Source organism: Marivita sp. (genome assembly GCF_051859345.1).
GTDB lineage: Bacteria > Pseudomonadota > Alphaproteobacteria > Rhodobacterales > Rhodobacteraceae > Marivita.
Window position 1 is genome coordinate 1 of the sequence record NZ_JBHYFV010000001.1, and the last position, 42155, is coordinate 42155.

Annotated in this window: 45 protein-coding genes; 26 read left to right on the top strand and 19 right to left on the bottom strand. The window is 59.5% G+C overall.

The window, feature by feature from the left end:
* The coding region (locus ACTIEN_RS00005) for a hypothetical protein (RefSeq protein ID WP_439521045.1) at nt 1-293 on the bottom strand (293 nt) is incomplete at its 3' end.
* 256 nt (nt 294-549) lie between these two features.
* Between ACTIEN_RS00005 and pepT the strand changes: the two genes are divergently transcribed.
* Nucleotides 550-1788 (top strand): peptidase T, encoded by a 1239-nt coding sequence (gene pepT, locus ACTIEN_RS00010; RefSeq protein WP_439521046.1) that lies wholly within the window; start codon nt 550-552, stop codon nt 1786-1788.
* A gap of 13 nt (nt 1789-1801) precedes the next feature.
* Here pepT and ACTIEN_RS00015 read toward each other — a convergent pair whose 3' ends face one another.
* Complete coding sequence (locus tag ACTIEN_RS00015; protein WP_439521047.1) at nt 1802-2209, bottom strand: c-type cytochrome; 408 nt, start codon at nt 2207-2209, stop codon at nt 1802-1804.
* Nucleotides 2210-2342: 133 nt separating this feature from the next.
* Between ACTIEN_RS00015 and ACTIEN_RS00020 the strand changes: the two genes are divergently transcribed.
* On the top strand, nt 2343-3047 hold the full coding sequence (locus tag ACTIEN_RS00020) for a DUF1194 domain-containing protein (protein WP_439521048.1): 705 nt from the start codon (nt 2343-2345) through the stop codon (nt 3045-3047).
* Between the two features lie 85 nt (nt 3048-3132).
* Here ACTIEN_RS00020 and ACTIEN_RS00025 read toward each other — a convergent pair whose 3' ends face one another.
* The 4 genes from ACTIEN_RS00025 to ACTIEN_RS00040 are packed head-to-tail and all read right to left on the bottom strand — an operon-like array spanning nt 3133 to nt 5571.
* The gene (locus ACTIEN_RS00025) at nt 3133-3612 is read right to left on the bottom strand and encodes a DUF6505 family protein (protein WP_439521049.1); all 480 of its coding nucleotides are present in this window, start codon (nt 3610-3612) and stop codon (nt 3133-3135) included.
* Nucleotides 3609-4316, bottom strand: coding sequence for a DUF4444 domain-containing protein (locus tag ACTIEN_RS00030; RefSeq protein WP_439521050.1), 708 nt, complete (start codon nt 4314-4316; stop codon nt 3609-3611). The genes ACTIEN_RS00025 and ACTIEN_RS00030 overlap by 4 nt, the downstream gene beginning before the upstream one ends.
* Entirely contained in the window at nt 4313-5377 is a 1065-nt protein-coding gene (locus tag ACTIEN_RS00035) for an Mrp/NBP35 family ATP-binding protein (RefSeq protein ID WP_439521051.1), read from the bottom strand. Before ACTIEN_RS00035 ends, ACTIEN_RS00030 begins: the two co-directional genes overlap by 4 nt.
* A 2-nt stretch (nt 5378-5379) precedes the next feature.
* Nucleotides 5380-5571, bottom strand: coding sequence for a DUF6494 family protein (locus tag ACTIEN_RS00040; protein WP_439521052.1), 192 nt, complete (start codon nt 5569-5571; stop codon nt 5380-5382).
* A 100-nt stretch (nt 5572-5671) separates the two neighbouring features.
* Here ACTIEN_RS00040 and ACTIEN_RS00045 point away from each other — a divergent pair, with 100 nt between their 5' ends.
* Complete coding sequence (locus tag ACTIEN_RS00045; RefSeq protein WP_439521053.1) at nt 5672-6433, top strand: hypothetical protein; 762 nt, start codon at nt 5672-5674, stop codon at nt 6431-6433.
* 449 nt (nt 6434-6882) lie between these two features.
* Here the strand turns inward: ACTIEN_RS00045 and fdh3B are convergent, their stop codons facing one another.
* The 6 genes from fdh3B to ACTIEN_RS00075 all read right to left on the bottom strand — a co-directional run bounded on the left by fdh3B (nt 6883) and on the right by ACTIEN_RS00075 (nt 12614).
* Nucleotides 6883-7476 carry a formate dehydrogenase FDH3 subunit beta gene (fdh3B, locus tag ACTIEN_RS00050; protein WP_439521054.1) on the bottom strand — a complete coding sequence of 198 codons (594 nt, stop codon included), beginning with the start codon at nt 7474-7476 and terminating at the stop codon, nt 6883-6885.
* Nucleotides 7477-7490: 14 nt separating this feature from the next.
* Entirely contained in the window at nt 7491-10379 is a 2889-nt protein-coding gene (locus ACTIEN_RS00055; RefSeq protein WP_439521055.1) for a formate dehydrogenase subunit alpha, read from the bottom strand.
* 100 nt (nt 10380-10479) lie between these two features.
* A complete protein-coding gene (locus tag ACTIEN_RS00060) occupies nt 10480-10671 on the bottom strand; it encodes a twin-arginine translocation signal domain-containing protein (RefSeq protein WP_439521056.1) in 192 nt (63 codons plus the stop codon).
* A gap of 91 nt (nt 10672-10762) precedes the next feature.
* Nucleotides 10763-11377, bottom strand: a complete 615-nt coding sequence (locus ACTIEN_RS00065; protein WP_439521057.1) for a TorD/DmsD family molecular chaperone — start codon at nt 11375-11377, stop codon at nt 10763-10765.
* Complete coding sequence (locus tag ACTIEN_RS00070; protein ID WP_439521058.1) at nt 11374-12057, bottom strand: DUF3306 domain-containing protein; 684 nt, start codon at nt 12055-12057, stop codon at nt 11374-11376. Before ACTIEN_RS00070 ends, ACTIEN_RS00065 begins: the two co-directional genes overlap by 4 nt.
* Entirely contained in the window at nt 12054-12614 is a 561-nt protein-coding gene (locus tag ACTIEN_RS00075; RefSeq protein ID WP_439521059.1) for a DUF3305 domain-containing protein, read from the bottom strand. Before ACTIEN_RS00075 ends, ACTIEN_RS00070 begins: the two co-directional genes overlap by 4 nt.
* Nucleotides 12615-12747: 133 nt before the next feature.
* Between ACTIEN_RS00075 and ACTIEN_RS00080 the strand changes: the two genes are divergently transcribed.
* Nucleotides 12748-14718, top strand: coding sequence for a 4Fe-4S dicluster domain-containing protein (locus ACTIEN_RS00080; RefSeq protein ID WP_439521060.1), 1971 nt, complete (start codon nt 12748-12750; stop codon nt 14716-14718).
* Nucleotides 14719-14755: 37 nt separating this feature from the next.
* On the opposite strand, the gene ACTIEN_RS00085 is transcribed toward ACTIEN_RS00080, so the two are convergent.
* Both ACTIEN_RS00085 and cls read right to left on the bottom strand, forming a co-directional pair.
* Complete coding sequence (locus ACTIEN_RS00085) at nt 14756-15433, bottom strand: endonuclease/exonuclease/phosphatase family protein (RefSeq protein WP_439521061.1); 678 nt, start codon at nt 15431-15433, stop codon at nt 14756-14758.
* Nucleotides 15433-16836 carry a cardiolipin synthase gene (cls, locus tag ACTIEN_RS00090; protein ID WP_439521328.1) on the bottom strand — a complete coding sequence of 468 codons (1404 nt, stop codon included), beginning with the start codon at nt 16834-16836 and terminating at the stop codon, nt 15433-15435. The genes ACTIEN_RS00085 and cls overlap by 1 nt, the downstream gene beginning before the upstream one ends.
* 233 nt (nt 16837-17069) lie before the next feature.
* Between cls and ACTIEN_RS00095 the strand changes: the two genes are divergently transcribed.
* Genes ACTIEN_RS00095 through ACTIEN_RS00105 form a run of 3 tightly spaced genes read left to right on the top strand, consistent with a single transcriptional unit; the run spans nt 17070 to nt 19730 of the window.
* On the top strand, nt 17070-18296 hold the full coding sequence (locus tag ACTIEN_RS00095; RefSeq protein WP_439521329.1) for a formate dehydrogenase subunit gamma: 1227 nt from the start codon (nt 17070-17072) through the stop codon (nt 18294-18296).
* A 1-nt stretch (nt 18297) separates the two neighbouring features.
* Complete coding sequence (locus ACTIEN_RS00100; RefSeq protein WP_439521062.1) at nt 18298-19602, top strand: c-type cytochrome; 1305 nt, start codon at nt 18298-18300, stop codon at nt 19600-19602.
* Complete coding sequence (locus ACTIEN_RS00105; RefSeq protein ID WP_439521063.1) at nt 19599-19730, top strand: hypothetical protein; 132 nt, start codon at nt 19599-19601, stop codon at nt 19728-19730. The genes ACTIEN_RS00100 and ACTIEN_RS00105 overlap by 4 nt, the downstream gene beginning before the upstream one ends.
* 4 nt (nt 19731-19734) lie before the next feature.
* Here the strand turns inward: ACTIEN_RS00105 and ACTIEN_RS00110 are convergent, their stop codons facing one another.
* Entirely contained in the window at nt 19735-20538 is an 804-nt protein-coding gene (locus ACTIEN_RS00110) for an aspartate dehydrogenase (protein ID WP_439521064.1), read from the bottom strand.
* Entirely contained in the window at nt 20535-21749 is a 1215-nt protein-coding gene (locus ACTIEN_RS00115; RefSeq protein ID WP_439521065.1) for a pyridoxal phosphate-dependent aminotransferase, read from the bottom strand. The genes ACTIEN_RS00110 and ACTIEN_RS00115 overlap by 4 nt, the downstream gene beginning before the upstream one ends.
* An 85-nt stretch (nt 21750-21834) precedes the next feature.
* Between ACTIEN_RS00115 and xylB the strand changes: the two genes are divergently transcribed.
* From xylB to ACTIEN_RS00185, 14 genes are all read left to right on the top strand, one after another.
* Nucleotides 21835-23298, top strand: coding sequence for a xylulokinase (gene xylB, locus ACTIEN_RS00120; protein WP_439521066.1), 1464 nt, complete (start codon nt 21835-21837; stop codon nt 23296-23298).
* A gap of 158 nt (nt 23299-23456) precedes the next feature.
* Nucleotides 23457-24488, top strand: a complete 1032-nt coding sequence (locus tag ACTIEN_RS00125) for a LacI family DNA-binding transcriptional regulator (protein ID WP_439521067.1) — start codon at nt 23457-23459, stop codon at nt 24486-24488.
* Nucleotides 24489-24580: 92 nt separating this feature from the next.
* Entirely contained in the window at nt 24581-25885 is a 1305-nt protein-coding gene (locus tag ACTIEN_RS00130) for an ABC transporter substrate-binding protein (RefSeq protein WP_439521068.1), read from the top strand.
* A 134-nt stretch (nt 25886-26019) separates the two neighbouring features.
* Nucleotides 26020-26886, top strand: coding sequence for a carbohydrate ABC transporter permease (locus ACTIEN_RS00135; protein ID WP_439521069.1), 867 nt, complete (start codon nt 26020-26022; stop codon nt 26884-26886).
* A gap of 2 nt (nt 26887-26888) precedes the next feature.
* Nucleotides 26889-27719, top strand: coding sequence for a carbohydrate ABC transporter permease (locus ACTIEN_RS00140; protein WP_439521070.1), 831 nt, complete (start codon nt 26889-26891; stop codon nt 27717-27719).
* A gap of 12 nt (nt 27720-27731) precedes the next feature.
* On the top strand, nt 27732-28736 hold the full coding sequence (locus ACTIEN_RS00145) for an ABC transporter ATP-binding protein (protein ID WP_439521071.1): 1005 nt from the start codon (nt 27732-27734) through the stop codon (nt 28734-28736).
* On the top strand, nt 28733-29506 hold the full coding sequence (locus tag ACTIEN_RS00150) for an L-iditol 2-dehydrogenase (protein ID WP_439521072.1): 774 nt from the start codon (nt 28733-28735) through the stop codon (nt 29504-29506). The genes ACTIEN_RS00145 and ACTIEN_RS00150 overlap by 4 nt, the downstream gene beginning before the upstream one ends.
* The gene (locus ACTIEN_RS00155; protein ID WP_439521073.1) at nt 29494-31029 is read left to right on the top strand and encodes a mannitol dehydrogenase family protein; all 1536 of its coding nucleotides are present in this window, start codon (nt 29494-29496) and stop codon (nt 31027-31029) included. The genes ACTIEN_RS00150 and ACTIEN_RS00155 overlap by 13 nt, the downstream gene beginning before the upstream one ends.
* Before the next feature lie 221 nt (nt 31030-31250).
* Complete coding sequence (locus ACTIEN_RS00160; protein WP_439521074.1) at nt 31251-32501, top strand: tyrosine-type recombinase/integrase; 1251 nt, start codon at nt 31251-31253, stop codon at nt 32499-32501.
* Nucleotides 32485-33312, top strand: coding sequence for a hypothetical protein (locus ACTIEN_RS00165; protein WP_439521075.1), 828 nt, complete (start codon nt 32485-32487; stop codon nt 33310-33312). Before ACTIEN_RS00160 ends, ACTIEN_RS00165 begins: the two co-directional genes overlap by 17 nt.
* Before the next feature lie 138 nt (nt 33313-33450).
* On the top strand, nt 33451-33630 hold the full coding sequence (locus ACTIEN_RS00170) for a hypothetical protein (RefSeq protein WP_439521076.1): 180 nt from the start codon (nt 33451-33453) through the stop codon (nt 33628-33630).
* 105 nt (nt 33631-33735) lie between these two features.
* Nucleotides 33736-34113: a hypothetical protein gene (locus ACTIEN_RS00175; protein WP_439521077.1), complete on the top strand. Its 378-nt coding sequence runs from the start codon at nt 33736-33738 to the stop codon at nt 34111-34113.
* 105 nt (nt 34114-34218) lie between these two features.
* Entirely contained in the window at nt 34219-34470 is a 252-nt protein-coding gene (locus ACTIEN_RS00180; RefSeq protein ID WP_439521078.1) for a hypothetical protein, read from the top strand.
* 14 nt (nt 34471-34484) lie between these two features.
* Complete coding sequence (locus ACTIEN_RS00185) at nt 34485-35867, top strand: AAA family ATPase (protein WP_439521079.1); 1383 nt, start codon at nt 34485-34487, stop codon at nt 35865-35867.
* A gap of 208 nt (nt 35868-36075) precedes the next feature.
* On the opposite strand, the gene ACTIEN_RS00190 is transcribed toward ACTIEN_RS00185, so the two are convergent.
* Nucleotides 36076-36399 (bottom strand): hypothetical protein, encoded by a 324-nt coding sequence (locus ACTIEN_RS00190; RefSeq protein ID WP_439521080.1) that lies wholly within the window; start codon nt 36397-36399, stop codon nt 36076-36078.
* A gap of 229 nt (nt 36400-36628) precedes the next feature.
* Between ACTIEN_RS00190 and ACTIEN_RS00195 the strand changes: the two genes are divergently transcribed.
* From ACTIEN_RS00195 to ACTIEN_RS00205, 3 genes are all read left to right on the top strand, one after another.
* Entirely contained in the window at nt 36629-37063 is a 435-nt protein-coding gene (locus tag ACTIEN_RS00195) for a DUF5681 domain-containing protein (protein ID WP_439521081.1), read from the top strand.
* 59 nt (nt 37064-37122) lie between these two features.
* Complete coding sequence (locus ACTIEN_RS00200; protein ID WP_439521082.1) at nt 37123-37293, top strand: hypothetical protein; 171 nt, start codon at nt 37123-37125, stop codon at nt 37291-37293.
* A 1080-nt stretch (nt 37294-38373) separates the two neighbouring features.
* Nucleotides 38374-40113 carry a hypothetical protein gene (locus tag ACTIEN_RS00205; RefSeq protein ID WP_439521083.1) on the top strand — a complete coding sequence of 580 codons (1740 nt, stop codon included), beginning with the start codon at nt 38374-38376 and terminating at the stop codon, nt 40111-40113.
* Nucleotides 40114-40190: 77 nt separating this feature from the next.
* On the opposite strand, the gene ACTIEN_RS00210 is transcribed toward ACTIEN_RS00205, so the two are convergent.
* Entirely contained in the window at nt 40191-40481 is a 291-nt protein-coding gene (locus ACTIEN_RS00210; protein WP_439521084.1) for a hypothetical protein, read from the bottom strand.
* 483 nt (nt 40482-40964) lie between these two features.
* A complete protein-coding gene (locus tag ACTIEN_RS00215) occupies nt 40965-41174 on the bottom strand; it encodes a hypothetical protein (RefSeq protein ID WP_439521085.1) in 210 nt (69 codons plus the stop codon).
* 456 nt (nt 41175-41630) lie between these two features.
* Here ACTIEN_RS00215 and ACTIEN_RS00220 point away from each other — a divergent pair, with 456 nt between their 5' ends.
* Together ACTIEN_RS00220 and ACTIEN_RS00225 are read left to right on the top strand one after the other, a co-directional pair.
* Complete coding sequence (locus ACTIEN_RS00220; RefSeq protein WP_439521086.1) at nt 41631-41918, top strand: hypothetical protein; 288 nt, start codon at nt 41631-41633, stop codon at nt 41916-41918.
* On the top strand, nt 41915-42155 hold a 241-nt coding region (locus ACTIEN_RS00225), incomplete at its 3' end, for a hypothetical protein (RefSeq protein WP_439521087.1). The genes ACTIEN_RS00220 and ACTIEN_RS00225, both read left to right, overlap by 4 nt.

Sequence of the window (42155 nt, forward strand, 5' to 3'; positions counted from 1 at the left end):
GCAAAAACCGATGTCGCGGGCCCCACCGAGGGAGCAGGCCGCATGACATATCGCCCGTCATCCGTCACGAAACAGCACCGGCTACAATCCGCAGACCCGGTCCGAACAGCGTGTGCGCTCCCATTTCCAGCGCAGCCAAAGGCGGCAGCAACTCCGAAACGCACAGCCTTGGCGGGATCACCGGCCGGGTTTGCGACCGTATCAGGCACCTGGAACGCCATCAGCCGCATTCCAAAAGGAGCCGTCGCCCCGACCGTCCGCGCACTTTCCCCATAGCCTGATCCAAGACCCACGCGGCTTCCACCTTGGGAGGTTTTCCAACCCGGGTCGTGGTCGCGCCAGTGAGCAGCGTTCCGCCGCGACCCGCATCGGAAAACCTTCACCTCCTCTGCCCATGCCAATCTTGAGGCGTTATGTTTTTCGCGGTTGCAGCGAATATTCCAAGAGTCCGCACACCCGCCCTCCACATCGCGTCCAGCGAACGACCTCCACCCTTGACTCTCCCCCACCCCTCCTGCCCCTTCTCCCCAAAACCGACAGGAGCCGCCCATGCACCCTTTCCACGAAGAGCTGAAATCCCGTCTGGTCCGCTATTGCGCCATCGACAGTCAGGCGGACATGGACAGCACCTCGGCGCCCTCGACCGCGTGTCAGCATGACATGCTTGATCTGATGGTCACCGAACTGACCGACATGGGCGCGGCGGATGTGACCAAGACCCCCTATGGCACCGTGATCGCCACGATCCCCGGCACCGCCCCCGGCCCGACCGTCGGCTTTCTGGCCCATGTCGACACCGCCCCGCAGTTCAACGCGACGGGGGTCAAACCCCGCGTGATCGAAGGGTATAATGGCGGCGCGATCACCTACCCGGACGATCCTGACCTTGTGCTGTCGCCCGAGGCCTTTCCCTATCTTGCCAGCAAGGTCGGAGATGACATCGTCACCGCCTCGGGGCTGACGCTGCTGGGCGCGGATGACAAGGCGGGGGTTGCCATCGTCATGACCGCCGCGCGGCATCTGCTTGAAAACCGGGAAATCAAACACCCGACGCTCCGCATCGCCTTTACCCCGGACGAGGAAATCGGGCGCGGGGTGGATAAAGACCTGCCTGCCGATCTGGGTGTCGATTTCGCCTATACCTTCGACGGTGGCGATCTGGGCGAGGTCACCTACGAGACGTTCTCGGCAGATTTTGCGGTGGTCAGCGTGACCGGCGTGTCGATCCATCCGGGCTGGGCGAAAGACAAGCTGGTCAATGCCATTCATCTGGCGGCCAAGATCGTCGATACCCTGCCGCAGACCACGATGACCCCCGAGACCACGGACGGTACAGAGGGCTTTATCCATGTGGTCGATACGCAAGGCAGCGCCGCCAGAATGGAGCTGCGCTTTATCCTGCGGGATTTTGAACGCGACGGGCTGGAGGCCAAAGGCGCATTGCTGCGCCAGATCTGCGACACCATTGCGGCCACCGAACCAAGGGCCGAGATCACCTGCACCATCACGCCGCAATACCGCAACATGCGCTACTGGCTGGAAAACGACATGACCCCGGTCACCTTGGCCCGCACCGCATTGGCCGATCTGGGGATTCCGGAACTGTCCGTGCCAATTCGCGGCGGCACCGACGGGTCACGCCTGACCGAAATGGGTGTGCCCTGCCCCAACCTTTTCACCGGCATGCAGAACGTACATGGCCCGCTGGAATGGGTGTCGGTGCAGGACATGGCACAGGCCACCGACCTGTGCCTGCGCATTGCCGAACGCGCGGCAAAACCCGGCTGACGGGTCAGACCGGCTATTCGACCCCCTGCACGGATTGCAGATAGCCGACCAGATCGGCAATCGGTTCCGGCACGAGGATCGGTTGACCGCTGGGCAGCTTCATCGGCGTGTTGGCGACCCCTTCGAAATAGGGGCCATAGACCGGCATGGGGGATCCGTGGCTGACAAGCGGGTCCGTGCCGTCGATCCGTTTCAGCACACGTTCCAACGGAAAGTCACCGCCATTTCGGGTGGAAAGCGCCGTGAGGTCAACCGGCTGCAACACCAGCGCTCCGGCCAGCGGACCCTGCCCTTTGGCATCCGCACCGTGGCAGGTCGCGCAATGGGTCTGGAACAGGGCACGACCGTGATCAACATCCTGCGCCATCAGTGGCGTGGCGGTCAGTCCAACAAGGGTAAGGCAGGCAAGGGCACGTCGCATGAAAGACACTCCGTCTGACTAAAGATACGCCAAGCATGTCTGACACCGGTCGATCTCGCGTTGATCCGGATCAATCCTTTTGAGGTCGCGCAGAAATGCCCTAGCTTACCCTTAGTCAACCAAAGGAAGTGCCATGCGTCGCCTGTTCCTGATCCTTCTTCTGAGCATCGCCACCCCTGCCGTTTCGCAGGACACCGATCTTGAACTGGTGCTGCTGGCCGATGCGTCCGGCTCTATCGACCAGCGCGAGATCGACTTTCAACGGCAGGGCTATGCGCAGGCGATCACCGATCCCGAGGTGCTGGCGGCGATTGCCAACACCGCCTATGGCTCGATTGCCGTGACCTATGTGGAATGGGCCATCAATCAGGTGGTGGTGGCCGACTGGATGCGGATCGACGGACCGGACAGTGCAGCCGCGTTTGCCGCCGAATTGCTCGATAGACCACGACAGGCCTATGGCAGCAATGCCATCGGCGCAGCCCTTCTGGAAGGGTTGCGGCTGATGGACACCAACGATTTCGACGGCTGGCGGCGGGTGATCGACTTTTCCGGCGATTCCGTGCGCAACTATTCCGGCCCGCCGATTGCCGAAGCGCGCGCCACAGTGGTGGCCGCCGGTGTGACGATCAACGCCCTGCCGATTCTGCGCCCCGACGATCCCGGCCGCGCGCAGGGCGGGCTGGAGGCGCAATACGAGGCGCAGATCATCGGCGGGCTTGGCGCTTTTGTGGTAACGGCAGAAAACCGGGACTCTTTTGCCGAGGCGGTGAAACGGAAGCTTATTCTGGAGATCTCGGGGCAGATGCCGGTGCAGGACGTGGCCGACGCGCGTTAAAGCGCCGTCATCCTCGGGCTTGACCCGAGGGCCTCTTGGGCCTGAGATCCTCGGGTCAAGCCCGAGGATGACGCACCAAAGACGCCTATTCGTCCAGCGATCCGTGAACGGCCAACAGCGCCATATCGGCCTCCTGCGGTTCGATCACCCGGAAACTTTCGCGTACGCCGGATTCGGTCAACTCGCGGCTCACCGTCAGCAACGTGTTCGGCGCATGTTCGTCACAAAGTTCCACCATATGTGCGACTTCCGCCTCGGCCACCGGGCGGGCGGCTTCAATGGATGGCGCGCCGTAGAGGTCGACAAAATGCTGCGCCAAACTGTCGATCAGGGTGGCCTGCTCCACCGGTTCCATCTGCGTTACCGCCACGAAACTGACCCGGCCAAAGGTCTCCGCCCCCAGCCAGCCATTGGTGAACGCCTGTTTCGCACGGCCCTCCAGATCACCTTCGGACCAGTTGGAAAACTCGAAACCGCCCGAGACGCACCATTCGCCGGTCCGCGCTGGGGAATGAAAGACGCGTTGATCGCTTTCGTCGAAATGGATGGCGCGGGCAAGGTTCATGAACGGATCTCCAGAAGGTCTGTCACCGGCAAGAGCATGGTCTGCCCGTCCGTGCGAAGCAAGAGGCCAAGCTTTTCGTCAAGGCCAAGGAAATGTCCGGATTTGCTCAGAAACGTGCCGTCCTGCCCCATCCCATAGGCAAGGCCCACCCATTCGGCGTGCAGCGGCCCCATGCCATCGTCTTCCCAGCGATGGATCCAGTTGAGCAAATGCCGTGACCAGCTTTCCAGCAGATCGACCGGGGTCAGGTCTCCGCAGCCTTCGCTCATCAGGTCGGTCTGATCCGGCGTGTCACCGCCCGCCACGTTTGGCCGTGCAAAGACAAGCTCGAACCCGGTGACAAGCCAGCCGGGTTCTGCCCCTGTGTCAGACGTGTCCGTTGCGCTGCGAATTGTGCCACACACCGCACCATTGACGCGGATCGCGCCGTCCCAGCACAGGTGCACGGCAAGTTCAGACGGCCCCAGCGCGCCCAGCGCATTCTGAACCGCAACCCCGGTCAGGGGCAGCATGGCCGCTGCGTCTGACAGCGGCACCTCGGGGGCCAGAACGATGGCCGCGCGCAGCCGGTCAGGCGACGCATCATAAAGGATCGTGCCCGCGTCGCAGCCCTGCGCGGCCTCGCAACAGGCCGCCTCGAACGGGTCCGCCCCCGCCGCGTTGATACCCTGCATCAGCGGCGGGAACGACGGTCCGGTGCTCATGCCTTGCCGGCGGCGATCAGCGTGCGCGCCAAATCACGGAACGATTGGGCCTGCGGGCTGTCGGGTTTCGACACGACGATCGGGGAACCGCCATCCGACGACGTGCGGATATCCAGATGCAACGGGATTTCCGCCAGCAAGGGAACACCCAGCTTGGCCGCCTCCGCCGCGACACCGCCATGCCCGAAGATATGTTCCTCGTGACCGCAGTTGGAACAGATATGCGTCGACATGTTCTCGATCAGTCCGACAATCGGCACGTTCATCTGGTTGAACATGTCGATCCCCTTGCGCGCATCCAGAAGCGCCACATCCTGCGGCGTGGACACCACCACCGCACCATCCACGAACGCCTTCTGCGACAGGGTCATCTGCACGTCCCCGGTGCCCGGCGGCAGGTCCACCAGCAGCACGTCCAGCGCGCCCCATTGCACCTGCATCAGCATCTGCTGCAACGCGCCCATCAACATCGGCCCGCGCCAGACCACCGCCTGACCTTCGTTGACCATCAGACCCATCGACATCATCGTCACGCCGAAATTGCGCATCGGCAGGATGATCTTGCCATCCGGGCTTGCGGGACGTCCCGACACACCCAACATGCGGGGCTGGCTGGGACCGTAGACATCGGCATCCAGAAGCCCGACCTTGCGGCCCTCGGCGGCAAGCGCACAGGCAAGGTTGGCAGAGACAGTGGATTTGCCCACGCCACCCTTGCCCGAAGCAATCGCGATGATCCTGTCCACACCGGGAATTTTCTCGGGACCTGCCGGTTTCGGCTTGGCACCACCTTTGAGATCAGGCGGCGGTTTCGGTGCGGAATGCGCCGTCATCACCGCCGACACGCTGGTTGCACCCAGCGCCTTCACCGCATCTTCGGCTGCCTGGCGCACCGGGGCATAGGTCTCGGCGTTGTCCGAAGCGACCTCGACCACGAAGCGCACCGCGTCGCCGTCGACGTTCAGCGCCCGCACAATTCCGGCGCTCACGATATCCTGTCCCGAGACCGGGTCGGTCACGGCTTTCAGTGCGGCCAACACCGCATCACGAGTCAATGCCACGGTCAGCCCTGTCCCTTGATCGTGCCGGTCACGACATGCTCGAGATCGAGCCCGTCAATGGTCAGCACAACCTTGGCGTCAAAGGTCTTTCCGCTGGTGTCAGCGTCGCGCATCGCCTCTTCGATCGCCTGTTGGGACGTCACCCCAACCTGCTTGAGGAACTTGCGCATGGACATGTTGAAATCATCACTCATCGGTATTCTCCCCTTGGGCATCCGCTCGGTCTGGCCGAGGTGAAGCGTTGACGGGTGTAAGCCAGCGCCTTTAGGCTTTCAAGCAAGGAGGCGCAGCTGAATGAGAGCAATCGGACATCATCTGACATTCGTTCTGGCGATATCTGCCGGACTGGCGTTCGCGTCACCTGCGCAGGCGCAGGACAAGGCGTTTTCACTGGCCGCACCAAAGCCCCTTGTCGAGAGCGGGTTGCTGCAATTCATCCTGCCGCGCTTTTCGCTCAAGACACAGACCCGTATCGCGCTGGCTGATCCGGGCACGCCTGCCGATGCGGCCTTCGGCGAGCACGGTCTGGTTGCTTTCGAAGGTCTGGACAAAGTCTGGCATTTTGATCCGGGTGACGATCCTGACGCCCAACGCTTTGCAGATTGGCTGCGCTCGGATGTGGGGCGCAACACGGTCGACAGCTATCAGGTGGAGGGCACCGCGCTTTTCACGTCCAAGATCGAGGTCAAACAGGTGGCCGTTGCTGTCATGTATGAAGGGGATGCACTTTTGGGTGAGGCCGCATCGTTGTCCCATTGCGGGCGATGCCATGTGGTGGGTGAGGTGAATCGCATGAAGTCCATCGGCTCGACGCCGTCATTCGCCGTGCTGCGGTCCCTGACGGATTGGGAAGACCGGTTTCAAGCCTTCTATGTGCTGAACCCCCATCCCGCCTTTACCCAGATCAAAGACGTGACTGCGCCGTTCAACCCGTCGCGACCGTCACCCATCGCCGCCGTCACGATGACGCTGGACGATCTGGAGAACATCATGACTTTTGTGCAGGGCATTCCCCCGGCTGATCTGGGCGGTCCCGTTCAATCAATGCAAGACTAACCGAACGGACGACAACGCCGCTTCGTGGCCGCTTATCCCCAACCGCGCGCTGCGTTGTGCGGTTCTTAACCCGCCCGTCGCACCTTTCCCCGACAAAGCGCTTTGAGCGGGAAGGGTCACTCCCATGCCGCGACACGACAGAACTGACACTTCTCTCATATGCCGGAAGGCTGACCATGAGAGACCGGTCTTGCAAGGCTCCGGCAACCCCGGAGTACAGGTCACGCGTTAAATCGCGGATTTGAGAGAACCGTCAGGCCCATAAGGGCGGCGCCGCTTCTTCTTTGAAACTACCGACATCCTCGGGTTCGACCCGAGGAGCACAGGATCAGACAAATCACCGGGCCCCGTCCGGTGATGACGCTCTGTTGCATCCGACAGGTCGCAACAAAAAAGCCCCGGAATGTGCTCCGGGGCTTTTGTCTGATTCCAACCTGTCGGAACGACGATCAGCCGCCTTTCTGGTCGTAGGCTGTTCCCCAGCCCCATGCACCGGACCCGAATCCGCGTGCAACAACGCGCTCGCGGTAGATCGCCGACACAACATCGCCGTCCCCGGCGAGCAGAGCCTTGGTTGCGCACATTTCCGCGCAGATCGGCAGTTTGCCTTCGTCGATGCGGTTGCGGCCGTACTTGGCGAATTCGGCGGTGGAGTGGTTCTCTTCCGGGCCACCGGCGCAGAAAGTGCACTTGTCCATCTTGCCGCGGCTGCCGAAGTTGCCCGCTTGCGGGTATTGCGGTGCGCCGAACGGGCAGGCGTAGAAGCAATAGCCGCAGCCGATGCACAGATCCTTGGAGTGCAGGACCACACCTTCTTCGTTCTGGTAGAAGCAATCCACCGGGCAGACGGCCATACAGGGCGCGTCCGAACAGTGCATGCAGGCGACCGAGATCGAGCGTTCGCCGGGGCTGCCGTCGTTGATCGTGACCACCTTGCGGCGGTTGATCCCCCACGGAACCTCGTGCTCGTTCTTGCAGGCCGTGACGCAGGCGTTGCATTCAATGCAGCGTTCGGCGTCGACAAGGAATTTAGCTCGTGCCATGTCTGATATCCTCCTCAGGCTGCCATGATCTTGCAAAGGGTGGCTTTGGTTTCCTGCATCTGGGTCACCGAATCATACCCGTAGGTCTGCGCGGTGTTGGTCGATTCACCCAAGACATACGGATCAGCGCCTTCCGGGTACTTGGACCGCTGGTCCTCGCCCTGGAAATGCCCACCAAAGTGGAAGGGCATGAACGCGACCCCAGGAGCGACCCGTTCGGTCAGCATGGCCATCACCTTGACCTTGCCGCCCTCCGGGCCTTCGACCCAGACCTGCGCACCGTCCCGCACACCCAGATTGTTGGCATCGCGCGGGTTGATCTCGATGAACATGTCCTGCTGCAATTCGGCCAGCCACGGGTTTGACCGTGTCTCGTCGCCGCCGCCCTCGTATTCGACCAACCGGCCGGATGTGAGGATGATCGGGAAGTCGGTCGAGAAATCCTTGGCCTGGATCGACTTGTACATTGTCGGCACACGCCAGAACTTCTTGTCCTCGTAGGTCGGGTAATCGGCCACCAGATCATAACGATTGGTGTAAAGCGGTTCGCGGTGAACCGGCACCGGATCCGGGAAGGTCCACACAACCGCGCGGGCCTTGGCGTTGCCGAACGGCGCACATTCATGTGCAATCGCAACCCGCTGGATGCCGCCCGACAGGTCGGTCTTCCAGTTGGTGTTCGGACCCGCCACAGCGTCGATCGCCGCGCGTTCGTCGTCCGTAAGATCACCGTCCCAGCCAAGGTCCATCAACATCTGCATGGTGAATTCAGGGTATCCGTCCTGAATTTCAGAGCCTTGCGAATAGACGCCTTCGGCCAGCAGGTTGTCGCCCTGATATTCCACGCCGTAACGGGCGCGGAAGGTCAGACCACCCTTGGAGACCGGCAGCGACATATCATAGAGGTTCGCCGTACCCGGATGGTTCATCTCGGGAGTGCCCCAGCACGGCCACGGCATCCCGTAGAAATCGCCATCGGCCGGACCACCATTTGCCCGCAGGGTTGTGCGGTCGAACGTGTGCTGGTTCGCCATGTGCAGCTTCATCCGTTCGGGTGACTGGCCGGTATAGCCAATTGTCCACATGCCCCGGTTGAATTCGCGGGTGATGTCTTCGACCACCGGTGTCACGCCATCGTCTTCCAGCGCGATGTTGCGGAAGATTTTGTCGTGGAAACCGAATTTCTGCGCGAACAGACCCATGATCTCGTGGTCGGTCTTGGATTCGAACATCGGCGCCATGACCTGATCGCGCCACTGGAGCGACCGGTTCGAGGCGGTGACGGAACCACGGGTCTCGAACTGCGTTGTCGCCGGCAGCAGGTAGACCCCATCGGTGCGGTCATGCAGCACGGCAGAGACAGTCGGGAACGGGTCGATCACGACCAGCGTGTCGAGCTTTTCCATCGCCGTCTTCATTTCCGGCAGACGGGTCTGCGAGTTGGGCGCGTGGCCCCACAGAACCATCACACGGGTGTTGTCCGGCTGATCGAGGTTTTCCTTGTCCTCAAGCACACCGTCGATCCAGCGTGAGACCGGGATGCCCGTCAGGTTCATCATCGGCGTGTCACCGACCATTTCCTGCGAGAACTGGGCCTTCAGCCAATCCAGGTCTTCGTCCCAGACGCGCGCCCAATGGGCCCACGATCCGGCGGCCAGGCCATAGTAGCCCGGCAGCGTATCGGCCAGAACACCAAGGTCGGTTGCGCCCTGCACGTTGTCGTGGCCCCGGAAGATGTTGGTGCCGCCACCGGCGGTGCCCATGTTGCCCAGCGCAAGCTGAAGGATGCAATAGGCGCGGGTGTTGTTGTTGCCGTTGGTGTGCTGGGTGCCGCCCATGCACCAGATCACGGTGCCGGGACGGTTGTTGGCCAGCGTGCGTGCAACCCGCTCAAGCTGCGATCCGGGTGTTCCGGTGACGCGCTCGACCTCTTCGGGGGTCCAGTTGGCGACTTCTTCCTTGATCTGGTCCATGCCCCAGACACGGGTGCGGATGAACTCCTTGTCCTCCCAGCCGTTCTCGAAGATGTGCCAGAGGATACCCCAGACCAGCGCCACGTCCGTGCCCGGACGGAAGCGGACATATTCATCCGCATGCGCGGCGGTGCGTGTGAAACGCGGATCACAGACGATGAGCGGTGCGTTGTTCTGCTCTTTCGCCTTGAGAAGATGCAGCAGCGATACCGGGTGCGCTTCGGCCGGGTTGCCCCCGATCAGAAAGATCGCGCGGCTGTTGTGGATGTCATTGTAGCTGTTGGTCATGGCGCCGTAGCCCCATGTGTTCGCCACACCCGCCACGGTCGTCGAGTGACAGATCCGCGCCTGGTGGTCGATGTTGTTCGTGCCCCAGTAGGCGGCGAACTTGCGCATCAGGTAGGCTTGTTCGTTGTTGTGCTTGGCGGACCCGAGCCAGTAGACCGAATCCGGGCCGCTTTCGTCGCGGACTTCCATCATCTTGTCGCCGATCTCGTTGATCGCCTGCTCCCAGCTGATGCGCTTCCACTCTCCACCCTCTTTCTTCATCGGGTACTTGAGGCGGCGTTCACCATGGGCATGTTCGCGGACGGCGGCACCCTTGGCGCAATGGGCACCAAGGTTGAACGGGCTGTCCCAACCGGGCTCCTGTCCGATCCAGACGCCATTGCTGACCTCGGCAACCACAGTACAGCCGACCGAACAGTGCGTGCAGACCGACTTGACGGTCTGGACCGCGCCGTTGACGGCGGATTGTGCGCTGGCCTGCGTGACCGCGCCGCCGGTGGCGCTGATCGCGGCAAGGCCGCCGATGGCAAGGCCCGATCCGCGCAGGAATGAACGTCTGTCGACGGATTTGTTCGAGATGTCCGAAATCAGGCCGGTTCGCGCAGCGCGCCGTGTCAGCCCTCCGGTTTTCTTTCTTAGCATGGTGTCCCTCTTGAGCTACCTGGGGCGCAAAACGCCGTCGGCTGGGTTGCGATCTGCATCCGGGCTGCCCCGGTTTTGCAGAGGGGTTAAGTCCGAGGTTCTAGAACCGGGTACTGGCGAGATAGGCGCGGGTGTGCGCGGTGTCCTGCATCCGGCCATCCCCCTTGGGCGATTCCGACGCTTCGGCCTGGGTGCCTGATACGGCAACGGCCGCAACGGCAGCGGGGGCCGCGGTGCCTGCCAGTTTCAGAAAATCACGGCGACTTGCGGACGCCTCGGTTTTCTCAGTCATGGAAGGTTCCTCCCTACTTCCTGTTTGGTGCGACGCATGTGTCGCTTGGTGACGGTTGCCCGCCTGGTTCCTGGTCGACTCCGGCCCGTCTTCAGGCCGGTGTCAGTCTGAACGCTTCGCGTTCAATCTTCATGAACGCCTGTCCGACCGATCCGACCGCGCTATACAGCATCGCGGTCTTCGCGGTTTCCAGATCGGCGTAGAAATGACCGGCCCAAGGTGCAATGTGCCGGTTGAAAAACAGTTTCTGATCGTCGAGCGTCGACGGTCTGGAAAAGCGTCCCACAATCAACCCGCCCATGACTTCCATCAATGTGGCGATGTTGTCTTCGGGTTCATACACGTTGGCCGCGCGTTCGATGCGGCGCGCCGACAGATCGCTGCGCAGCACGGCAAGCGGCTTTTCGTGCAGGAAACCGGTCAGGTAAAAGCTGGCATAAGGCAGCAATTCACCACGCCCCAAGCCGATGAACAGCTTGTTGAACTCGCGTTCCGCCTGCTGCGGGGTGGTTGTCTTTGCGCATCCGGCGAGCCGCGCAATGGCTTGGCCAAGGTCGGTGTCATCACCGCTTAGCCCCGCAGTTTGAGACAGCAACAATTCGTCAGGGGGCGCTGACAGGATCAGGCCAAGAAAATTGTAAAGGTCCGCACGCAGGCGGTCTTCTTCTGACACCGATGGCGAGGGCTGAGCCGCGCTCATTGTCATCCTGTCTCGCTTTCTATCTTGAAACGCATCCGTCGGGGACGCGCGTGTTCCGGTTCCATTGTATCCAATGGTGTGCCGATGGCATATTCATCCACGGTCTCATTGCCTACGACTATAGTCGTAGATGCAGGTGCAGCATTTGCGCCCTGCTGCATACTTTCCGGAATTTGCGTTTTCTCCGGGGATGGTTCACCGTTATGGCCCGCAAGAGCGATTTCTGACAGATTCTCTGGGGTATCAATGTGTTCGCCGGTTTGCGCCGCGATCCTGGCGCGTTCCTGTTCCTCGAGCGCCTGAACATGGCGCAGCAATCCCTTGCCCACCTGGTAGGCCGTCTTGACCCCCGGCGCATCGGTTGCGGCATTGGTGAAATCGCCGTCGTAATCGTTCAGCCCGTCCAGATTGGCGAGCATCGGATTGAGCCGCCACAACTGCCGCAGCGCGCGGCGGCGCAGGCGTTCGGGCACCGCCTTGTTCATGAACCCGGCAATGTCCTGACCGGGTTCAAGATTATCCGGATCAGGCAAGCCGAACTCTTCGAGAATTTCCGTGTCGGTCTTTTCTTCAAGCTGCGCCTGTGTCGCTTCGACCTCGGCGGCCTCGATACGGCGCGCCTCTTCGGCTTCCTCGGCCTCGACCCGCGCCTTGCGGCGGGACCAGAAATCCGATCCACGGCTCATGACGGGCGGGCCTTTCGGGTGCTTGTGGGCGCGCGGTAGACATCGCTCACCTGCGAGATGCGCGGATCGCCCTTGCCGTCTTCGACCTTGTCTTCAAGATACCGTTTGCGTTTGCGCTTCACGAACGGCTCCTCGACGAAATGCAGATCGGTCCATTCCTGCACCCAGGCGACCAGCGCAGGGGGCATCGGCACCTTTTCCACAACGTCCTCGCCACCATCGGTATATTGCATCGCCTCATGCGGGTTGGCGGTGATCAGCTTGATCCTGTAGGGCCATTCATCGTCGCCCGGTTGCAGCACCACATAGGCGCAGACCACGGGTTCCGCGAGGCCGATGCGATAGGCTTCGGCATCGGTGCGCCACAGCGTCAGGTTGGCCGTGCCGATATGGTATTCGGTGATATCACCATCTTCGCGCAAGAGTTTCCAATGCGCCGGACCCGCTCCGGGCAGCAGCGCGGTTGGGCTCCAGGCCCATTTTTGCCAGCGCGTGACGCCCGGTCGGCGTTGCAAGACAACACCCACGGGCAGTTCGATCGAACGGCGTTGCGTCATGTTCAAACTCATGTCCTCTGCGACCCACACCTTACAGGCGCGGTTGACATCTGCCTAGCATGGCCCTTGGTTAAGTCAAAACATCGACTGAACATCAAGAGATCACGCAGGCGCACGCCGCAAAAGGGCCGACATGGGAACCAAACTGCTTTTATGTGACTGCTTGGGCAGTCAATCCGTAGACGCCGCTGCCATCGGAGGCGCGACGTCGCTTGATCCGTCAAAGGTTTACACAAACCTCTGCGGCACACAGGCCGAGGCGTCCGCCAAGGCTCTGTCCGAAGGGGATGTGATTGTCGCCTGCGCCCAGGAACGTGCGTTTTTCGAAATGCTGGCCGAAGAGCTCGGCGCGGACACACCGAGATGTGTCGATATCCGCGACCGCGCCGGGTGGAGCGACGATGGCCCATCCGCAGGTCCGAAACAGGCCGCCCTTGCGGCCGAAGCGTTCTTGAAGCTGCCGGTTCCCAAGGTTGTCGATGTCATCAGCGAAGGCACCTGCCTGATCGTTGGGAGGGGCGAGGTGGTGTTCGCTGCGGCGGCGCAACTGTGCGACACGCTTGCGGTGACGGTGCTGCAAACCGATGTGGCGGATGTGCCGGTGGATCGCCGCTTTGACGTGGTGCGCGGCGAGGTGTGGAACCTCACCGGCGCGCTGGGTGGGTTCCGCGTCAGGATCAACCGCTTTTCGGACCTGCTTGCCGGTGGGCGTGGCGCGTTTTCGTTCAGCGCGCCGAAGGATGGCGCGGTGTCGGAATGTGATGTGGTGATCGACCTGACCGGAGACCCCGCCCTGGTGCCGGCCCCGCACAAACGCGAAGGCTACCTGCGCGCCGATCCACGCCAGCCTGCGGCGGTGGCCACAATGCTGTCAGAGGCGGTGCAACTGGTCGGCACGTTCGAAAAACCGCTCTATATCGCGCTGGAACCCGCGCTTTGCGCCCACAGCCGCGCCGAACAGGCGGGGTGTTCGAAATGTCTGAACATCTGTCCGACAGGGGCCATCACGTCGGACGGCGATCACGTTGCCATTGATCCAATGATCTGTGCCGGGTGTGGCGCCTGTGCGGCGCTCTGTCCGTCCGGGGCGATTGCCTATGATGCGCCACCCGTTGCGGCGGTGTTCCGGCGGCTGGAAACCCTGTCGTCAACCTATCGCAAAGCCGGGGGCAAGGCGCCCAGGCTGCTGGTGCATGACGCCGATCACGGGTCCGAGATGATCAGCCTTGCCGCCCGTTTTGGTCGCGGGTTGCCCGCTGATGTGATCCCGTTCGAAATGGACAGTCTTGCCGCCTTTGGCCATGCCGAGATGATGGCCGCCCTCAGCAGCGGGTTTGCGTCGGTCGATGTCCTGCTTGCCCCGCGCACCGAACGCGACACGCCGGAGCATGAGGCGGCGCTGGCCAACGCGCTTTGCGGGGACGCGCGGGTGCAGGTGCTGGACATTGCCGATCCCGATGCGCTTGGCGATCATCTGTTTGGTGCAACCGTGGCGACGCCCGTGACAACACCCAGCCTGCCCATCGGCACCCGCCGACAGGTGACGCGGGTGTCGGCCAAGGCGGTGAGCCCGGAGGCCGAGATTCTGCCGCTTCCCGAACATGCGCCGTATGGGGCGATCCTGGTCGACACCGATGCCTGCACCTTGTGCCTCAGCTGTGTGTCGCTTTGCCCGTCCGGGGCGCTTGGCGACAACCCGGACCTGCCGCAGCTTCTGTTCCAGGAAGATGCCTGCCTGCAATGCGGTCTCTGCGCCACCATCTGCCCGGAAACGGCCATCACGCTTGAGCCGCGCATGAACCTGACCGAGACCGCACTCAGCCAGGTGGTGCTGAACGAGGAAGAGCCGTTCGCCTGTGTCGAATGTGGCGCGCTGTTCGGGGTCAAATCGACCATCGAGAAGATCACCGAAAAGCTGGCCGGGAAACATGCGATGTTTGCCACTAGTGACGCGGCCCGGATGATCCAGATGTGCGACAATTGCCGCATTCAGGCGCAGTACCATTCCAAGGACAATCCGTTCGCCCTGGGTGAGCCGCGCATTCCGCGCACGACGGATGACTACCTCAAGCAGACGCCTTATTCCAAACGGCGCGATCACTGAGGACAGCGCGGAAAGCCGTTTCGAACCGGCTTTCCGCTCAGACCTCGACGTCCATCCAGATCGGCAAATGATCGGACGCGCGGCGGGCCTCACCGTGTTCGAACACGCCAGCCCCCGTCATGGTCAACCCCCGCCCAACGGCAAACCGATCCAGCGGAGCAACCGGGCGGGACGCATGAAAGCTGCGTCCGGGCGTGATTACGTCGAACGCGTGTTCCAGAATGTCGAACCCGATACGCGGCGACCATTCGTTGAAATCCCCCGCAATCACGGCACGCGGGGATCGCTGGGACAGTTCTTCAAGCAGATGCGCCAGTTGCAATTGCCTGCAGCCCCGACGCAGCCCCAGATGTGTGCCAACCAGCGTCATCGTCCCCGTTGGTCCCTCAAGATCGGCCAGGACCGCGCCGCGCGGTTCGATCCCCGGCAGGCTGAGCCGTTCCGTGGCACCGACCCGCCAGCCATCACGCACCAGAAGCGCGTTGCCGTGCCAGCCCGAACTTGGACCGTTGGTCACGCTCAGAACCCGCAGCCCGGTCTGATCGAAAAGCGCGTCCTCCGGCAGAACGGCCGGCCGCACCCCCAGCCGTTTGTCGGCCTCCTGCAATGCCACCACATCCGCGTCCAGATCTGCCAGCACCCGGATGATCCGCATCGGGTCACGCCGCCAGTCCAGCCCCACGGCCTTGCGGATGTTGTAGCTCGCGATCCGCATCAGAGCACCGGCGCAAACAGCCGGGCCGCCCGCGCCAGCATACCGGTCACGATGGGACGGTCTGCCAAATCAAGATCGACGCGTGTGGCATTGCTGAAATCGGTCTCAAGCATGTCCTTGACCGCCGACGCCGCACGCGTGCCTGCCATCACAACCGTAATTTCAAAGTTCAACAGACCCGATCGGATATCGAGGTTGATCGATCCGACCGAGGCCAGATCATCATCCACCAGCGCCACCTTTTGATGAATGAAGGCCGGATCATACATCCAGACCTCCCCCCCGACAGAGCGCAGATCGTCGAAATAGGCCATTGCGGCGAAATAGGTGATGTAGTGATCCGCCCGCCCCGGAACGAGGAGTCTGACTTCCACCCCGCGCAGCGCGGCAAAGCGCAGAGCCGTCAAGACATCCCGGTCCGGCACAAAATACGGGGTCGAAATCCACAACCGTTTCTGGGCCGCATGTGCCAGTGCAATGAAGTAGAGATTGCCTGCCGCGATCTCTTCGGCGGGCGACGGCGCAAGCGCAACCGCCTTCAGATCACCCGCGGGGGATGGCACGCTGGACGCGATATGGCTCAGGTCTTCGCCATCGGCCCAAAGCCAGTCGGATGAGAAATGCAGCGCCAGTTGCGACACCACCGGACCGCGAAAGGCGGCAAAGGTGTCCCGCCATGGCCCTATCGAGGGATCACGACCGAGATAGGTCTTCGACACGTTCAGCCCGCCGGTAAACGCAATCTCGTTGTCGACCACGACCAGTTTGCGGTGATTGCGATAGTTGAACTGGAACGGCCCAAGCAGACGTTTTGGGCCTCTAGGCCGCGCAAGCCGCACGCCCGCGTCGGTCAGTGAGCGGGCAAAGGGGCGGGGCAGCCCGAAGAACGGCAATTCGTCGTGCAACAGCCAGACCGAAACGCCTGCCTGTGCCCGTTCGACCAGCGCATCCCGCAAGGCGCGGCCGATGTCATCGTCCTTGATGGTATAGAACTGCACAAACAAGGTCGTTCTTGCCCCCCGGATCGCGTCAAGAAGCGCGTCATAGGTGGCCTTGCCGTCAATCAGCAGAAACATGTCATTGCCATCGGTCACGGGGAGCCGTGCAATCCTGGCGAAAGGCGTCAGGCGCGAGGGATCTTCGGCGACCTGTTCGTCCGAGGCCATTTCGAACAGGTCCTTGTCCGACTTGTGACGTTCCCGTTCGAACTGTTTGTAGTTGGCGTGCCCAAAAACCAGATACATCAGAGATCCGACAAGCGGCAACAGCAGGATCAGCAGGATCCACGCGGTTGCGCCCTGCGGCGTGCGCGAGGTCAGCAAGGCGCGATACGACGCCACCAGGGCCATCAGTCCCAGAACGACGGCGATTGCCGCGTTCGAGACTGTCAGAAACTCAGTCATGGCAGACACTTTTCCCTCCTGTCTGCATGTCGGAATGGCTTGCCGCTGGCGTCAACTCGAATATCCTTCTAAAGTCCTGTGGACTGCATTCTTGCCGTGATACATGTCGTAAACCAACCTGGTCAAAAATGGCCCAACAAGATAGCTGATCGCAAGGTCAAGCCTGACAAACATGCATAACGGGAGGACGCACTGACATGCGTGAGATTCGCAAAATTCTTTTCGGTTGCCTCATGGCCGCTTTGGCCTTTCTGTTTCTCGCAACATGGCTGACCCCGGGACCGGCCAACGCGCAAGAAGGGGCAAGCGTTGCCGAAGAATCGGAAACGCCGGCGGAAATCGACCGCACGGCCACCGGCGGCGCGACGACTCTGGAAGACATCCTGCGCCGTCAGCAAGGCCTGCCGGTGGACAACACCTATCGCTCTGACAACATCGGCGACCCGGCTGCGGCTGCGGGCTTGACGGATCAATTGGGCACACTTGGTGGCGCCTCGGACCCGGACTTGTGGCGCGGAATGCGGTTCAACGAGGCCGATATAACGACACAGTCGCGCGGACCGGCTGCCGGTGTTCTGATTCAGGACCGGGGCATGTGGTGGCTGCAATTCCGCCAAGGCCCGCTGCTGACCTATGGTGGTTATCTGCTGCTTGGCACTCTGGCTGCTCTGGCGCTGTTCTTCCTGATCCGTGGCCGCGTCCGCATCGATGGCGAAAAAACCGGCCAGCGGATCGAACGATTCAAGAATTTCGAACGCTTCGGCCATTGGCTTTTGGCAGGGTCGTTCATCCTGTTGGGGATCACCGGGCTGGTGTCGCTGATGGGGCGAAAGTTCCTGATCCCGGCCTTCGGGCATGAAAGCTATGCGTGGCTCGCGACGGTGTCAAAATGGATCCACAACAACGTGTCCTGGGCGTTCATGCTGGCGCTGGTCATGATCTTCGTGATGTGGGTGATCCACAACCTGCCCGACCGGACCGACTTGAAGTGGCTCGCCAAGGGCGGCGGATTGTTCGGCGGCGGGCATCCCCCTGCCAAAAAGTTCAACGCCGGTCAAAAGCTGATCTTCTGGTCGGTGATCGTTCTGGGCGCGTCGATCTCGGTCTCTGGTCTGTCGCTGCTGTTCCCGTTCGAATTGCCAATGTTTGCTAAGACCTTTGTCATTCTCAACAGCACCGGTCTGCCGGACATGCTGGGCTTCGGGGTCTTGCCGGAAACCATGACCCCGCACGAAGAGATGCAGTATGCGCAGCTGTGGCACGCCATGGTCAGCTTTGTGCTGATGGCGATTATCCTGGCGCATATCTATATCGGTTCGGTCGGTATGGAGGGCGCGTACGACGCGATGGGATCCGGCATGGTCGAAGAGCAATGGGCCAAGGAACACCACAGTCTGTGGGTCGAAGAGGTCAAGGCGCGGGACGGCAAGGCGCCAAGTGGCGCCACCCCTGCCGAGTAACATGCGCAGGGCTTTGGCCACATCTGCGGTTCTGCTTTGGGCAACCACCGGGGCCGCGGACGAGTTCTTCACGCTTCAGGGGCACGGCGGCCCGATCATGGGAATCGCCGTGTCGGACTCTGACCAGATCGCCACTGTCAGTTTCGACAACGCGGTTGGGCTCTGGTCGGGGACCGATCCGCTTTGGTTCGACGGGCACGAAGCGGCGGTCAATGCCGTCGTGTTTGCGACCGACGGCACGATCTATTCCGCAGGTGATGATTACGCAGTCCGCGCCTGGTCGCCTGACGGGGCCGAGAAAGCGGTCTGGACCGGGCACAAGGGCAAGGTTGTCTCGCTTGCGGTGTCGCCGGATGGCGCTGTGCTTGCGTCAGCCAGTTGGGACGGCAGCATCGGTCTTTGGCCTGTGGACGGGTCTGATCCCCGGTTTCTGACAGGGCACAATGGGCCCGTGAACGACGTGGCTTTCACGCAGGATGGCAGCGGGCTTTATTCCGCGTCCTCCGATGGCAGCATCCGGCTTTGGGATGTCGCCAGCGCGAGCGAAATGCTGCGGGTGACGGAACACGGGTTCGGTGTGAACGAATTGGAATTGAACGAAGAGTCAGGCTGGATCGCCTATGGCGCGGTCGATGGCGGCACGCGGGTGCTGGACCTTGCCACCGGCGACACGCTGGCCGATCTGACGCTGGAACGGCGTCCAATCCTGGCGATGGCGACAAGCCACGATGGCAGCAGGCTCGCCGTTGGGGATGGCGAAGGGTACATCATGGTGGTCGATACATCCGATTGGCAGATTGACCGCGATTTCCGCGCCACTCAACGCGGGCCGGTCTGGGCGCTGGCGTTTTCGCAGGACGGCAGCAACATTCACGCAGGTGGGCTGGACCCGCGCATGTATTCCTGGCCGATTGCCGCCATGGGCGACGCCGACCCGATGGCCACCGGTTCGCCCAGCTTTCTGGCAGATGCCGACACGATGCCCAATGGCGAACGCCAGTTCATGCGCAAATGTTCGATCTGTCACACATTGACACCGGGAAGCGCGCGGCGTGCCGGGCCAAGCCTTTATGATCTGTTCGGCCGCAAGGCGGGAACGGTCGAGGATTACACCTATTCAGACGCCTTGGACGGATCAGTCCTTGTTTGGGACGAAGACACGATTGATGCTCTTTTCGATATCGGACCAGAGCATTACATTCCCGGAACCAAGATGCCGATGCAGCGGATCACGGGCGCGCAGGACCGCGCCGATCTCGTGACCTATCTGCGTCGGGAAACCGCGCCAAAGGAGAGTTCGCAGTGAAAGCCATGTTAGTTGGATTTGTCGCCATCGCCGTGATCGCCGTTGGCGCGGACTACACCCTCGACCAGATGGGGTGGAGCGCCGCTGAACAGGGCGTCTCCTCCTCATCTGTACGATTGGGCGACTGAACCGTCAGGTTCCGACCTGAAGCACCGATGTCTTCTGCCGCAAAAGCGCAATCACACTCAGCGCAGTGATCTTGCCTGTCGCCGGGTTTTCCTCGGTCGGGCGGTTCTGGATCGTCATGGTGAAATCCGAACTGTCCGACACGACGCGGACGGTGTGCTGGTTCTTTTCCAATGCGGGATCGGCCCAGACTTCCATGCGGGTCTTGTCTGTGCCGTAACCTGCAAGGCTGACCGCGACAGCGACGTTCACGTTTGCAGGGAACACCTTGGCCACGTCTGTCACCGCGCCGCCCAAGACCAGTTTCGCTTCGCTCAGATTGCTGAGGTCGATGTTGTTGTCGACCACATAAGGCGCTTTTGCCAAACCCGCGACCGGCTTGCGGGTCTCGATCACGACGGAGTGCAGAGTGCCGACAGCAGCGCCCTTGATTGCATCCAGGCCGAGGATTGCACCTGACGGGACGATGATTTTCGCCCCGGTCTTTTCCGCCAGATCGAACAACGCCTGTTGCCCCATAAGCTGGCTGGCGGACAGAACGACAAGTTCCTTGCCCGCGCGCACCACAGGTTCCGCAAGATCCATGAAAAGCTGGGGTGGGAGCGTTTCGATCACCACGTCGCAATGGTTCGCGATGTCGCTTAGCGGGTAGTTCGGCACCGACGTTGACAGCGTTGCATTGGCCTCGGCGGCACGGTCATCGTTGCGCGCGCTGATGCCCGCGAGTTCACAGCCGGGAATGCCGCCCCTGTCCAGTTCCTGTGCGACGTGCAGTCCAATTGCGCCCAAGCCTGCAATTCCGATCTTCATGCCCGATACCTTTCAACCATGTCCACAATTCTGTGTGCTGCTGCCACCGATGCGGCGTGATCCTGCGAAAAGTTCAACCGCACGCTGTTTGCGGTATGCGGCGCAAACTCTGATCCCGGCGTGACCGTGACCCCGGCTTGCAGACGCAAGAGGCGTGCGAAAACTTCGGGGGAGACAACCAGTTGCGGCAGTTCCGGGAACAGGTAGCTTCCGGCCTGCGGACACGCGGTTGGAAATCCTGCGGCGCGGAAGACGCTGAGCAGATCGTCGCGGATCGCTTCGTGCTGGGCGATGCGGTTCGCCATCCAGCCGTCGGGTTCGTGAAACCACGTCTTGAGCGCGGCTTGCGAATAGCCCGCCGCGCGCAGGGACACGATGGCTTGCAGTTTTTCCATCCGGTCGATCAACGGGGCAGAACCGAACGCGACGCCCAACCGGAAGCCACTGAGCGATTCCGTCTTGGACGGGCCCATGATGGTGATCAGGTTCTTGGGGCGCTTTTCACAGGCGCGCATGTGGGTATAGGTTTCACCGCTATAGAGCAGTCGCGAATAAAGCTGATCGACAATCACGGTCACATCGTACTTCGCGGCAAGCCGCGCGATTTCGGTAATCGACGCATCTTGCGTCACGACGCCGGTCGGATTGTTCGGGGTCGAGAACACCAGCACTTCGGCACCTGCCTCGAACGCCGCTTTCAGTTGCCCGAGGTCGGGGCCGCGCTGAGCGGCGTCTTCGTGGTAATGCAACGCAACGGGCAAAATATCCCCGCCGAAAAACGCGACCAGCTTGCGGTTGGCGAAATAGTCCGGCTCGAGGATGGCCACCTTGGTGCCGCGATCCACCGTTGCACCAAGTGCGAGGAACAGCGCGCCTTGGGTGCCCGGTGTGATGATCAGCTCGTCCACCGGATCAACCGGGGCGCCGGTAAAGGCGGCAAGGCTGGCCGCGACATCGTCCCGGATGGCAGCAGCGCCACGGTATTCGGTATAGGCCTGCGCCCCACCCTCCTCAAAGCCGTCTTCCCACGCAGCGCGGGCGCCGGGTGTGGGTTCAAAGGCATCGACATCGCCATGCGAGAAATCCACCGGCACGCCGGGGATCATCTCTCCGCGCATGACCGATTTCAGATCATCGGCGTTCTGCCGCACTTCCTGCCCCGGAGCGTTATCCGCGCCAAGCCGTGCAAATTTCGCATCCAGACTGCTCATTTCCCTCTCCGCTTTGGTTCGGTTCTATCTAACCCGGCTTTCCGGTCTGCGCCAGTTCCACAGCGCGATCGGGCGTCTTGCGTCGATGTTAGCGCTGACGTATTGCTCCGCCATGTTTCTGGGTATCGACATAGGCACATCGGCGGTCAAAGTGATCTGCACCGATGGCACACACATCAGCGCATCGGCCACCGCCGATCTGACGCTGCAATCCCCACATTCCGGCTGGTCCGAACAGAGCCCTGCTGCGTGGTGGGACGCAACCTGCACTGCGTTGGCCGAGATTGGCAAGACCATGCCCCTGTCGCAGGTGACTGCGATTGGTCTGTCAGGCCAGATGCACGGCGCGGTTCTGCTGGATGCGGGATTGAATGTGCTGCGCCCTGCGATCCTGTGGAATGACAGCCGTTCGACGCAGGACTGTACCCGGTTGCAAGAGGTGTTGCCCGAAATCGGCACCATCGCGGGTGTCCTGCCCCTGCCCGGCTTTACTGCTCCGAAGCTGATGTGGGTCGCACGGGAAGAACCCGGTATTCATGCGCGGATCGCACATGTTCTGCTGCCCAAGGATTATATCGGACTGCGCCTGCACGGTGAACTTGCCATGGACCGCTCTGACGCGGCTGGCACGCTTTGGCTGGATCAGGCTGCCCGCGCGTGGAGTGGCAGGGTTGCAGAAGCTTCGGCTACCGCACTGGACTGGTTGCCGCGACTTGCCGACGGACATGAGGTTGTCGGGCAGGTGACGGATGACGCCGCATCAAGGACCGGTTTGCCCGCGGGCATTCCCATTGTTGCAGGTGGCGGCGACGCCGCGACCGGGGCTGTTTCCCTTGGGGCGACCGAGGCAAACAGGGGCTTTATCTCGCTTGGGACATCGGGGCAGTTGTTTGTCGCGGGGGATGCGTATCATCCCAACCCTGCAAGGTTTGTGCATGCCTTTGCGCATACGGTACCGAACCGCTGGTATCAGATGGCGGCGATGCTGAACGGTGCGCGGCCCATCGCATGGCTGGCGGGTCAGCTTGGCATCAGTGCCGGGGACGTGGTGGTCTTGGCCGAAAGCGCGGACCCGACGCGCGTGCCGATCTTCCTGCCCTACCTGACCGGAGAACGCAGCCCGCATGGCGACCCGCATATCCGCGCGGGGTATTTCGGGCTTGAAGACAGTACCGACCGTGCCGCCCTGTGTCGCGCCGTGGTCGAGGCTGTTGCCTTTACCTTTGCCGATGCCGTGCAGAGCTTTGGCGACACGATTACAGACCTGTCCCATCTTGCCGCCCTTGGCGGGGGAAGCAGATCGCCCTTCCTGCTGCAACTGATCGCCAACGCGACAGGCACCCGGATCGGCCGGACAGCCGGTTCGGACGCGGGTCCGGCACTGGGTGCGGCGCGGCTTGCCGCCTGTGGCATGGGCGCGATGACCCTGTCGGATCTCGGTCAGCAGCCCGAGATCGCGGATTGGTTCGATCCGGTCACGACACCGGTTCTGGATGACAGGTTGCGCCGCTACCGGGCGCTGTATGGTGCGCTCAAGGATTTGCGCTAACGCTTTGGCCCGGTTCCTGGTTACCGAAGACGGCCGAATATATGTGCGGCCTTCAGCCACCCTGATCAATCTTTACCAGCAATATTGATTTTTTGCGCGCGATAAGAAAATGTAAATCAAAGCCAAGTTTTTTCTGACGCGCTCAACGGGGACCCACCATGCCACAATCCAAGATCAGGAACATGGAGGAATTCGCCGCGATCAGCGGGATTTCCCGTCCCACGGTGTCCAAGTATTTCCACGACCCAAGCAGCGTGCGCAAATCCACCCGCAGCCGCATCGAAGCCGCTTTGGAAAAGTACGATTACCGGCCCAACATCTATGCGATGAACCAGAACCGGAAGCTGACCAAGAATATCGGCATCGTGGTTCCCTATCTGGCCGACCCCTTCTTTGCCGAGATCGTCCGGGTGATCGAAGGCCGGTGTATCGAAGCAGGTTTCACCCCGTCGCTTTTCAGTTCACACGGCGATCAGGCGCATGAGAATGACATTCTCGACAGCCTTCGCTCCATGAAACCGGCGGGCGTTCTTCTGGCTCCGCTTGGGCGACAGTCCGACAAATCGGCCATCGAGACATTCTGCAAATATGTGCCAACGGTTCTGTTCGACAGCAACATCGAAGGCATGGGAGAAGCGTTTGTCGGGTCGGACAACTATAGTTTTGTCTCGCAAACCGTCGATTATCTGAGCCGCACCGGAGAAGCTCCCAGCTTTTTCGAAATGAAGACACCCGCAAACCCGAACGCCAACAAACGGCGGTTGGCGTATTTCTCGATGATGGATCGTCTTGGTCTTGAACCGCATGTGGTGCAGGTCGAAGGCACCGGCTGGCGATTCGAGGAAATCGGGCGCGAAGGGGGTCTGAAAGTGCTTGCCGACAAGTCCCTGCCCACCAATTCGTTGCTGTGCAGCAATGATCGCCTCGCCATCGTGTTTCTTGCTGAGTGTTATGAAAGCGGCATTCGGGTCGGACGGGGCGCGGATTGCCAGCTTCGTGTGGCCTCGCATGACGACCACCCGTTTTCGCGTTTCACCTGCCCATCGTTGACGACAGCAGCCCATGATTACAATGCGGTATCCGATTATGCGGTGGAAACGCTGTTCCGCCTGATCGAAAGTGGCGGGCACCTTGATCACCGCACCGAAAGCCTGTTCGAGCCCAGGTTGATCATGCGCGAGTCCGCCTGACTAAAGTTTACGCGAGTAAAATTTTTGTTGACGCGAGTAAACGATCTGTGGTGAGGTCTCGTTAGGTAATCCAAAGATCAGGGAGGATTCGGATGCACCTTCGAAACGCACTTCGTGCGGCGACAGCTTTGTCGCTGATTTCGGTCGGAGCCGCACAGGCAGAGACCATCACAATCGCTACAGTCAACAACGGCGACATGATCCGCATGCAGGGTTATACCGACGATTTCACGGCCAAGACCGGCCATGAAGTCGAGTGGGTGACCCTTGAGGAAAACGTGCTGCGCCAGCGTGTCACGACGGACATCACCACCAAGGGTGGCCAGTTCGACATCATGACAATCGGCATGTACGAAACCCCGATCTGGGGTGCAAACGGCTGGCTTGTCCCGCTTGACGATCTTTCGGAAGACTACAACGCCGACGACATCCTGCCCGCGATGGCAGGCGGACTGAGCCATGACGGCACGCTTTACGCAGCACCGTTCTATGGCGAAAGTTCGATGATCATGTACCGCACGGACCTCATGGAAGCGGCCGGCATGGAAATGCCCCAGGCTCCGACATGGGACTTCATCCGCGATGCAGCCGCTGCCATGACCGACCGCGACAACGAAATCAACGGCATCTGCCTGCGTGGCAAAGCCGGTTGGGGCGAAGGCGGCGCGTTCATCACAGCCATGTCCAACTCGTTCGGCGCACGCTGGTTCGATGAAGACTGGAATGCACAGTTCGATACCGAAGCATGGGCAAACACCGTCAACTTCTACAAGGACATGATGGACCAGTATGGCCCGCAGGGCTATGCAACCAACGGGTTCAACGAAAACCTGTCCCTGTTCCAGCAAGGCAAGTGCGGCATGTGGATCGACGCAACGGTTGCGGCATCTTTCGTGACCAATCCGAACGACTCCACTGTCGCTGACAGCGTCGGCTTTGCTCTGGCTCCCGACACCGGTCTGGGCAAACGCTCTAACTGGCTTTGGGCCTGGGCACTGGCAATTCCTGCCGGAACCCAGAAAGAAGCCGCCGCAAAAGAGTTCATCGAGTGGGCCACCTCCACGGACTACATTGATCTTGTTGCGGAAAACGAAGGTTGGGCCAACGTTCCTCCGGGTGCGCGTACATCGCTGTACGAAAATCCGAACTACCAGGAAGTGCCTTTCGCTCAGATGACACTGGACTCGATCCTGTCGGCTGATCCGAACAATCCGACCGTCGATCCTGTGCCCTATGTTGGCGTTCAGTTCGCCGCGATCCCCGAATTTGCCGGTATCGCAACCGAAGTGAGCCAGGAATTCTCGGCAGCTTACGCTGGTCAGCAGACCGTCGAAGAAGCGCTTGAGAAGGCTCAGGCGATCACAAACGAAGCAATGGAAGCCGCTGGCTACCGCTAAGCTCTTGCTTTGAACACCAGAGGGCGGCGCACCGTCGCCCTCTGGTCAGCGACACAACACACCCATTACACTTGAGTGTCGGACTTGGCAGCGCTGTCTCATTCAGCGGGCTGACAACGGAGGAGATGTATCCAATGGCAACGAAGGCTTCGCGATCTGCGGCCCGACTGATGATGGCCCCGGCAGTAATCCTGCTGATGGGCTGGATGCTGGTCCCGCTGATCATGACATTGTGGTTCTCGTTCCGAACCTACCTGCCTCTGCGCGGTGGCGATCTGGGCTGGGCCGGTTTCGACAATTACGTCCGCTTCGTCAGTTCCAGCGCGTTCTGGCCTGCGGTACAGACCACGCTGGTCATCGTTCTGGGCGTTCTGGTCATCACGGTTGGGCTGGGTATTCTTCTGGCCATCCTTCTGGATCAGCCGATGTGGGGTCAGGGCGTTGTCCGTATCCTTGTCATCGCACCCTTCTTCGTCATGCCAACCGTGTCCGCGCTGGTCTGGAAGAACATGTTCATGGACCCTGTGAACGGCCTGTTCGCCCATCTGTGGCGGTTTTTCGGGGCCGATCCGGTCAGTTGGCTGTCGGATGCCGCGATGCCGTCGATCATCATGATCGTCAGTTGGCAGTGGCTGCCCTTTGCGACGCTCATTCTGTTGACCGCGATCCAGTCGCTGGACAGCGAACAGCTTGAAGCCGCCGAAATGGACGGCGCGCCGCACCTGAAACGGTTCTGGTTCATCATCCTGCCGCATCTCAGCCGCGCAATCACCATCGTGATCCTGATTCAGACGATTTTCCTTCTGGCGATCTTTGCCGAGATTTTCGTCACCACGGGCGGCGCATTCGGAACCCGCACCCTGTCCTACCTGATCTTCCAGCGTGTGCTTGAAAGTCAGAACGTCGGACTGGGCTCAGCCGGTGGCGTCTACGCCATCATCCTTGCAAACATCGTCGCGATCTTCCTGATGCGGATCGTCGGCAAGAACCTGGACAACTGATCATGGCCCGTTCTGTTTCTTCCCGCCGCAAGCTGATCAATACCGGCATCGCCTGGGCGATCGGTCTGCTGATCTTCTTCCCGATCCTCTGGACGATCCTGACCAGCTTCAAGACCGAAGCACAGGCCATCGCCAGCCCGCCGATCTTCCTTGGCTTTGACTGGACGCTTGAGAACTATGGCGTCGTGATGGAGCGGTCGAACTACGCCCGCTTCCTCTGGAACTCGATCCTGATTGCGGGTGGGTCCACCATCCTTGGCCTGATCGTCGCCGTTCCTGCCGCCTGGTCGATGGCCTTTGTACCGTCACGCCGGACCAAGGACATCCTGCTGTGGATGCTCTCGACAAAGATGCTGCCTGCGGTTGGTGTGCTTTATCCGATCTACCTGCTGTTCATTCAGTTGGGTCTGCTCGACAGCCGTGCCGGTCTGATCGTTGTGATGATGCTCATCAACCTGCCGATCATCGTCTGGATGCTCTATACCTATTTCCGCGAAATCCCGGTCGAGATCCTCGAGGCGGCGCGGATGGACGGGGCGACGTTGCGCGAAGAGGTGCTTTATATCCTCACGCCGATGGCCATTCCCGGCATCGCGTCCACCATGCTGTTGAACTTCATCCTTGCCTGGAACGAAGCGTTCTGGACGCTGAACCTGACGGCCGTCAACGCGGCGCCTCTGACAGCGTTCATCGCAAGCTATTCCAGCCCCGAGGGTCTGTTCTTTGCGAAACTCAGCGCGGCCTCAACCATGGCCATTGCACCAATCCTCATCCTTGGCTGGTTCAGCCAGAAACAACTTGTCCGCGGCCTGACGTTTGGCGCAGTGAAATAAGGAACCTGACCCATGGGACAAATTCAACTCAAACAGGTCACCAAAAGCTTTGGCGACGTACAGGTTATCCCGCCTTTGGACCTGACCATCGAAGACGGAGAATTCACCGTCTTCGTCGGCCCCTCGGGCTGCGGGAAATCCACTCTTCTGCGCCTGATCGCGGGGCTTGAGGACATCACCACCGGCCATATCGAGATCGACGGCAAAGACGCCACCGACCTCGTGCCCGCCAAGCGCGGTCTGGCGATGGTGTTCCAGTCCTACGCGCTTTATCCGCATATGTCGGTGCGCAAGAACATCGCGTTTCCGCTGAAGATGGCGGGCATGGACCAGGCCGAGATCAAAAAGCGCATCGAAGGGGCGGCATCTGTCCTGAACCTCACAGACTACCTGGACCGTCGTCCGGGTCAGTTGTCGGGGGGTCAGCGCCAGCGTGTTGCCATTGGTCGGGCGATTGTCCGTGAACCGGCTGCGTTCCTGTTCGACGAACCGTTGTCGAACCTTGACGCGGCCCTGCGTGTCGGCATGCGGCTGGAAATCAGCGAACTGCACGAACGCCTCAAGACAACCATGATCTATGTGACTCACGATCAGGTCGAAGCAATGACCATGGCCGACAAGATCGTCGTGCTGCGCGCAGGCCATATCGAGCAGGTCGGATCGCCGCTGGAGCTTTATCACAAGCCACGCAACGAATTTGTGGCGGGCTTCATCGGCTCTCCGAAAATGAACATCTTCGGCGGTGCCGACGCGCAGAAATACGGTGGCACCAAGGCCGGGATCCGTCCCGAACATATCGACGTGTCGATGACCGAAGGCACATGGAAAGGCAAGGTCGGCGTGGCCGAACATCTTGGCTCTGATACGTTTATCCATGTCCATGACACGGGTCTTGCCGACATGGTCACGGTGCGGATCACCGGCGACATCTCGGTCCGGCATGGCGACACGATCTATCTGACTCCGCAACTTGACCAGATGCACAAGTTCGACGCGCAAGGTTTGCGGATCGAATGATGCGGCTCGACGGAAAAACGGCCCTGATCACCGGGGCTGCGCGCGGGATCGGGCGGGCCTTTGCCGAACGCTATGTCGCCGAAGGCGCCCGTGTCGCGATCGCGGATATCGACATGGCCCGGGCGCGGGACACCGCGTCCGAGATCGGAAATAGCGCGATTGCGGTGCATATGGATGTCACCGATCAGGCCAGCATCGACGCGGCGGTGGCGACCACTGTGGAGCAGCTTGGGCATATCGACATCCTGATCAACAACGCCGCGATCTTTACCGCCGCCCCGATCACCGAGATCACCCGTACCGACTATGCCCGCACCTTTGACATCAATGTCGCGGGGACGCTGTTCACGCTTCAGGCAGTGGCGCGTCACATGATCGACCAGGGCATCAAGGGCCGGATCATCAACATGGCGTCCCAGGCCGGGCGCCGGGGTGAGCCACTTGTTGCGGTCTATTGCGCGACCAAGGCCGCGATCATCAGCCTGACGCAGTCGGCGGGTCTGAACCTGGTCGAGCACGGCATCAACGTGAACGCAATCGCGCCCGGCGTTGTCGATGGCGAACATTGGGACGGCGTGGATGCGTTCTTCGCCAAGTACGAAAACAAGGCACCAGGGCAGAAGAAACGCGAAGTCGGCGAAGCGGTCCCTTTTGGGCGCATGGGCACGGCAGATGATTTGACAGGCATGGCGGTGTTCCTTGCCAGCGACGACGCGGAATACATCGTCGCACAATGCTACAACGTGGATGGCGGACAATGGATGAGTTGAAACAGAACGCCCAAGACAACGCCGTTGCGCTGTCGCTGGACACTCTGGACCAGTTGCCGCCCGGTGTTGCGCGTCCGACCTATCGCCGCGCAGACCTGAGCCCCGGCATCGTGCATATCGGTCTGGGTAACTTTCATCGCGGCCATCAGGCGTGGTATCTGCACCGGCTGATGCAGCAGGGGCTTGCCCATGACTGGGCCATCATCGGCGCCGGTGTGCGCCCCGGCGATGCCGTGATGCGCGACAAGCTTCTGGCACAGGATTGCCTGACCACGCTGATCGAACTTGATCCTGCGGGTACCTCGGCCGAAATCATCGGATCCATGATCGACTTTGTTGCGGTGGAAGACGGCAACGCACCGCTGATCGCCGCGATGTCCGATCCACGTATCCGCATCGTGTCGCTGACCGTGACCGAAGGCGGGTATTACATCGACGCGCGTGGTGCGCTTGATGTGTCCCACCCCGACATTCAGCACGACATCGCCAACCCGGACGCGCCGCGCACCGCGTTCGGCGCGATGGTCGCCTCCCTGCGCAACCGCCACGCGGCAGGTCATGCGCCGTTCACCGGTCAATCCTGTGACAACCTACAGGGCAATGGCGCGATCCTGCGTCAGACGATTGTGGGCCTTGCCGGGGCCACCGATCCTGCCCTCGCGCGGTGGATCGACACGAATGCCAGCTTTCCCAATTCAATGGTCGATTGTATCGTGCCCGCGACTGGCCAGGCAGAACTCGCCCGCGCCCGCGCCTTGGGCATTGTCGACATGGTGCCCGTCACCCACGAGAATTTTCGCCAATGGGTGATCGAAGACGATTTCTGCGCAAGCCGCCCTGCATGGGAAAACGTCGGGGTGACGCTGACACCGGATGTCCACAGCTACGAAGCCATGAAAATCCGGATGCTGAACGCGGGCCATCAGCTTTTGGCCAACGCGGGCGAGATCCTGAGTGTCCCGACCATCGCCGCCTGCATGGCAGACCCAGAGATCGCTTCGTTTTTTCGAAAGACACAGATCGAGGAGATCGCCCCCCATGTCGATGCCGTTCCTGGCATCACCCCTGCGGCCTATCTCGACCTCATCGAACGACGGTTCTCGAACCCGGAAATCCACGACACCACGCGGCGCGTTGCCTTTGACGGATCGTCCCGCCACACTGGCTTTGTCCTGCCCATTCTGCGCGATGCGCTTTCCGATGGCAGCGGCATCTCCGGGCTGGCCCTGACCGAAGCCCTGTGGGCGCGCATGTGCGAGGGGACCCGCGAAGACGGCACCACGATAGAACCGAACGATCCGATCTGGTCACAGCTTGTCGCGGCGGCAAAGGCGGCCCGCGACACGCCGCGCGTCTGGCTGGAGCAAGAGCAGATCTACGGGGATCTTCAGCCCAACGCCGCCTTCGCCGACGCGTTCGATGCCTGGCTGTCGATGATCTGGAAAGACGGCACCCGCGCAGCCCTTGCGGCCTATGTGAATTGGCGATCCCTGGAGGACTCGAACCCCCAACCTGCTGATTAGAAGTCCGAAGGTAGGCAAAAACGTTCAAGTTGTCCACTGACGTCTACCGCTGTCCAGTAGGGTTTGCATAGAGCGGATTCATCACCTTGTTTCAGCCATTTGGTAGGTCTCAAAAACCCGCCTCTAAGTCCAATGGTGTCCCTAGCCGTCCATGAAAATCCAGTGTATTTTGTCCCCCAGGTGTCCCCCAGGGTAAATGGGGGGACAAAACTGGGGACCTTATGAAGCAAGAACTCACAGAGCGCGGACTAGCCAAGCTGATCAAAGACCGCCCTGCAGAAGGCCGCATTGAAGTCTCTGATACCAAGCGTCCTGGGCTTCGGTTTCGGTTGTCTTCGAGCGGGCAAGCCGTGTGGATGTACGAAAAGCGCGTGAAGGGCGACCCTAAGCGAAAGCACACTCTTGGGAAGCACTCCAAAGAGTTCGGGCTCGCTGAGGCACGCGCACAAGCACTCCTACTGGAAGTTGAAGCTGCGCAAGGCATTGACCGGGTCGCAATCAATAAGGCCAAGCAGCTCGACGAGGGAGCCGCCAAGCTGCGAGCGCAATCGATCCGGAAAGTCCTCGACCTGTACGATGACCTGCACCTTTCCAACTTAAGAACAGGCACGGAAAGACGAAAGCAGATTGAGCAGGCTCTCGAAGACAAGCTCGACCTCCCAATTGCCAGCCTCCGCCGCTCGGACCTCCAACTTGCCATTGATCAGAAAGCGAGCGCACAACACAAAACAGCAGCCAATCGCGTGCGTGCCGCACTTAAAGCGTTTACCAAATGGGCAGCCGGACGTGACCACATCCCATCGGACATCGGGCTAGAGCTTCCCAAACCATTCAAAGAAACGAGCCGCAAGCGCGCTCCTTCTATAGATGAAGTCCGGGCCATTTGGGAGGCGACCTACAAGCTCGGCAATCTCTGGGGGCCGCCACTTAGATTACTCATTTTGACAGCGCAGCGCCGCCAAGAGATATTTGGACTTAAGTGGTCAGAAGTGGACTTTGGAGCTGCCACCATCACGAAGTCTGGAGACCATACGAAGAACGCACAGGAGCATGTGACACATCTTTCGCCCCCTGCGATGGCAGAGCTTCGTACCCTGAAAGACGCGTCTGCAGACGAGTCGACTAGCTTCATCTTTACGACTACAGGCACAACGCCAATATCAGGCTTCAGCCAAATTAAGGCTCGGCTGGACAAACTACTTGGTGAGGATTTTGAGCCTTGGCGCTTACATGACCTCCGGACGTCGTTTGCAACAGCGATGGTTGAAGCCGGAATTCCTGAAAACGTCGCCGACCGTGTGTTAAATCATTCGGCCGTCGGATCGTCGCCAAGTGCAGTTGCTCGGGTATACAACCGGGCGGAAATGCTGGAGCAGCGCGCTCATGCATTAGATTTATGGGCTAAGTTGGTTACTAACACGGCAGGGTCAGTTGTATTTTTCGGAGAGGCTGGGAATGCCAAGAAAGTCTGAGATAAAAGCGATCAGGCCAGGGCTTGTTCGAGTCGTTGAGGCGCACTTCCCGGTAACGGCGATTGAACCAGAATCCAACCACCCATGGGAAGGCCTCAATGCTCTTGCAGTGTTTTCTGGAGCAAAACAGTATTCTAAGCCAAGCCACTTTATATCTGAAAGGATTACAGAAGTTCTTAGAGAGCCTGAGGGTTATTTCGGGCTTGTGACCAATCAAGAGTTGGAGCGTCTCGACAGGCTTCGCAAAGCCGCTATCGAATACGAGAGGGCGATAGACTCTTTGACTTCGGAAGACCAGAAAAGGATACACCACTCCATTCACGATGATCACCGACATATCGGTGATCATCTCGTAACCATATTATCAGAATACAGATTTCCCGTCGCTTTAGCAGCACGGAGGGCAATGGTAATATCGGAAAGCGCGAAAAAAGTTCTCAATGAAAGACGTGAATTACCGCAAGCAGATGGAAGGCGGCATTGGCAAATTGCGGCTCTCGCAGGCATATGCCGAGAAATCTGGGCAGAACAGGAATGGGCAGTCCATCCAGAAAAATATGGTAGCCAGCCTGCAATTAATGTTCTTAGCCCGAACTATTATAGAGATATAGATTCCGGGTTAAGTGATAGATACAAGCGTTTTATCGAAGATTTCGCACCCAGGACGGCCAAGAAAGACGCGCCGGGACCGTTTGGCCGATTTCTCACTGACGTATTAGACATTGTGCACACTGAGTCCAATGACCCGCCGTCCGCCCAGAGCGCATTGCGATCCTGGCAGGACGCACGTAAACAGCTCGGCTTAATTTGAGTAACACCTGTTTACTAGTAAACAGTTGAGAAAAACTTTTTCGCTTTTTGGGTGACGATCCCACGCTGAAGGGCGCGTAATCCTTTCCGTAGAAACCGGGCAACCGACGTGGAAGCTCATGGACGGAAAGGGCACATTATGAAGCGTTACTTCACAATCTCTCAAGCAGTAGACTACAGTGCGCGCAGCCGCAGTAGCCTCTACAAGGCCAACAAGCTGGGCCAGCTGACGCTTACCAAAATCGACGGCTCCACTCTGATTGAGCGGTGCGACCTTGATGCATATCTCGACGCCAAGGCAGAGAAAGTCGCGGCCTAAAGAAACCCCACCCGCAACGGCACGGGCAGGGCAGATTTCTTTTCAGCGGTGATTAGATTTTAGCGCAGTTGCCCGCGCCTTTCAACAAAGAAAGGAAAGCGGAAAATGACTACAGGCAAACTCATCCACGCAGAGCCGGGCGCACGACCGTCCGCAGATACGAAGCGCATCTATAAATGGGCGAACCTCAAGGCGGACACAACGCGCGCGAGCTTCCTCATTGAAAACGAGGGCATCAAGCCGTTCAAAATCACCGTGTCACTCAAAAAGCGCCAGGTTCTCGAAGGCTTGATGCAAAGCCCGATCATGGCGGCAAGCTACTGCCGGATTTCCGACCAGGTGCTGCCCCTTCGCCGTGATTATGGCGTCAATATCGTCTGCACCATTTACAAGAACGACCCGGAAACCGGGAGGGAAACCTTCGGCGTCTACACGTTGGTTTCCAAGGTGACGCGCATCCTCAGCGACAAGGAGGCGGCGTGATGCAGACCACAGCACTCGACCGCCAAGCCAAGCGCATCCGCTGGAAGACCGGCCTTCCGCCGCACATTGCCCGCACACTGGCCCAATTGGCCTACGGAGGTTCACGTGCGTAAGTCTTTAATGAGCCTCTTTGCCAAGCGTGAACACAAGGCAGCGGCCCGCATCTTGGGCTATGCGCTGACGCTCGACACCGAAACAGCATGGTGGGGCCTTCGGGCCTCACTGCAGTATCGCTTAGAGGCGCACGAACGCGCCGCCTTGGCCTTTATGGCGCTGAAATCTCTTGATCCAGAGCATGCCGCTCTGACCGTAGAGCTGGCCCTGTACGGGTTGGAGCAAATGGAGGCCGCTGCGTGAATGGACCTCTGAACATGCCGAGGCGCGACCCTTCCACCTTCGACTTTCCACCCAAAGAGGCCGAATGCGGCAGCTATGATGAGTGGGCGGCGGCTGGATACCCTGTCGATGGCGATGCAATTCGTTATGTGCCGGGCGCGCGAGTCTATAGCAAGCTGCACGGCGTCCGTGGCGAAATTCAAAGGATTGACCAACGCGGCGACATATACTTTTGTGCCGATGGCTGGCCTGCCGATGCGGCAACACTGCACGAGCGGAAACACCTTTCGCCTGTCGGCAAGCCTGAAAGCGGCGTAATCTACCCCGGCAAGTTGTCGCGCGTTGAGCAACTGACTGGCGCGATGAAACCGCTCTCGGGTGTAAAGCCTGTCTTGTCAGGGCGCTATCTGGTGAAGGGATGGCTTGATCGGGGTTCTGCGTCTGTCGTCTACGGCGAAAGCAATGTGGGCAAGACGTTCTTTGCTCTGGATCTTGCCTTCCATGTTGCGGCGCGCCTGCCGTGGCATGGCATCAAGGTCGCGGGCATGGGTGACAGGGAGTGGCCGGGAAAGGTCTATTACCTGGCACTCGAAGGCGGCTCAGGCTTCACCAACCGCATCTGCGCAATGCGTCAACATCGCTCTGACATTTTCGAGCGGATCGAAAGCGAGTGTGACTTTGTTCCTTGGCCTGTCACTATCGACCTGCACGGCGCAACTGACGGCGATGCAATCGCAAGTGCAATCGAGGAGTGCAACGAACCGACCGCGCTTGTCGTGATCGACACGCTGGCGCGGGCTATGGGCGATGGCGACGAGAACACGGCGAAAGACATGGGCCAGTTTGTCCGCAATGTGGACCTAATCCGGGAACGCACCGGCGCGCATGTGATGGTGATCCACCACAGCGGCAAGGACACCAGCAAGGGCGCACGGGGCAGCGGCAGCTTGCGCGGGGCTATCGACACAGAAATCGAACTCACGCGCTCAGGGGCCGTTATCATGGCCGAGGCGCGCAAGCAGCGTGAGATGCAGTGTGACGGAGTGTTCGCCTACACCCTGCAAGACGTGTTCATTGGGAACGATGAGGACGGCGAACCGGTAACATCTGCCGTTGTCCAGCCAACCGAACCTGTGAAGAAGACCACGCAACTGAAGGGGCAGGCATTGATTGCCATGCAAGCCTTTGGCGATGCGTTGGCGGATCATGGTGAAAGCAAGACTGGTGAAGCGTTCCCTTCCAACCGCAAGTGCGTGTCCTTGGATCATTGGCGTGAATACTGTGATCGGCACAGCCTGACCGATGGCAGCGACTCTAGCGCAGCACGTCAAGCTTTTGGTCGAGCATGGAAGAGGTTGCAGGAGAAAGAGATCATCCGCGTGATCGACGGCTTTGCGTGGAAGTGTGCCGATGAATAGCACCGTGACAAGCGTGACAAAGCGTGACGTGTCACTGTCCGTCACAAGGTCAAGCTACCGTGACAACCGTGACAACACCCTATGGGGTGTCACGTTATGTCACGCAGACCCAGCCATGAATTGGAATGCATCTGATCTGGTTCCAATGCCCCGGTTTTCTTTCGGGGGTGTTACCGGGCGTGTGACATGTGCTTTCGCGCTGTGCCAGCTATTGAAAAGCCTGAATGTAAAGTGCCGCCGGATTGTCGAGGCAAAATCTCAGTGCATCAGAGGTTTCACTTACGCCTGCCCCCAAAGCGAAACCCTTTTCAAAAGTGATCGCACCGGCATATATCAGCTCGTCGCGGGCCGATATTTTGCCAGTCTCTCCCAACATTCTTCGACCGACTGCATCGAAAGCGGAAGTGACCTCGTCACAACGTGTGGAGCGCACGAGTTCGTCCCAAACCTGAAATGCGTAACGTGTTTCAACTTCCTTTGCGTACGATACATTTGCGGCGCAGAAACCAATAATAAGAAAAGCTTTCATCATGAGTTGCTCACTTTTTGCGGTAGCTTCACATGAAGGCGTCCACCAAAGCAATCCGGCTCGTCGAAAGCCTCTCGATTCAAATGGCTCCAAAGGCCGGCGACAAGGTGAAGCTGGGACCTTTTGATAAGAGTTCTGCGAAGAATGCTTTGAAGCGCGTTACTTGGCATGCCGAGGTCACAGCATCCAGCGCCCGTGCACCAGGACTAAACGCTCAGGAGAATTGCGCTCGATGACCCGTAAAAACGGCTCCAATACGGAAGGCCGCAACCCCGACGGCACGTTTGCATCCGGCAACCCCGGACGTCCAAAGGGCGCACGGCACAGAACCACGATGGCAGTCGAGGCGCTTCTTGACGGCAAACATGAAGCGCTGACGCAGAAGGCCATCGACAAAGCGCTTGAAGGTGACGTGACCGCCATCCGCCTCTGCCTGGATCGCATTTCACCGGCGCGCAAGGACACTCCGATTTCGTTCGACCTCCCCGACATCGAAACGGCAGATGACGCGGCCAACGCCGCGCGCGGACTTCTGAAGGCACTTTCGGAGGGCGAGGTTACGCCGCTGGAAGCAGCATCGGTCATGGGAGTGATCGAGAACTTTCGCCGCGTGCTGGAAACGACCGAACTCGAAGAAAGGATCACCGCATTGGAGCAGAAAGCGTGAAGGGCGTTGGTAATCGGGTCGCCAAGTTGGAAGACAGGCCACCGTGCCGTAGTTGTCCAGTGACTGAGCTGTCCGATGCTGAGCTCAAGCAACTTCTCTGGAAACACCTGCCACCGCTGTTTCGGGATTTTGGCATTTTCGACGCACCTGAGCGCTTTCCGGGACAAGAGGAGTTCGACCACATCCTAGGAAGCAACATCGTACCGATCCTTGAGGCACTGGCAGGATGATCCGATTGCAGCTGGAACATTTACGCAGTTGTTTCTCGGGACTCACAGGACAGGGCAGTTAAGCAGAGAGGATAAAAGACATGAAGCAACTCGGAACACGAATCGGAAGGTTAGAAAACGCGTTCCCCGCGTTCAGTGTGAGGATTGGATGCAAAACCACCGTTGATCAAAGCCGTGCAACGCACATCTTCGGGGGTCAAACCCGTGCTACCACTCGTAGACAAAGTGAGGATCATGAGATGTTCCAAAGGCGGATACTTGAGGATGCCTGGAAATTTAACCAAGAGATATTTCCTGACGCGACAGTTATCCTAGACGCCGATGTAGTGAAGCTTTGAGATGAAAAGAAAAGACAGAGTCGCGAAACTTGAAGGTGGTTCATCCAATTGCGGGATTACGATTCTCGCTCGTGCACCTGCGAACTGGACCTCCTGGCAAACATCTGAAGCACTGGCAGCGTTCTTGTCAGAAGAGGGCATTTCAAAATCCCACACTGCAGACATTCAAGCGAGTAGTAACATTGATGAGTTCGAAGTGTATTGGTGGGGCGACCTAGACGCAGCCATTTTGGCCTCTACCGAAAGCACTCACCGTATCGGGTGTAGAATGCCGCTGTAGTCATGAAGATTACGCGTTTCGGGTCTCCAGGCTCAGTATTTTCCATTGGGGCAATAGCGCCACACGATTGTAATTAGCTTTCAAAAAAATCTGTAAAAGTCACTGTTCAACGAGAAAATTTTCTCTGCCCGCGACTCCGCGAACTCCGTGGAACCAAATCATCACACGAGAGGACCCAAGCGATCCACCAGTGAGACGCTCTTAAAAAAAGAACAAATTGAAGAAAACGAATGCAGTGTAAGTTTCTTTGGGGCACAACCACCTGACCCATGTCGCCAGAAGGAAAGGCGCAAATAGCAGAAGCGCACCCGGTAGCACCGTTTTCGATTCGAAAAACAATCAAAGTAAACCAAAGGCGAACATCGGCAATTTGCTGATATGAATAGCCTAACAATGAATAATCGTGTTAATATGAGATCATGAAGAGTTACACGGACAGCATCGGAACGGCAGGATTACTCTATGGCAACCTTTCAGGAACTTATGCGCGCGGCTGTCAATGCAGATAATGCCGGGGACGCGGCTGCCGCAAAGCAGCTAGTGCAAATGGCGCAACCACTGCGCCCATCGGCAAACCAAGCCAATATGCAAAATCAGCCGATGCCGCCAGCGGCAAAGCCAAGTGAAAAAGTCCCGAACGGGCTGGTACGGGAGGCTCTTGAGGAGAAGGCACGGCGACAGGCGCTTTCACCAGCCGATGCAGCGCGTGAGGAAGCGGCCCGCAGAAAGCGCAGAGTTGAACAAGCCTCGACCGTTGAAAGCCAAAGCCCACAAGAGGCGCGTTGGCGTGATGCGCCGCTTGTGGGCGGGCGGGAAAGCGACGGGAGGGAGCGCGGCTGGTTTCGTCGCACGTTCCTAGACGATGGCGATCCGGCAAGCATGAACCTTGGGGAAAGGGTTGCCGCAGGGCTGAACATCGCTGGGGAAAGCATGACAATGGGTCTTATCGGAGATGAGGCCGCAGGAGCTTTCGATCAACTCATAGGCCGGGGAGATTATGAAAGCCGCCGCGACTTCTACCGGGATCAAGAGGCACAGTTTCGGGATAGCAACCCCAAGACAGCTATTGCCGCAGACATTGGCGGTGCGCTTTTGGGGCCAGGTAAAGGTGCGGGCGCAATCATCAACAAAGGTTTGGGCACGGGTGCACGTGTCGCGCGTGGTGCAGCCGTTGGCGGTGCGACAGGCGCAATCTATGGCGCGGCTGAAGGCGAAGGGGATGCGGTAGACCGCATTTCACCCACCCTACAGGGCGCAACAGCAGGTGCCGTGGGTGGCGGTGTTCTGACAGGTGTAGGGCAAGGCTTTCTGCGCGCTTCACAAGCTCTGAGCCGCTCACAGAGCGCCAAGGATGCCGCTCCGGCTGTGGAAGGCCTTAAAGACGCTGCACAGCGCCTGTATCAGCAAGTTGACGAAAGCGGCGTGGTAGTGCCGCAAGGCCAGATCAGGGGGCTTAAAGCGGCAACGCAACGGATTGCGCAAGTTGCCGGGTATCATCCGCGCCTACACCCCCGTGTGTCTGTCCTCTTGGATGAAATCAGCAACATGCAGTCCGGGCCGACCGGGTTACGTGATATACAGGTTTTGCGCCGGATTGCAGGGAATGCCGCGCAGAGCATCCAGCCAGACGAGCGCCGCATTGCTGCGAAGCTGATCGACAACATAGACGAAACAGTCGAGCGTGTTGCGGGTGGCGAAGGGATGCGCGGGGCCAACAAGATGTGGGCCAAGATGCGCCGCTTCGAGGCTATCGAGAACATCATCGAGGACGCTGCTAATACCCCGAACTTTGAGCGGACCGTCCAAACCAAGTTGCGCGCCCTCTTGCGCAACAAGCGCCGGACCCGCGGCTTTTCAGGGGACGAGCTGAGAGCAATCACAAAGATTGCGAAAGGCGATGTAACATCCCGAAGCCTTCAGGCGTTGGGCAAAGCTTTATCACCTAACAGCCTTTCAGGTGTAGCCCTGACAGGTGGCGCAGCTTATGCGTCTGGACCAGGCGCTATCGCAATTCCTGCGGCTGGCATAGGCATGCAGGCAGCCGCAAATGCTGTAACGCGGGGGAGGATTCAAGACTTGCGGAAAACAATGGGACGCACACCGCAACAAGATGCTATCGCCCGCGCCATTTCGGAAAGAAAGAACGTTTTGGCGCTTGGCGTTCCGGGCGGTGCGGTTGGGGTCAATGCATTGGCCGAATAAGCGGACGAAACGGATTGAGTGCAGCATTTGATCTGCCGCGCGCGGAGCGGCTGCCCCATAGTCCGCGCATGCTCCTATCAGTCGCCCATGACAACCGTGAACAAGAATAGGAAAATAATCCATCCGATCACGATGGATGGAACCGCGGCCAATGCCGTTTGATCTTCAATCTCAAAGAAGGTTCGTATTGGCTCCAGGCTCAAAATCCAGTCGCCTGGCCAAGTCCATACCCAAGAGATAGCACCCCAAACATCCGAAATAGTGAAAATATCTGGCTCGCAGTCGAAGCCCATCAGATTCGGGGGCCAGGTAAAACGATCACCAAGGTCATACCGCTCCATGAACCGAACGCACTCTTTCCAGTTCATCCTTGCTCTCCAACGAAGAGATGCCGCCATCGTCGGTAAATGAGCCAAGCTGTAGCTCCAAAGCTTCCACAAATCAATCCGGGGATTGCTCCACCAGAAGAAGCGGCAACTGCCTCAACGCCCGAGCCAACGGAAACTCCTGTTAGCAACACGACTGTGATTCCCCAAATTAATCCACCTACAAAGCGCATTACTACAAATCTCCTAATTTTGACTTGTATAGTGTGTTCTCAATTTCCGGTCGAAATAAGTATTTTGAAATGCGATTTCCGTTTCCCTGAACACAGCGAATGAGGGAACAAGAGCCCCTGCCGGCCACCAAGACGAAACCCATGCTGCTCGGCAGGTTAAGCACGCAGAACCTTGTTCTCTTCGAGCGGTGCTGCTCAATATCGTTCGGCGAATATGTGACCGAACCAGAAACGCAGCGTCTAAAATGAACTTGGCAAGCTTAAGCGTCTATGGGCAAATTTGGCCTCCGATTCACATAGTTTGTGCATCACCATCACGGATGCCAAGCCTTTCGGCTTCAGCGTCCAAATGCGCACCATGATCAAGGATTTCGCGGTTTGAGCCACCAACTAGGCGCAAGGCGCTATTTGGATCATCTGCTCGCGCCAGCCAAACTACTGTGGATTTCCCGCCAACAGCATTAACATCTGCGCGTTCCGATTTTATCTTGTATGTTTTCATTCCGCTAAGATAGGGGCGTGGGTGCCCAAGCGCAAATCAAACCAACGATGGGGCAGATGCCAATATTGACCCACCACTGACGCGCGGGTTTGAGAATGCTTGTTAGTTGTCTTTTAGGGCCACGCCATCGCCCTTGGAGACATCCCCGTTTCTGAGGAACTGGACGCCCGCCTCCTCCAAGACGCTACGCACTGCCTCTATTGTCGCGTGTCGCCCCCCGACCGCGCCTTGTGCCGCGTCTATTCTCTGGATCGTGGCATAGCTAACACCCGCCTTTACGCCCAGTTCCGCTGCCGTCCAACCTAGTAGTGTTCGCGCCGCTCTGATCTGTTCGCCTGTCATTCTTCTGCCTTTGATATAAAAAGTATAGATTCTGCTAGTTTATGTATTGATAAGTGTTCTAGCATTACCTATATGTAACCTATCAAACCGAAAACACGAAGGAAAGGCAGACCAATGACAAAAGTAAATGACAAAATCGACCGCGCCGCCCTGATGCGCAACGCCTGGAACTTGTATCGCACCATCTTTGGCGGGGCGACGGGCCGCAACATCTTCCGCGCCGCACTTCGTCAAGCATGGCGCAATGCCAAGCGGGCCGTTGCTCTGGCGGCACTAGACGCCCAGCGCACGACTGCACAGAAGGCAGCGCACATTGCGCTTGTGACACTCGAAGCGAAAGACCGCTGGACCTCTGCCGATTATGAGGAAGCTGCAACTCTTCGTCAGCGGGTGGCAGCGTGAGCGCCCCTGCACCCCTCCCCTCCGGTCTGGAATCCCGGAAAGCGTTGATCGCCAGCGCCAAGGGTCGCTTCTGCGGCGTGACCTTCATCAAGGCGGACGGAACCTTGCGCCGGATGAATGTGCAGCCTGCCAAGCTGGCGCTGCACGTCAAAGGGGACGCGGCAACCGAAGCCGGTCAGAAGGCAACGGCGACCCGCAAGGAACGTCACCCGCACTTGTTCCCTGTCTGGGATGTGC

What these genes read in the sequence shown, in the direction of transcription:
- pepT (WP_439521046.1), top strand. Translation starts at nt 550, where the DNA reads ATGCACCCTTTCCACGAAGAGCTGAAATCCCGTCTGGTCCGCTATTGC.
- ACTIEN_RS00015 (WP_439521047.1), bottom strand. Translation starts at nt 2,209, where the DNA reads ATGCGACGTGCCCTTGCCTGCCTTACCCTTGTTGGACTGACCGCCACG.
- ACTIEN_RS00020 (WP_439521048.1), top strand. Translation starts at nt 2,343, where the DNA reads ATGCGTCGCCTGTTCCTGATCCTTCTTCTGAGCATCGCCACCCCTGCC.
- ACTIEN_RS00025 (WP_439521049.1), bottom strand. Translation starts at nt 3,612, where the DNA reads ATGAACCTTGCCCGCGCCATCCATTTCGACGAAAGCGATCAACGCGTC.
- ACTIEN_RS00030 (WP_439521050.1), bottom strand. Translation starts at nt 4,316, where the DNA reads ATGAGCACCGGACCGTCGTTCCCGCCGCTGATGCAGGGTATCAACGCG.
- ACTIEN_RS00040 (WP_439521052.1), bottom strand. Translation starts at nt 5,571, where the DNA reads ATGAGTGATGATTTCAACATGTCCATGCGCAAGTTCCTCAAGCAGGTT.
- ACTIEN_RS00045 (WP_439521053.1), top strand. Translation starts at nt 5,672, where the DNA reads ATGAGAGCAATCGGACATCATCTGACATTCGTTCTGGCGATATCTGCC.
- fdh3B (WP_439521054.1), bottom strand. Translation starts at nt 7,476, where the DNA reads ATGGCACGAGCTAAATTCCTTGTCGACGCCGAACGCTGCATTGAATGC.
- ACTIEN_RS00055 (WP_439521055.1), bottom strand. Translation starts at nt 10,379, where the DNA reads ATGCTAAGAAAGAAAACCGGAGGGCTGACACGGCGCGCTGCGCGAACC.
- ACTIEN_RS00060 (WP_439521056.1), bottom strand. Translation starts at nt 10,671, where the DNA reads ATGACTGAGAAAACCGAGGCGTCCGCAAGTCGCCGTGATTTTCTGAAA.
- ACTIEN_RS00065 (WP_439521057.1), bottom strand. Translation starts at nt 11,377, where the DNA reads ATGACAATGAGCGCGGCTCAGCCCTCGCCATCGGTGTCAGAAGAAGAC.
- ACTIEN_RS00070 (WP_439521058.1), bottom strand. Translation starts at nt 12,057, where the DNA reads ATGAGCCGTGGATCGGATTTCTGGTCCCGCCGCAAGGCGCGGGTCGAG.
- ACTIEN_RS00075 (WP_439521059.1), bottom strand. Translation starts at nt 12,614, where the DNA reads ATGACGCAACGCCGTTCGATCGAACTGCCCGTGGGTGTTGTCTTGCAA.
- ACTIEN_RS00080 (WP_439521060.1), top strand. Translation starts at nt 12,748, where the DNA reads ATGGGAACCAAACTGCTTTTATGTGACTGCTTGGGCAGTCAATCCGTA.
- ACTIEN_RS00085 (WP_439521061.1), bottom strand. Translation starts at nt 15,433, where the DNA reads ATGCGGATCGCGAGCTACAACATCCGCAAGGCCGTGGGGCTGGACTGG.
- cls (WP_439521328.1), bottom strand. Translation starts at nt 16,836, where the DNA reads ATGACTGAGTTTCTGACAGTCTCGAACGCGGCAATCGCCGTCGTTCTG.
- ACTIEN_RS00095 (WP_439521329.1), top strand. Translation starts at nt 17,070, where the DNA reads ATGGCCGCTTTGGCCTTTCTGTTTCTCGCAACATGGCTGACCCCGGGA.
- ACTIEN_RS00100 (WP_439521062.1), top strand. Translation starts at nt 18,298, where the DNA reads ATGCGCAGGGCTTTGGCCACATCTGCGGTTCTGCTTTGGGCAACCACC.
- ACTIEN_RS00110 (WP_439521064.1), bottom strand. Translation starts at nt 20,538, where the DNA reads ATGAAGATCGGAATTGCAGGCTTGGGCGCAATTGGACTGCACGTCGCA.
- ACTIEN_RS00115 (WP_439521065.1), bottom strand. Translation starts at nt 21,749, where the DNA reads ATGAGCAGTCTGGATGCGAAATTTGCACGGCTTGGCGCGGATAACGCT.
- xylB (WP_439521066.1), top strand. Translation starts at nt 21,835, where the DNA reads ATGTTAGCGCTGACGTATTGCTCCGCCATGTTTCTGGGTATCGACATA.
- ACTIEN_RS00125 (WP_439521067.1), top strand. Translation starts at nt 23,457, where the DNA reads ATGCCACAATCCAAGATCAGGAACATGGAGGAATTCGCCGCGATCAGC.
- ACTIEN_RS00130 (WP_439521068.1), top strand. Translation starts at nt 24,581, where the DNA reads ATGCACCTTCGAAACGCACTTCGTGCGGCGACAGCTTTGTCGCTGATT.
- ACTIEN_RS00135 (WP_439521069.1), top strand. Translation starts at nt 26,020, where the DNA reads ATGGCAACGAAGGCTTCGCGATCTGCGGCCCGACTGATGATGGCCCCG.
- ACTIEN_RS00140 (WP_439521070.1), top strand. Translation starts at nt 26,889, where the DNA reads ATGGCCCGTTCTGTTTCTTCCCGCCGCAAGCTGATCAATACCGGCATC.
- ACTIEN_RS00145 (WP_439521071.1), top strand. Translation starts at nt 27,732, where the DNA reads ATGGGACAAATTCAACTCAAACAGGTCACCAAAAGCTTTGGCGACGTA.
- ACTIEN_RS00150 (WP_439521072.1), top strand. Translation starts at nt 28,733, where the DNA reads ATGATGCGGCTCGACGGAAAAACGGCCCTGATCACCGGGGCTGCGCGC.
- ACTIEN_RS00155 (WP_439521073.1), top strand. Translation starts at nt 29,494, where the DNA reads ATGGATGAGTTGAAACAGAACGCCCAAGACAACGCCGTTGCGCTGTCG.
- ACTIEN_RS00160 (WP_439521074.1), top strand. Translation starts at nt 31,251, where the DNA reads ATGAAGCAAGAACTCACAGAGCGCGGACTAGCCAAGCTGATCAAAGAC.
- ACTIEN_RS00165 (WP_439521075.1), top strand. Translation starts at nt 32,485, where the DNA reads ATGCCAAGAAAGTCTGAGATAAAAGCGATCAGGCCAGGGCTTGTTCGA.
- ACTIEN_RS00170 (WP_439521076.1), top strand. Translation starts at nt 33,451, where the DNA reads ATGAAGCGTTACTTCACAATCTCTCAAGCAGTAGACTACAGTGCGCGC.
- ACTIEN_RS00175 (WP_439521077.1), top strand. Translation starts at nt 33,736, where the DNA reads ATGACTACAGGCAAACTCATCCACGCAGAGCCGGGCGCACGACCGTCC.
- ACTIEN_RS00185 (WP_439521079.1), top strand. Translation starts at nt 34,485, where the DNA reads ATGCCGAGGCGCGACCCTTCCACCTTCGACTTTCCACCCAAAGAGGCC.
- ACTIEN_RS00190 (WP_439521080.1), bottom strand. Translation starts at nt 36,399, where the DNA reads ATGATGAAAGCTTTTCTTATTATTGGTTTCTGCGCCGCAAATGTATCG.
- ACTIEN_RS00195 (WP_439521081.1), top strand. Translation starts at nt 36,629, where the DNA reads ATGACCCGTAAAAACGGCTCCAATACGGAAGGCCGCAACCCCGACGGC.
- ACTIEN_RS00205 (WP_439521083.1), top strand. Translation starts at nt 38,374, where the DNA reads ATGGCAACCTTTCAGGAACTTATGCGCGCGGCTGTCAATGCAGATAAT.
- ACTIEN_RS00210 (WP_439521084.1), bottom strand. Translation starts at nt 40,481, where the DNA reads ATGAACTGGAAAGAGTGCGTTCGGTTCATGGAGCGGTATGACCTTGGT.
- ACTIEN_RS00215 (WP_439521085.1), bottom strand. Translation starts at nt 41,174, where the DNA reads ATGAAAACATACAAGATAAAATCGGAACGCGCAGATGTTAATGCTGTT.
- ACTIEN_RS00220 (WP_439521086.1), top strand. Translation starts at nt 41,631, where the DNA reads ATGACAAAAGTAAATGACAAAATCGACCGCGCCGCCCTGATGCGCAAC.